Raw genomic sequence first — 49,699 nt, forward strand, 5'->3', positions numbered from 1 at the left:
AAAAATCCCTTCAAAGCATTGATTATAACTTGGCTGTAAAGTACTTTGATTTGGTTTTGAAAGGGTATGATAATGAAAAGGTTGCCGGTCATATTTCAGATATTGAGTCCCGCGGAAGATACACTCACTAATTTTTTTGGTTAACTATAATAAAAATATAATTTATATTTAAACATATGATAACATTTATAACTGGTAACGAACATAAAGTAAAAGAAGCAGAGAATATTTTCAAAGATTATGACATTAACTTAAAGCATATTGATTTAGGTTACGAAGAACCTCAGGGAACTCTTGAGGAAGTGGCTATATCAGGCGCAAAATATGCTTGTCATGAACTTGACTGTCCTGTGATTGTAGAAGATGCTGGTTTATTCATTAGAGCTTTAAATGGATTTCCGGGGACATATTCACATTATGTTCAGGATACTATTGGAAATCAGGGAATTTTAAAGCTATTGAAAGATACTGATGACCGTTATGCCGAATTCAGGTCAGTTATTGGGTATTGTGCTCCCAATTCTGAGCCCAAGACTTTTTTAGGCAAGGTCGTAGGTGAAATCGCAGTTGAAGAAAGAGGAGATTTAGGATTTGCTTTTGATCCTTTGTTTTATGTTCCTAGTGAAGGTAAGACATTTGGAGAACTTACAACTGATGAGAAAAACCAATTTTCACATAGAAAAAATTCATTAAAGAAATTTATAGAATGGTATTCTAGTCAAGAGTAGGATTATTTTCTGTTTATTGGGCTTATTTAAGATTTAATAAATTTAAAGAGGTTTATATTATGGCAAGACCAGAATGGGTAACTTATAGTGACGAAGAAATTGAAGAAATGATTTTAAAATTTAACAGAGAAGGTAAAAGTACTTCTGAAATAGGTATTGTATTAAGAGACCAATACGGAATTCCATCCGTTAAAGATGTAACTGGTGAAAGAATCACTGAAATTTTAAGAAGAAACGGTCAAGATGGAGAATACCCAGAAGACTTATTAAACTTAATTAAAAGAGCTGTTAACATCAGAGATCACTTAGAAGAAAACCCTAAAGACTTACACTCAAAAAGAGGTTTAACTATTATCGAATCCAGAATCAGAAGATTAGCTTCTTACTATGTAAGTGAAGGTAGATTACCAGAAGGTTGGAGATATAATCCAAAAGAAGCAGCACTCCTTGTTAAATAGAGCTAGTGAAGCTACTGATATGCTCAATGAGCATATTGAAAAAGATTCAGTTATAAGATTAATTTCTCATAACGATGCTGATGGAATTTCAGCCGCAGCAGTTATAGCTAATGCTTTAGCTGAAGAAGATGTTCAATTCCATACTACTATTGTCCCACGTCTCAAAGAAGATATGGTAAATCAGCTCAGAAGTGAAAAATATGATTTATTTATCTTCTCTGATATGGGAAGTCCTTTCATTAAGGAATTTAACACTTATAAACATGATGTTATTGTTGCAGATCACCATCAGGTAGATGGTACCGAAAGTGAAAGCAATGTAGTCCACATCAATCCTCACCTTTTCGGTGTTGATGGAAGTAAAGATTTGTGCGGTGCAGGTTCTGCCTATCTGGCTATTCGTGATTTGGACAAAAAACACCTTGCACATTTGGCTTTAGTTGGTGCATTTGGTGATATGCAGGGTCAAAGCGGTTTTACAGGTGTTAATAAGTTGATTCTTGATGATGCACTTCAAAGCGGTAATCTTGAAATTCATGAGGATTTAAAGATTGTTTCCAAATCAACCGAACCGATTTTTAAATCTCTGGCTTATACCTTTTCACCACCTCTTCCCGGAATCAGCGGAGATTTGGATGGCGCCCGTGAGTTTTTAGAAAGAATGAATTTGTCTTATGGTATTAAATTCACCGATTTGGAAGATGAAGAAAAGGACTTGCTTAAAGATGCTTTAATCACCATCAATCCTGAAATTTTCGGTGACTGTTATACAGTTGCAAAACAGGTACCTATGCTTCGTGATTTGGAAGAATATTCCTATATTCTAGATGCATGCGGTAAAAATAAAAAACAGGGTTTAGGTTTAAGCATTGCCTTAGGCGAAAAGGATCAGGCTTTGGATGCGGCATTAAGATTGCAGCGCCAATATCGTGACCAGATTGTCAAAGGTCTTGAATGGGTTAAAAAGGAAGGTGCTCAGCAATTAAACTCAATACAATATCTCTACAGTGAAGATAAGGTATTGAAATCTGTAATGGGTACTATTGCAAGTATCGGATTATCTGTTGAACTGTTGGATAATTCAAAACCTGTAATTGGCATGTCAAGACTTCACAAGGACATTAAGATTTCCGGAAGGACAACAAGGGACATGGTTGCAAATGGTGTTAATTTAGGAAAGGCATTAAAGGATTCTTCCAATAATTTCGGTGGTACTGGAGGAGGCCACGACATTGCGGCCGGAGCCATGATACCATATGAAAGTAAGGATAATTTCTTGCACATTCTAGATGAAATGGTTGAATATCAATTAAGTGGTGAATAACATGTTTTTAACAAATGAAGAACAACAAATGTGTGACGGGGAATTTGGAGAAACTATTAGAAAAAGTATGGATATCCTTGTTGCTTTAGGAGATATCTATGGAGCTTCTAAATTAGTCGACATTACTTCTGCACAGGTATCTGGTGTTTCTTATAAAACTATTGGGGATGCCGGTTTGGAATATCTTGAAGATTTGGCTTTGGACGGATCTGGAAAAGCTAGCGTTAATGCATCACTCAATCCGCCTGGAACTGATTTGGACAACTGGGAAAAATTAGGTTTTCCAAAGGATTTTGCAGTCAAGCAAAACCAGATTGTAGATGCCTATGCAAATCTGGGAATTTCCAAGACATGCACATGTACACCATACTTGGTAGGTAATGTTCCAAGATTCCGAGACCATGTGTCCTGGTCAGAATCATCTGCTGTTGCTTATGTTAATTCAGTTATCGGTGCTAGAACCAATCGTGAAGGAGGTCCTGCAGCTCTTGCAGCAGCAATTGTTGGAAAAACTCCATTATACGGTTTCCATTTAGCTGAAAACAGACAGGCCAATTTGGTTGTTAATGTCAGCTGTGAACTTAAGGGTGCTGATTTCGGTGCATTAGGTTACATTATCGGTAAATTTGTTGGAGGAGGAGTTCCTTACTTCAAACTTCAAAACACTCCCAACAACAATGACTTAAAAACTCTCGGTGCAGCTCTTGCATCATCAGGTTCTGTTGCACTTTACCATATGGAAAATGTAACTCCTGAAGCCAATCTGATTAACAGTGACGAAATTGAGGATATAATGTTTATATCTGAAAATGAAATTGAGGAAACCCGTCAAAAGTTATCAACTACTGACAGACAACCTGATTTAATCTGTTTGGGATGTCCTCACGCATCACTTGAAGAAATTAAACAAGTGGCTGATATTGTACAGGGAAAAAGCATTAAAAATAAATTATGGATTTGCACATCTGTTAGTGTAAAAGCAACCGCTGACAGAATGGGTTACACAAAAACCATTGAAAATGCAGGCGGAAACGTAGTATGTGACACCTGTATGGTTGTGGCTCCTATTGAAGATATGGGCTTTGAAGTAATCGGTGTGAATTCAGCTAAAGCAGCAAACTATGTTCCATCAATGTGTGGACTTGATGTTGTTTATAATGATGTAGAAAATCTTATTCAATTCGAATAAGGTTTTTCCAATTCTTTTTTTTCAAAAACTATTAAACTTTAAATTACATAAAAATTATAAATTATACTAATAGAAATTTTAGAGGAAGACTTTTTTATGAATTATTTAGTTGTTGGTGCTGGAAATGCAAGTCGGCCTGTTGCACGATTACTTAATTATTTAGGCCATAAAGTTGTAATAACTGATTTAAAAGATATTTCAGAATTTAAAATTGAATTTCAAAGAAGTTTAATTGAAATGGAAAAGGAAGGTGTTATTCTCGACTTGCCAAATAAAGACCCTTCAGTTGAAGGTTTTGATGCAGTTTATATGCCTCCAACTTTACCCGAAACAGCTCCAATTGCTAAAAAAGTCAAAAACTCAGATTTAAAGATTTTAACCAACGAAGAATTTTCCAGAATGGTAAATGATTTAATTCCAGTGGATATTATTGGAATTACAGGAACCATGGGAAAAACAACAACTACTTTTATCACAACCAGCCTATTCAAGCAGGCTGGCTATAATGTATGGTCATGTTCCTCATTAGTAAATAACCTTGTTTCAGAAGCTATCATTGATGGAATCGTTAAAGGCAAGGCTCAGGATTGTGACATTGCTATATTTGAACTTCCTCACGGTACAATCGGTCTTTTGGACAGACTGGATATTAAGATTGGTCTTTTAACCAATATTGCTGAAGACCATCTCTCTGAATTCGGAGGATCACTTGAAAGATACCAGCAGCGTAAACTTGTCCTTCAGGCCATGAGTGAAACTTTTATAGCCAACAATTCCTGCCGTGACATCATAGAAAGCGTCAGGGATGATGTGATATTCTATGCTTTAGATGAGGATGTTGATTTCAGAGGAACTGTCGGCGATAAATCATTAACAATCAAATCAAAGGATGATGAATTTACAACTCCATTTAATATGATGAGCTATTTCTTTGAAAACTCTGTTGCAGCATCAGCGGTTGCATTAACATATGGAGTTAAAAAGGAAGATATTATAGATGCACTGACAGTATTTAAAGGATTGCCTGCACACATGGAGGATGTAGGTGACTATAACGGAAGAAAAGTAATTCTCGATTCCGCATTTTTATATGATGGAATGAAAATAACCCTTGATTACTTCAAGGATGAAAGTGTAGTATTATTTTTAGATCATTTTGATACATTATCCGTTAGGGATAAGGCTGAAGTAGGAGAACTCGTAAGCGGATATGATATTAAAGTAGTTATTGCAAGCGGATTCAACGAAGTCACTCAGGAAGTTGAAATGGAAGCCGCTCAGGAAATTTTGGATGCAATAACCAATCCGAACATTGAAAAGGTAGCAGTTGAAAATATTGAGATAGCCGCATGTGAAACCTTTAAATATTCAGTTCCTGGAGACATTATCCTCCACATGGGACCTCTTATAGCATATGACAGGATTACCACAGTTGATAAAATCATGAAAGGACTTGAAAAGGGGAGTAAAATATATGAATAAAAATAAAACCTTTGGAGTTATTGGTGTTTGTGGTGCAAATGGTAATTTAATAGCCAGAATTTTAAAACAAAGAGGTTATGATGTAATAGGTACTGATTTGACATTTAAAAAAGATTGCAGGTTTGCAAATGCTTTGGAAGGTTATGATATTGAAGTCTTTTACGGACAGACTCCCGATAAATTTTTCAAAAAGGCGGATTATATAATTCCTCCTGCAAGCATGCCAAAAGATTCTGATATTTTAAAAAATTGCGATAAACCTATTTTGGAACTTAATGATGTAATAGACATGATTCAGCCTGAAAAACCGGTCTTTGGAATAACCGGAACTAACGGAAAGACAACTACAACAACTTTACTTAAAAAAATTGCTTATGATAATGGAATTAAACCCTGCGAGCATGATTTGGAAGGTATGCAGGGCAATGCAGAATTTATCCCGATTCTACAGTCAAGGCTGAACGGTGATGTTGGAATCTTGGAGGTCGGAACCTTTGGTGTTCCGGGCACTGTTGGAAGAATAGTGAGCGACACTTCAATGTCAAACGGTCTGATAACAAACATTACTCCCGATCATTTAAGAGACCTTGGAAGCTTTATGGAATATGCAAACGTTAAAGGAGAGTTCATAAAGGAATTGGGAATAGGTCAATTGATTGTAAACGGTCAGGATCCGACAATAATGGGACTTTTGCGCAAACTTGATTTTAAAGGTGAAGTCATAACATTTGGTGTTGATGAACTTCCGGATTCAATAGGTATGAAAGAATGCGTTTGCGGCCGTGAAATTGCAGTTAAGGAAATCATTTCAGGCTGCGGCTATTATTTCTGTCAATGCGGTGTAACAACTCCTCAGGTAGATTACATTGCAACAAATGTGGATTTGACCAACAGAACCTTTGATTTGCACACTCCATCAGAAAAATTAACTGTTAAAATGGGTGTGGATGGACTTCACAATGTTTATAATCTAACTGGTGTCATCATTGCGGCACATAAATTCCTCGACTTGCCTTATGATAAAATATTACCTTCTATTGCCAGTTTTACTGGTGTCAGTGGTAGAATGGAGGAAGTCGGTGAGGTAAAGGGCAAAGATATTTTTGTTGATTATGCCCACAATCCTGCAGGTGTTGAAACTGTGTTAAAAGAGTTTAAAAAACTCCATGGTGATTTTACAACAGTAATTACAATATCCTCAGAATCCGGATACAAGGGCGATTTGGAAATATTCAACAGCGTTTTGAAATTCTCAAAGTTCATTGTTCCCGCATCAACCGCATCTCAAAAAATCGCTTCTGAAAAATTGATTGAAAATCCAAAGTTTAATGACAGAATCTTTTTGAATTTTGTAGATGATTTTCAAAAAACTGGAACTATGGGAGCTTCTAAAAATCAGGTCAGAGACGGTATTAAAAAAGCATTAAACCTTGACTGTGAAATGGTCATAGCTATTGGTGAGGCTGCCACCAAATATAAATCCATAATATTCGATTTATAGTCAGTTTTAGGAAAATTTACAAACGAAAGTTATTTTTTTTGATTATTGATTCCAAGCAATATTACTTATCAAATGCTCTCACTAAACCTTTTATAAGAATGAAAAATTAATATCATAGTGAGGGTTATTGGTAAACTCATTTTTCACTCATTTAAAATTAGAAGGTTGAATTATGGCTAATTATATTTCACATCCTTTGATTAAAAAAGAGGCTATTGAATCTAGGTTATATCAGCAGGTTTTAGCAGGGGATGTTTTAAAAAAGGGAAATACGATGGTTGTTGCACCTACTGCTTTGGGTAAAACTATTATTGCAATTCTGGTAGCTGCAGACAGGCTTCAAAAAGTAAAAAATTCAAAAGTTTTAGTTCTGGCACCGTCAAAACCTTTGGCCATTCAACATGAAGACAGTTTTAAAGAATTTTTAACCCTTCCCTGCACCTCCATAACTGGTGCTATCAAAACTGATGAGAGAGTAAAACGGTGGGAAGAGTCCAGAATCATCTGCGCAACACCTCAAACAGTTGAATCTGACTTGTTAAATGGCCGTTATGATTTAAGCAGCGTATCTCTCATTGTTTTTGATGAATGCCATCACGGTGTAGGTTCCTACTCATATGTTTATTTGGCTTCCCGTTATGTCCAGGAATCCAATTACAATCTTATTTTGGGCCTTACTGCATCACCTGGATCTGATAAGGCTAAAATTAAGGAAGTTTGTGAAAATCTGTATATCCAGAATATTGTTGTTAAAACAGAGGATGACCCTGATGTCAGACCTTATTTTAATCCTGTCGAAATCGATTGGGTTAGGGTAAAAATGAGCACTGAACTTGAAAAAATTAAAACTCATGTTGATAAAGCTCTGAAAGTCAGATTGAAAGCACTGAAAAATATGGGAGTAATAAAAACAGTATCTGTTGGTAAAGTTGACATTTTAAAGGCAAGAGGAAGGATTCAAGGCGAAATTGCAAGGTCAGTTAATCCGGATAAGGACCTCTTCCATGCAATCTCTATTTTAAGTGCTGTTATCAATATTCAACATTCACAGGAATTAATAGAAACCCAGGGTATTCAGACTTTCAACAAGTATATTGCCAGATTACGAAAGAAAAAAACCAAAGCTGCAAAATCCCTCATGTGGGATGACAATTTTGGAAGGGCAGTTAAGATGGCCCGTGAAGCTGAAAGGCATGGCTGGGAGCATCCGAAACTTAGGGAAGTAACCAACATCCTGAAAAAGGAATTGGGCAGCGATGACGGTCAGACCAAACTTCAGTCTAATCGTGTAACAGGTAAAGATGAGAAATCCTCAAAAATTATCGTGTTTACACAATACAGGGATACTCTTGAAATGATTCATGAAAAACTTGAAAAAGAAGGAATTAAATCAGCTAAGTTCTTTGGTCAGGCTTCCAAAGACGGTCAGAAAGGTCTTACCCAAAAAGAGCAGAAAGCCATTATCAAATCATTCAGAATGGGTGAATATGATGTGCTTTTATCAACAAGTGTTGCTGAAGAGGGTATTGATATTCCTGCAGTTGACCTCGTTGTATTATATGAACCTGTTCCGTCAGAAGTGCGTATGATTCAAAGAAGAGGCAGAACCGGTCGTAAAAGAACAGGCCGTGTTAAAGTTTTAATAACAAATGGAACAAGGGATGAAGCTTATTACTGGTCAAGTGTCAGAAAAGAAGATAAGATGAAATATCAGCTGATTGACCCTGATGTTTTAGAAGAGCTCAATACATCTGCCATTGAAAGAATGGAAGACCAAAAGAAAGTTAAAGTAATCGACAGACCAAAAGTTGAAAAAGACAATCCTGTAGTTTTTGCTGATTCAAGGGAAGGAAATTCCAAAGTAATCAGGCATCTTTCTCAAATGGAAATAGATGTCAAAGTAAGATCAATGGCTGTTGGTGATTATCAGGTCAGTGATGAGGTTGTCATTGAGAGAAAAACAGCCAGTGATTTTGTTGAATCTATCATAGACAAGAGACTATTCAAGCAGGCTCGTGAATTGTCCGAAGAGTTCAAACGTCCGCTTCTCATTCTTGAAGGTGATGACATCTACAATGGTATGATTCATCCTAATGCAGTCAGGGGAACCATTGCAGCTATTGCAATTGATTTTGGTATCAGCATTATTCCAACTAGAAATTCCCAGGATACTGCTGCGATGATAAAAAGAATTGCCGTTCGTGAACAGAACGGTGAAAAAACTCCTATTCAGATAAGAACAGATAAAAAGCCTGTAAGTTTATGGGAACAGCAGTTGTTCATTATAGAATCACTGCCTAATATAGGTCCTGTCAATGCCAAAAATTTGCTGCAGCATTTCGGGACTGTTGAAAAAGTAATCAGCGCCTCCGAAAGTGAACTTCAGGAAGTTGAAGGTATTGGTAAAAAAACTGCTAAAAATATTAGAAAAGTAGTTGAATCAGAGTATTTGTATTTTGATAAGGAGATTAAAGAAAAGAAACTTCTTTAATCTAGATTTTAAAGTTTTTTTTAATATATTCATAACTTTTTTTAATGGAATCGTAATCATTTACCTCAATGATATAGATGCCATCAAAATTTTTCTTTTCAAAAATATTGATGATAGTGTTTAATTCAATAGAGCCTTCACCTAATGCAAGGTGTGCATCGTCATCACCAAAATTATCATGCGCATGTATGTGTTTAATTGAATCAAAATACATTGCCTCTGTCGGATATCCCACATGATTTGCATGGCCGATGTCCAATGTCATTGACATGTCAAGTGAAACCAGAAGCTCATTTAAATCTTCCATATTTTTATAAAGCATTCCGTCAAAGTTCGGCATGTTTTCTATTGTTGTTAAAACACCTGAATCATTTCCATATTCACCAAGTTCTTTAATGGATTCGTTTGCATAATCATAAACCTTGTCGAGGAAATATTTATTTGCTAAAAATGTTGCCAGTCCCGGATGGACAACAACAGCTTCAGCATTGATTTTATTTGCCAAATCTATGGAATCCTTAATCTGTCTTATTGAATTCAATCTGCTTTTGTCCTGCAGTGCTGCTATATTAACGTCCATAAACGGGCTGTGAACAGAATATTTGAGATTATAACTTTCCAAAGTGTCGGGATCAATATTTTCTGCAGGGAACTGATGAACCAGTTCAACATATTCAATGCCCAAATTCTCAACAAACTCTAATGTCTCTTCCAGGGGATGTTCTATTCCCGCCAGGGATGATGCGCCAATTTTCATATTATCACTGTTTTTGAACTGCTGTAATTTCCAATCCCATCTCAATGGCTTCCAGGATAAGGTCGGATAATTCATTTCCGTTTTTAATTTTGATTTCTCCTTTTTTGGATGTGGTTGCGGTAAACAGGTATTGCCCATCAATTTTGATGTCGAAATCTTTTCTTCCGTTTTCTCTTCCCAAATCCAAAATCATCTGTTTTCTTGTATGAATAATGTCCACTTCAAATGGAGTCTTGTCAACAGGTTTTTCCTCAATAATTTCCACTCCGAGACTTATTCCGATATCTTGTTCAATTTCAGCAATTCTCTTGCCGTTCTTTCCGATAATTTTTGGAATATATTGGTCTGGAATGTAGATGTTGGCTCTGTCAGGTGATATTACTTCAACCTCTACCTTGGCCTTTTTAGGAAGTATCCTTTTTATTTTCCTTAAAATTTCTTTCTCGGCGATTAAATCCACTGATGACTTGTTTTTTTCCTGAGGATTTCCTCCGTTTACCAAATCCATATCCATTACGATTGTCTGTTCACCGTAAGTGTAGATTTCATTTTTAAGTTTGCCTGTTTCAAAGTCTCTCACTTCAATAACCGGCCTTGCAAGGTCAGCTTCCTTCATTCCACTTGGAACCTTAACTGTCATTTTTGTTTCATAAACGCTTGTAACTTTACCGTTTTCGATATAAATGCTTGTATCTACAATGGATGGAATAACTCCCAGCTCAACCCTTGAAGCGATTCTCTGAATTGCGTCTATAGGTCTTGTTGCATGCACAACACCAATCATTCCGACCCCTGCAAGCCTCATGTCTGCAAAGATACTGAAGTCAGTGTTTTTCCTGAGTTCATCATAGATTGTATAATCAGGTCTTACAAGCAATAAAACATCAGCAGTATTTTCCATGCTTCCTTCAAGAGGAGCATATTGGGTTATATCGTCAGGTAACTGCAGGTCTCTTGGAGATTCCATTGTCTTTACAATCTTGTTTAATTTTGAAGAATAATATTTTGCGATTGCCTGAACAAATGTGGATTTACCGGCTCCTGGAGAACCTGAAATCAATATTCCTTCTGCACTGGTTCTTATTCTCTCCAGTAACTTGTCTGATAAATTATATTCATCTAAACTGATATTTGCAACCGGTCTGACAGCAGTGATTTCCAATGCTTCTGAAAATGGAGGATAAGCTATTGATATTCTGTATTCTCTTGATTGAACAACAAATGAACCCTCTTTATCTGATTCCAAATATGTTTTTGGATCATTTTTTGCCTTTTCAAGAATTTCTTCAACGATATCGCTAAGCTGTGAGTATGAATAGGGTTTCTTTTCCAGTTTGACAAAGTCAATATGGCCAGGAATTCCTTTTTTGGCCATCGGTGCAACATTTTCCTTTAAGTGTATGGACATTGTTTCATCATCAAAGAGTCTTTCAATTGAAAGGGATTTTTCCTTGTATTCCTGTTTAACGTAATGAACAGGTATTCCCTGTGCCTTTGCCACTTCAGCCTGCACTTTGTCATTGGTAACGAGTGTTGCAAATTCTGATTTTGCAAGGTCCCTGATAATACTGTCTATTTCACCGCTTTTTGCATATCTTATGTCATAGTTGGTAGGTCTTTTGCCTTTAAAGCTGATTGCCAGTTCTCCATCATCCTGCATAAATTGGAGTTTTTTAAGCTCTTCTAAGCCTTTTCTTCCTTCGGTTCTGTTGGCATTTGCCTGATGTTCTAATTCGCAAACGACAGCTTCAGGTACAATAATCTCAGGATAGTCAAAATCTCCATTTTCAATCAGTTCGCTTACTGCACCGATAATTACTGCGCTTGTATCTGGGACTATTGCTTTCATTTTAATACACGTCATCCGGATTAACTAGTCTTTCTAAAATTATTTCCAAATCTTCGTCTTTAACATCGTCAATGTCAATGTCATTGTTGGTAATTTTTCTAAAAAAGCATGAAAGATAACCTTCGTGACAAGCTGCACCTGTCTGTTTGATTTTCAATACAACTGCATCCATGTCACAGTCTACCAGAATTTCCTTAACTTCCTGGTAGTGTCCTGAACTTTCGCCTTTTAACCATAACTGGTTTCTAGAAGTGCTCCAGTAATGTGCTTTTCCTGTTTTAATGGTTTTGATTAATGCTTCCTTGTTCATATTCGCAAGCATCAATATTTGATTTGTGTCTGCATCCTGAGCAACGGCTGTAATTACTTTAACGCCGTTGATTTCGTGTCTGAAGTTAATTTCCATATTTATTCTCCTTTAATGTAAGTAATAATATTTTCAATGTCAACAAGTTCCTGTTCACCGCTGACCATGTCTTTAATGGTAATTTTGCCTTCTTCCAAATCCTTTTCACCGATAATGGCAATTTTTGGAACTTTGATTTTATCTGCATAATTCATTAATTTCTTGAATTTTTTACCGTTCAAATCAACATCCACTTTAATGTTGTTTTTTCTTAAAGTTTGGGTAATTTCATAAGCTTTAGGCCTTACGCTTTGGGATATTGGAGCAACATAAATGTCAATGTGTGATGGAAGCTCTTCTGCATCGGTAAGCTCTTCGATTGCATTCATCAATCTGTCAAATCCAAGTGCAAATCCTGTTGATTCAACTTCCTGGCCTCCAAAGAGTTTAACAAGGCTGTATGATCCTCCACCGCAAATCTGCTTTTGGGCACCAAGTTCTGGAACGTAAATCTCGAATACAATTCCTGTATAATAGTCAAGTCCTCTTGCAACACCAAGATTCAAGGTATAGTTGTCAACACCAAAGGCTTCAAGAAGTGAAATTAATTCCTTCAATTCATTCAAAGCTTCTTTAGGCTCATCATACGGATCAATGAGTTCCTCGACATCACTGATGATTGATTTGTCGCCAACCATGTCAATAAGTTTTAATAATATCTGATTTAACTCATCATTATCGATTACAGGATTGTCTCCGCTTAATGATTCGATTAACAGGTCTTTGTCCCCTTTGTCAATAACGACCATTATTTCCCTTTGGGTTTCCTGTGTGATATTGAAGTGTTTGAAAAGTCCTCTGATGATTCCGAGGTGGTTGACATTAACGTCGGCTGTGGTTATTCCAAGTGCATTTATCGCATCGCTGCACAGTGCAATGACTTCAGCTTCGCCCTGCGGTGTTTTTGCTCCGATAAGTTCGCAACCGAATTGCCAGAACTGTCTGAATCTTCCTTTCTGAGGTCTTTCATATCTAAAACAGCTTCCATAATAATAAAGTTTAATAGGTTTTGTGGAAGTCTTTTCAAGTTCGTTTAAGTATAATCTTGCAACAGGAGCAGTGATTTCAGGTCTTAAAGTTAATTCTCTGTCTGATTTGTCTTTAAAATTGTATAACTGATTTACAATTTCCTCTCCTGATTTTGTTGTAAATAACTTTAATTCTTCAAATAGTGGAGTTTTAATCTCCTGATAACCGTAATTTTCGAATATGTTTCTTAAGGTACTTTCTGCTTTTTTACGCTGTCTCATTTCATCAAATAAGAAATCTCTAGTACCTCTTGGTCTTGTAAATTCCATTTTAGTTCTCCTTTGAATATAATTTATTATAATAAAATTTTGTACATACAAATTTATATAATCTTTGTTAATCAATTAATTATTATATGAAAATTAAAGGCAGTACAAATATTGTAGGTTTGATAGGCCATCCTGTCGAACATAGTTTTTCACCACCAATGCACAATGCCGCATTTGATGAGCTGGGCATGGATTACGCTTATGTTGCATTTGATGTAAATCCTGAAGATTTGTCATCAGCCATCGAAGGAGCCAAATCATTAAACATCAAAGGATTCAATGTAACTATTCCTCACAAGATTGAAGTGATGCAGTACTTGGATGAGCTTGATGAAGTTGCAGAATTGATTGGTGCTGTAAATACAATAGATTTTAAAAATATGAAAGGATACAATACCGATGGAATAGGTGCAATACGAGCTATTGAAGAGGTCACAAGCATAAAAAATAAAGATGTTATTGTTGCAGGTGCAGGAGGTGCTTCAAGAGCAATTTCATTTTACCTGGCCAAGTTCGGAGCAGCTTCAATAACAATATTGAACAGGAATGTTGAAAGAGCTCAAAGTTTGGCAGGTGATGTTCTGGCGTCTGATTTGATAGGAGATGTTAATGCAGACTCAATTTCAAAAATTGATAATCTTCTTGGCGATGCAGATATCCTAGTTGATACAACTCCTCTTGGAATGCATCCTCACATTGACGATGAACCTGTTGCAGCTGCAGAAGATATGCATGAAGATCTTGTTGTTTTTGATGCGGTTTACAATCCGAATGAAACAGTACTTTTAAGCGAAGCCATTAAAGCAGGTGCAAAGCCTGTATACGGAATTAAAATGCTGCTTTATCAGGGTGCTGAAAGCTTTAGGATATGGACAGGTCGGGATGCGCCAGTCAGTGTTATGGAAAAGGCACTTAATGAATTTTTAGGAAGATAATATGGATTTAATGTTTGATATTTCAGGGTTAACATCTGATGAAGAGAAATTTTCAGATTCCAAAAAGGACGTGCTGAAATTTCTAAAGATTATCGGTGTGGATAGTCGTTTCATTTCATATACTCCTCAAAAAATCTACATTAACTCCTTGAGGTTTTCAAAATTTTCAAGAACCCGTGAAAAAACATTTTACAGGCAATATCCTGATATTGAAGTTGTAAGAAACAGTTTATTTCAAAAGATTTGTTCAAAATCCGCCAAAACACTGACATTGGAAATCAAACCTAACTCAAAAATATTAATGCCTGAAGATAATTATGTCTGTGAACTGCTTCTGGAACCTTATACCCGTAAATATGGTGTTGAACTGATTTATGAAGGGAATTATGATTTAAAAGTAAATCCATTAATTTTGGATGATAAGGTAAACACTATTTTCGAAGGAATTTTTGATGGTGAAGGATTAAACATTCCTAAAAAGGATGATGAAATTTATCCGTTGGCCAATGTGTCATTGGATTGGATTAATTCATTTTTGGAAATGGACGGTCATGATTTGATTGAAGAGGAAAATAATGATGAACTGGCAAACTCATTTTCCGAATTTTTAGAGGATGTTGCTCCACAATTCAGGGAAAATGTCGTCAGTGCATCTGAATTTATCGAACAAAAATTAAAAAATAAAGATTAAAAACTGAAAAGTGATACCTGCTTGTCAGTTTTCTTTTTAGGTTTTTCTTCTTTTTCTTCTTCTGGAATTTCCTCTTCGACAGTTTCGATTTCCTCAGCTTCAGCTTCAGATTCAATTCCGTCAATATCGAATGGAAGTTCCTCTTCAGGAGTTTCGCCGGCTTCTTCAATTTCTTCAGCAGCATTCATCATCTGATTTTGAAGGGCTTCAAACCTTTTGTCACGCTCTTCCACTCTCATTTGAGCTTTTTGCTTTTCCATTTTGGTTACGACTTTTTTAGGGATTTTCTTTTTCCTGAATCTTTTTATTTCATCATCTTCCAATTCCAGAAAGTCAGAAATTTCCCATGCAAGTTCATCGTTTTGAAACATTATCTCCAAGTACGGAAACATTGAAATTGCTATTGCATGAGAGATATGCATTTTTTCAGACATTTTCTCAGCGATTCCGTCTCTGAGGTTTCTTTTACCTCTATTTCTTCCCATTAGTGTAAATATTGTAGGAGTCTGAATCTTTGAGAATTTTTTATAGGTTTCTTTTTTGGAGGAACTTACTCCTATTCCCATAAAATCGCTTGCATATTTCCAGTAACCGTAATTTCTGCTGCTTTGAGCTCTTCCAAAGTACAAATCAGCTTTTGCAATGTTTTCATAAGCTTTCTTGATTTCATTTTTGTTGGTGTATTCTCTTGGAATGTTCTCGGCAATGTATTCCATAACAAGTGTAGGATCTTCATCCACTCTCATGGCTTCCCTTACATGCTGCGGATTTTTACTTTTTAAAACACCGGTTATAGCATTGAAAATATCGGATCTGTCGTCCTTGATTCTTAAGTTTTCAACATCCCTTGGTTCCAGTGCTTCATCCTTATCTGCCAATGCCTGAAGGGTATTGATTGCTGATCGCATATCTCCATTTGATTTTTTAGCAATTAAATCCAATGCCTTTGGATTAGCTTTGATTTCTTCTTTTTGAGCTATTTCTCTTAAAGCCTTCCTGATGGTGGGGCTTCTGATTTTAGGCATTTTAATTACGGTACATTTTGGCTTAATGGATTGCAAACGTTTTGAGTAAAAGTCATTTGCCATTAAAATCATTGGATGCTTTGAGTTTTTAATAATGTCTCCGATTGCCTTTACTCCTCCACGATCGTTTGTTCCGTGGATTCCGTCTATTTCGTCCATTATGATTAGCTTGTAGTCGTCTCCAAACAGTGATCTTGAAGAAGAGGACTCGCCAACTGTACTTTTAATAACATCCTGTGAACGTTTATCACTTGCATTAAGTTCAATATGTTCTGAAAACTCTTTTGCAATAACAAGGGCAAGTGTAGTTTTTCCAATTCCTGGAGGTCCTACTAAGAGAAGCGGTTTTTGAGGGTTTCCACTTTTCCAAGTTTTAACCCATTCCTGGATTATTTTTTTCTCTTTATTGTTACCTACCACTTCATCTAATGTCTGTGGTCGGTATTTGTCAGTCCATAACATTTCTATACCTTAAATGAATTTAGTTAAAAGAGCTTCAAGCTGGATTCTTGGATTAGCTCCTTCTCTGATTCTAAAATCACATTCTGCTATTGCTTCTATTAAGTTAATGTAAAAGTCAGGTTCCATTTTACCTTCAACAACTCTTTTGGAAACTTCCTGATAAATCTGAGTTACCATATCTTCGCCGCTTGTTCCCTGCAGAACCATTGTTTCTCTCAATATGGTTCTCGCACCTAAAAAGTCTCCAACCAAAGCTTTATTTATCATGTTTCCAATTTCCTGAGGTTTTGCTTTGGATACTACTTCATAAACAGATTCTTCTGTTATTGCCTCACCTTCTGATGCGGCTGCCTGCAAGACATTGACGGCTTTTCTCATGTCTCCTTCAGCGAAATAGACAATAGTTTCAATACCTTTTTCATCTGCTTCGAATCCTTCATTTTCGCAAATGAATTTTAATCTTTCAGCTATTTCCTCTCCTTTTATTGGAGCGAATCTGAATATAGCACATCTTGATTGGATTGGGTCGATAATTTTTGATGAGTAATTACATGAAAGTATAAATGAAGCGGTTTTTGTATACATTTCCATTTCACGTCTAAGTGCATGCTGTGCATCTTTAGTCATGTTGTCAACTTCGTCCAGAAATATTATTCTGAATGGAGCGCCTACAGGTTTCAGTCTGCAGAAATTTTTAATGCGGTCTCTTACTGTGTCAATTCCCCTTGCATCTGAAGCGTTCAATTCCAAAAAGTTTTGTCTCCAGTATTCTCCTAATATTGATTTGACTAATGCAAGTGCAGTTGTGGTTTTTCCAACACCTGCCGGACCTGTAAACATTAAGTTAGGCATACTTTCTTCGCCTACATATTTTTCAAGTCTGGTAATGATTTGTTTTTGTCCTACAACGTCTTCTAATTTTTGTGGTCTATATTTTTCTACCCATGGTCCGCTCATTTAATCACCATTTTTTTATAGTAACATTTATGTATCATGTAGTTAAATTATTTTTTGCTTAACTTTTAAAATATATGAAAACTAACTAATATATAATTAAAGAGAGCATTTGATTAGTAATATTTATCAAAAATTATTTAGGTGTTAAAAATGAGAGGCACATGGAAACTTAAGTTGAGAATGATTCTGACCTCAGTAATCATGTTTTCCGCTGTTTACTTTCTGGTATTTCTCGTAAGCAGATATTTGGGAATTAGCAGCTGGAGATTATACGCAGGTGTGAGCTTTGCTATTGTATTCTTGCAATACTGGTTTGGACCATCTTTGGTTAAACGTTCAATGAATGTGAGGCCATTATCTGAAGCTGAAGCGCCTCATATCCATAAAATGGTTGAAGAACTTGCCCGTGAAGCTAATGTTCCAAAACCGGAAGTAGGTATCTCATTAATCAATATTCCGAATGCATTTGCTTATGGAAGAACCAGCAGAAGCGGACATATTGCAATTACCCGTCCGATTTTAGGTTTACTTGACTATGACGAGTTAAGGGCAGTGCTGGGTCATGAAATGGGTCATATCAAACATAATGATATGGCAGTAACTGCTGCTGTCAGTGTGGTTCCGATGATTTGTTATTATCTTGCATTGTCATTTATGTTTTCAGGAGACAATGACAACGGTGCAGGGATTCTGATTGGAATTTTAGGTTATCTATTTTATCTGCTTGGACAGCTTCTGGTATTGTTTATTTCAAGAACCCGTGAATATTATGCAGATGAGGCAAGCGTTGAGTTTGGAAACCGTCCTGCAGCACTGGTATCAGCATTATACAAATTGTCCTATGGAGCTGCAAGATGCAGTAAAGAAACTATTGATGAGGTAAATACCAACAGGGCGTTCTTTGTAAATGATGTAAACAATGCAGAACATGACGTTACAGATTTCCAGCAGATAGATTTCGACGGCGATGGAAAAATCTCTGACGAAGAATTAAGAAGACTTGCAAATTCAGAAATTAAAATTTCAAAAACAAATGGAATCATGGAACTTCTCTCCACTCATCCGGATTCCTTAAAAAGAGTAAAAAGATTAGCAGAATTAGAAAATTAGGTGTAATTTATGAAGATGATTTTAGATGAACGTGGGAAAAAATATGTTTTAAAACCTGGTGAAGAGTTTCAAAGTGATTTTGGCATTGTCGATGCAGATGTATTGGATAATGCCGAGGTAGGTGATGAAGTTAAAAGTCACCTTGACCACACATTTAAAATCATGAAACCTAACATTAACGATTTCATTGACATAATGGAAAGACGCTGTTCAATACTTGTTCAAAAAGATATCGGACAGGTATTGGCCCACACAGGCCTGGGTTCAGGATCACGTGTAGTTGATGCAGGAACGGGTGCAGGAGCTATTGCTCTCAATTTCGGAAATGTTGTAGGTCCTGAAGGCCATGTATTTACCTATGAGATTCGTGAAGATTTCTCAGAGGTTGCAAAGAAAAATATTGATAATTTTGGAATTACCAATATAACTGTTAAAAATAAAAATATAAAGGACGGAATTGATGAGGATAATGTCGATTTGGTCTTTTTAGATCTTCCTAAGCCTTATGAAATATTTGAAGAGGTTTGGGATGCTTTAAATCTTGGCGGATGGATGGCTATTTACGCACCATACATTGGTCAGGCTGAAGTTTCTTATCGTGTAGCTAAAAAGCTGGGCTTTTATGATCTTGAAATCATTGAACTTCTGGAACGTGGTCTTGAAGTTCGCCAGCAGGGCATCAGGCCAAAAACACGTATGGTTGGTCACAGCGGATATCTGCTGTTTGCCAGAAAATTATAATTTTTTAAATACTTTTTTTATTTCTCCAAATGCACCTTTCGCTTCAGGAATCGGGAAAAGCGGATAGATGTGAAACAGTCCATCACCTGTTATGAATTTAACATTAACGTTGCTGCTTTTAAGTTTTTCAACATATTTCACGATATCTTTGTAGAATATCTCGTTGGTGCCTGCAAATATTAATGTAGGTGCCTGGTCGGTGCAGTCTCCAAAAAGAGGACTAACTTTATAATCTTTGGTATCCAGATTTCCTGCCCATGATTTGCCGATTTCTCTAAGGCCGATTTCACCTAAAATCGGATCGTTTTTATCATCATAGGGAGTATTGCTCATGGAAATGTCGACCCATGGTGAAAAGGTTATGATGTGAGCAGGCTGAGCCAGATTGATGCTTTTTATATATTGTGCAAATGATAATACGAATCCTCCTCCTGCGGAATCTCCTATTAATGTGATTCTGCTATTATTGTCAAGGAGATGTTTATATAATTCAGTAATCATGTCGAAGCTTTCTTCTGCACTGTGCAGAGGTGCAAGAGGATAAACAGGGGCTAAAACATAAGCGTTTAATCTTTTTGCAAGTAACTGGCAATATAGAAAGTGCTGGTAATTGATTTCATTTACGTAAGCTCCGCCGTGCATGAAGACAATGGTGTTTTCGGATTTTTCATCTCCGAATGTAAAAACCTGCGTTCCGTTAAAATCAATGCTTTTAAAAAAGCTTTTTACTTCCTTTTCAGCCGAATTTGATTTTTTTACTAGGAATTTGTCTATTTTTTCCTGTGAAACCATATAGTCAGGCTTTGTAGATTTTAATATGGCTTCTTCTATTTTTGCGATAAATGACTTTGACATGTAATGCACCAAAAATAATTTTTATCAATCAGATAAAGAATAATTTATTAATTCTATAATAAAAATTAGTAGTAAGGAAATTATCGCTTAGGGTTAACATGATAAAACTGGCTTATTGCAATATAGAAAAATTAAACTTGAAAAGGGCATACAGGTTTCTTCCTGAAAGTAGAAAAATCAAGGTCGACAGGTTCCGCTTTGAAAAGGATAAAAAGCTGAGCTGCGGGGCATATCTGCTTTTGAAAAAAATGTTGTCAGAAATTGGCATCAGCAATCCTTCATTTAAACTGGGAAAATATGGCAAGTCATACATATCTAACTATGATGATATCTATTTTAATATGAGTCATTCGGGTAAAATGGTTGCATGTGCAATATCTGATATGGAAGTTGGTGTTGATGTTGAATTTAACGACCCTGCAATTGATTTAAACATAGCTAAAAATTATTTCTTCAATGAAGAGTATGAAAGCATCATGAAATCAGATAATCCGAGTGATGAGTTTTTTAATTATTGGGTTTTAAAAGAGTCATACATGAAGTATACAGGTTTGGGATTTAATTTGGACCTTGACAGTTTTCAGATAGTCATTGATGATAAAATAACTTTAAAAAATGATAAAGACAATCTTAAATTTAATTTATTCGATGTTGAAGATTATAAACTGGCGGTTTGCTCCGCATATGATGTTGTGAAAGCTGAGGAATATAAAATAGTCGGTGGATTGATTATTTAACAAAAAAAAATAAGTTGGGAATAGAAAAATCTATTCCATAAATATAGCTGGTTTATAAGGCATTGCATTTCTTGCCTTGTTTTGCGGATCGTATGAGTCATCGGTGTGTATAATGACGTCACTGTTGATTTCTTCTTTAATGTAGTCTAAAGCATCAGTTAAAATTTCTTCTTCATTGATTTTACCGATGTATCTTGTTTTTGTCATTTCTTTACCGATTTTTTTGGCCACCATAGCTATTTCTTTTTTATCATCGTAAATGTTGGCTTTGATGGCTCTGCCCATAATCTGACCGATATCAGGTTTTCCGACTTCGTCAGCTATTTTGTATAATTCCCATTTCCAGTCAGGAGCAAGATAAACATGGACTTTTGAAATGTCTCCTTTAACCATTTTCTTGATTTGTGTAATATCCTTGATGATATTTTGCACTAATTCTTCTGATTTTTCAATTTCCACGCTTACTGATTCCTCATCAGCTTCAGGCCAGCTTGCTTCACTTACAAAGCCTGCACCGCCGTATTTTGCCCATAACTCTTCAGAAGTGTGTGGAGTAAATGGTGCTAAAAGCCTGATCCATGCTTCAAGGACAGTTGACAAGACGTAAATAACTGCAGGGTCTTTATCATCAATAATATGTTTCACACGGTATAAGTAGTGGTCAACATCCTTTTTAAGTAAGAATAAGGAATCCTGTAAAGCCTGTCTGGTTTGGAAAACTTCCAGAGCTTCGGTTGCATTTTTAACATGCTGGTTAAGCTGACTTATCATCCATAAATCAATTGTACGTTTAAGTTCAACTTTTTCAATGTTGCTTAAATCGAGAGGTGAACCTTTGATTTGTTCAACATTTGCTGCAAATTCCCTAAACCATTCAAGTCTTCTTTTGGTACCGAGAACTTCTTTTTCTCTCCAGTCAAAGTCTTGCCATGGTTCAGCAGAAGCCATCAGGAAAAGCCTTACGACATCAGCGGTATAATCTTTTATTGCATCTTTAAGAAGAATTACATTACCTTTTGATGAAGACATTTTATTTCCTTCTAAAAGTCCCATACCGAATACTACAGTTCCTCTAGGCCATTTGTCTTTCGGATAAATTGCACTGTGGTGGAACATTAAAAAGCTTAAGTGATTACCTACAAGGTCTTTTGCAGATAACCTCCAATCTAATGGATACCAATAGTTAAATTCATCTTGGATTTCTTTAACTTTGTCTTCAGGCACTGTGATTTCACCGGAATCTTTATTTAAAAGAACTTTATCGAAAAATGCTCTGTTTAAATCATCAGGATTCATGTCTCTTAGGTATTTTGCAATTGAGTAATAGGACATGTAAATGGTTGAGTCGGTTAATGGTTCAATTAACCATTGATTGTCCCATGGAAGTCTTGTTCCAAGTCCTACTTTTCTGGAACATGCCCAGTCATCCAGCCAGTTGAGATAATATTCAAAGTTATTCTTGATTTCTTTAGGAATGATTGTTTCGCCTTCAAGTACTTCCAGGGTTTTTTCGGTCCATTCTTCGTTACCGTATTTCATAAACCACTGGTCGTCCATGATTTTAACAACACAGTTGTTTCCGCATCTGCACACGATTGGCCTTTCTGCAAAGTCGTACATGATTGTAGCCATATTTTCTGAAATAAGTTTTTCTTTTAACTCTTCACGTGCAAAACGGACTTTCATACCTCCAAAGTCAGGGATTGATTCGATGATTGTACCTTTACTGTGCTGCTGTTTGTATAATTCATTTGTAGCTTCGTGAAGTTTTTCATCGTTCTGGTCTGTAATTCCAAGTCTTTCGATGATGTCTGCAGCTGGAATTTCTCCATAGCCTTTTAGGGTACATACAGGAATCGGCACCACATTTTCAATAATGCCCTCTAAATTGTATTTGGCTATCAATTCTTCATTATTTTTTAAATCCTGAAGTGCGATATAATCAGCAGGCGCATCGGCAGGTTCTGAAAATACGACTCCGCTTCCGTAGGATGCACTTACAAAGCTTGCCGGGAAGATTGGCAGTTCATCGCCGGTAAATGGATTTGTAGCCATTTTACCAATTAAGTCATTAGGATCAATTTCTTCAATAATTTCCAAATCTTTAATTTGGTGCTGTAAATTGTAGTGAGCTTCTTTTGTAACTACCCATTTTTCACCTTCGGCATTAACCAGAACGTATTCCACGTCAGGATTTAACCAGATGTTGGTTGCACCGACAATGGTTTCAGGCCTTAATGTTGCTGTTACTAAAACTTTATCGCCGATAGTGAATTTTAAAAGAGTCAATTCGTTTACACCTACTCCTTCACCTTCAAGTAAATCGTGGTCTCCTACAGGGTTGTCACAGTTCGGACAGTATTTTACAGGGTGTTCTCCTTTTGCAACCAGTCCTTTTTCATATAATGTAGTAATTTGCCATTCAATGAATTTTTTGTAGGTCGGATCGATTGTTCTGAATTCACGTCTCCAGTCGATTGAATAACCCATTTCCTCCATTACTTCATGGTATTCTGTAGAGAAGTATTTGACGATAAATTCAGGGTCTTCCAGTTGAGGCAGTGTTTCTTTTGGAACTCCGTGAACCCTTTCATATAAATCCAGTGTCCAAGGGTCTTTTCTTTTAATCCTGTCTGCAATTCCAATTACCGGTGCACCTGTAACGTGCCATGCCATTGGAAACAGTACGTTGTAGCCTTCCATTCTTTTAAATCTTGCATAAACGTCAGGCACGGTATATGTACGTCCGTGTCCTATATGCATTGCTCCACTTGGGTATGGAAATGCTACGGTAAGGAATAATTTTTCTCTCTCGTCAGGGTTAGATTCAAAAAGTTTTGCATCTGCCCATTTTTTCTGCCATTTCTTTTCAATATTTTCGCTCACTAAATCACCATTATAATATTGTTTTTTGAGGACTTTCAGGAACTTTGCTTTTGTGTGCGCTCCTTTTAATTTTTGAAATAATCATATCAACGTCATTTACTGAAATATCCAGTTTTTCAGCAATTTCAACATTTTTCATATCCTTTTCACTAAAAAGATATAGAATCTTGTCAAGCAAATCATAGCTCATTCCAATTTCATCTTCATCTGTCTGGTTGTCCCATAAACCTGCACGTGGCGGTTTTTCAACGATTTCTTTGGAAATGCCTAAATGTTTGCTTAATTTAAAAACTTCACTTTTGTATAAATCTCCGATAGGTTCCATGTCACATGCGCCATCTCCATGTTTTGTAAAATAACCAATCAGGATTTCGCTTTTGTTACCTGTTCCGATGACAAGGTAATTTTTAAAGTTTGCATAATAATAAAGCACTGACATTCTGATTCTGGCTTTCAGGTTTCCGATGGCCAAATCATTATTGTCAAGTTGTGTAACGGATAAATATTCATTTAAAATACTGTCAATAGCAATTTCTCTGTAATCAATTCCTAAATTCTGCGCTATTTCGATTCCATGAATTTTATCTTCGGCAGGTGTTGTTGAGGATGGCATTACAATTCCAAATACATTGTCATGACCAACAGCCTCGCAGGCCAAGTATGCCACAAGAGTTGAATCGATTCCTCCACTCAATCCAATAGCTATTCCGTCACTTCTGGCCTCATTAACTTTGGATTTTATGAATTCAACAATGTTGGATTTTGTCTTTTCTAAATCGATTTTTGGAAGTTCACTCAAAATTTCACCAACTTTATCCTTTAACATAAAATAATATGTACTTATTAATTTATAAACTATATTATGTCAAATGTAAATCTTATTTGTGAAAAATCATTTTCAGGTGCTGACCGGGAAATTGTTGACAGGTTTATGGAGTTTCAGCAGGCGCTCATTGATAAAAATCTGGATAAGTTAAACGAAATCATTTTAGATGCTGACAAATTCATTAATCTTATAGGGCCTCAGTCCAAAGAGGAGTTTATCGGTGATGTGGGTGACGGCACTTTAAAGTTCAGCATTAGTGAAATTCTGGATCCTACAATATTATTTGACGATGACGATTCCGCTTCCCTGATAGCTAAAGTCAGATTAACTGTTGAAGTTAATGACAAGGAACTCAGGGTCATATCGGATTCTGTTGTCAGCTTTGTAAAAATTGAGGCAAAATGGCACATCAGTAATTGGGATAATTAGTTTTGCATTTCGTCTATGCTGGGATATTTTCTAATGTTTATATATTAAAAAAATTAAAAATTTTAAATGATATCAATATCATACATTTAAAAAAAAGTTTTTAAGTGGACTGGCTTGAAATGATGAAATATTGCCTTTTGAAGTGAGATTGATAAAAAACATTGAAATCTTACATTTCAAGCATGTTTATGTGTCTATGGATTATGGGATATGGGGTAATGAAATATGAGTTTAAAAGAACAAAATGAAACTGTAAAGGAAAAAATCAAAAAGGCGTTTTCATTGTCGGAGGATTCAGCATCAAATGAAGAGATTCGGTCACGTCTTTTGGATGGCGGACGAGTTACAGGAACCAATATGTGTGTGCTTGTTTGTGCAATGGTGATTGCTTCTGTTGGTCTTAACATGAGTTCAACTGCAGTCATTATCGGTGCAATGCTGATTTCACCTATAATGGGAAGTATTTTGGCGTCAGCATATGGAAGTGTTTCTGGTGATTATCCTCTGCTTCGAAATCATATGGTCGGTTTCGCTTTGCAGATTGCAATCAGTGTCACTGCAGCTTCAATTTATTTTTTCCTCTCTCCCGTTAAGGAACCGACTGTAGAACTGCTTGCAAGAACTTCCCCGTCTTTTTATGATGTACTCATTGCATTCTTCGGTGGAATTGCTGGAATCATAGGGCAAACCAGAGATGATAAAACAAACACTGTTATTCCAGGTGTTGCAATTGCAACTGCACTGATGCCTCCGTTATGTACCTGCGGATATTCTATTGCAAACGGCAGGCCGGACATGCTCCTTGGTGCAGGGTATCTGTTTATCCTTAATGCGTATTTCATCTTCTTGGCGGCATGTGTTATTCTTACTGTTTTGAAAATCCCGAAAGTAAAAGATATAACACCTAAACAATGGAAAATACGCCGTTTTATCATGATTCGAAATACAATTTTACTTGCGATACCTAGTATCATAGCGGTTTATTATATGGTGATTTAAGAAGTGGCATCTACTGGAGAAGTTGTGGCTGTTCTGCATCTTATTTGTATTCAAATACATTGGATAAAAGTAATATTAGCATTTAAATATCAATAATGATAAAAATTTAAATAGGTGATAAATTTGTTAGAAGTATATTTGCCTTTTATAGGGCTAATTATATTTGGAAATATAGAAAACCTGATTTTGGCATCACAGGGTGTTGTTCAGGGTGTGGATATTAAAATATTAGGTGGATTAAGTATAATTGCAGTAATCATATGGTTGATTATTGGAACCGTAGCAACAGAAGTTGCACTTCAATATTCAAACTACATCACATTCATCGGTGGTCTTGCGATTGTAATATTGGGTATTCAGGCAATATATGAAGCTGTCAAAAATATTAATGCAAAAAAAAGGGGCGAAAATCATGGTTAATTTAAGAGACTATGCTCCATTTACAGGTTTGCTTATTTTTGGAAACATAGAAAACTTGATTCTTGCATCACAAGGTGCAGTTGCACATGTTAATCCGTTCATTTTAGGGGGATTAAGTTTAATTGCTGTTGTAATATGGCTTTTACTTGGTGCATACGGAACAAAGGTAGCTATAAAATATGCCGATTATATTGAAATATTCGGTGGGGTAGCTATTATTATATTGGGTGTTCAATCAATGATTGAGGCTATGGGTGTATCTCTTTTCCCATAATCTCTTATTTTTTTTTAGTTTATTTTAAAAAATCAATCTATTCAAGTTTAAATGAACATTACTGTTTTTAACTGCATTAGATTTGATGAGAATAATGATTCGAATCAGGTAAAAAGGACAAACAGCTGAAAATATTTTTCATATAATAACCACTTTTCCGTGGAAAATTTATAAAATAAACTATTTTTTTCATCAATAATAATCTTTTTCATGTTCACTCATAATTGAATTTCATATACTAACCATTTTTTTAAAACGAATCTTGGCCAAAAAATTAAATTATCAAAACTCGTTAAAGTATAATTAATAAATATAATTAAATTTCAAAGCTTTAAAAATCATCATTAATGAAATCAACGAAATGTTTAATGATTCATCTGAAATGGGATATTATTCTATAAATTTGAAGATTGCAATAATGCTTGAATAAGTAAATTTATATACTATAAGAAATTAAAGTTACAATTAGTAACTAAAAGTAAGATTATTATAAGGAGGTTAATTACTTGGCATTTAAAGATTATTTTAAATTCAATAAAGATAAAACAACATTTATTTTCATTGGTGGAAAAGGAGGAGTTGGAAAAACTTCTGTATCTTCTGCTACTGCATTATGGTTGGCTGAACAAGGTAAAAAAACTTTAATTGTTTCTACTGACCCTGCACATTCACTTTCTGATTCACTTGAAGTTCCTATCGGCAACTATCCTCGTGAAATCAAAACAAATTTATTTGCAGTTGAAATCGATCCGGATGTGGCTATGGCTCAAAAACAAGCACAGCTAGAAGCTGAAAAAGCTGCAAATCCTGATGATTCCGGAGGACTTTTAGGCATGGACTTTTTAGCTGACCAATTGGATATGGCATCATCTTCACCTGGTGCTGATGAAGCTGCCGCATTTGAAATGTTCATGGCTGTAATGAATTCTGATGAATATGATGTTGTTGTTTTTGATACAGCACCAACTGGCCACACTTTGAGATTGCTGTCCTTCCCTGAAGTAATGGATTCATGGGTGGGTAAAATGATGATGCTTAAAGCAAAATTAGGTGGAGCAACTAATGCCTTAAAGAAAATCATGCCGTTTATGGATTCAGTTGATGATCCTCAAACTTCTGAAGACTTAAAAAGAACTAAAGAACAAATTGACAAAGCAAAAGAAGTATTATCTGACCCTAACAGAACAACCTTTAAAATGGTTGTAATTCCTGAAGAAATGTCAATTTATGAATCTGAAAGAGCTCTTGAAGCACTGGGCAAACATGATATCACTGTGGACAGCGTTATTGTAAATCAGGTAATGCCTGATATATGTGATTGCGAGTTCTGTCATTCAAGACATAAATTACAGCAAAAGCGTTTAGCTTTAATCGACCAAAAATTCCCAAACCAGCACGTTGCTGAAGTTCCTTTATTTAAGGATGAAGTTAAAGGTCAGGAAAAATTATTAAAATTAGCTCACATCTTATATGATGATGAGGACAACGATGAAGTTACTCAGGAAGCTATTCAGCTTTAAAAAATTAAAATAAGTTAAAATAAATAAATTTTAACTTTTATTCCTCTTTTTTTCTTCAAAAAACCATCCAAGACACATGCTGATAATGAATAATGCCAGTATTAGCAATCCGTCTGCAGTTGATCCTTTGCTTGTAAAATCCATATAGACGGAATTTACAAAGTATATTATAAAGAGAATTATTCCCACTATGCAGAATATAATTGATAATGTGCGGTTTTCATATTTTCCTCTGTACTTGACCAAAAATGTCATGGAAATGTATATTACGGCTAAAGCCAGCAAGAAAAGATATACAAATAAATATTTTGGCACTGCATATATGCAGAAAACTAATATTGCCATTAATATTGCTATAAATATTATTTCTATTTTATTCATCATATCACCTGCATTAGCTAATAAAGTAATTTACTAAATTAACACATATTATAATTCCTATCAGTGTTGTTATTGCACCGTTAAAGCGCATACCTAAACTCATCAGGATAATATTGTATAAAAGGCATATAATAAATATGACGTCTAGAATCTGCATTATTCTGGACTGTTTTTTAAAATATTCTATTATTTTCATTTCACCGCCTCCAGCTGCTGTCCCAATATTTCGAAGGCACGTTGAATGGGGTCCATGATTCGTCAGTGAAATATCTGTAGGTTTCATCTTTTGATAATTTCCGTGTTTGGCCTTCGCTGATATATAATGCATTATTCCTGTTCAGGGTCATATCGTTGTTGATTTCGACTTCTATATAATCGTATCCGCCTTTGCTGTTTGGAATATTGTAGATTTTACGGTTCTGCTGATAACCCGGTCTGGTTAAAGTAATTGTGTCCATGATAGTATGCCAATCTTTTTCATCAATAAATTCGTTTCTCGCATCCGATCCGGTTTGCTGTATGAAAACCATTGTGGATATCATTCCTAAACCTACTTTTGTAACGCCAGTTAGTACTTTGCCACCGATATTTGATAAAACTTTGTATGCCATTTTGCTCATGGGATGGATTTTGTCTAAAAAATCACCTACCTTATTTTTTGCCTGTGTAAATAGATTCAAAGCACTGTTGACTCCGCCTATGATATATTCGGGTATTTGTACAATGCTGCAGCAGTCACAATTCGTTGATATTGATGATCCCTTATATGTTGCATCGTTGTGGGAATAGATAACACTTGCAACACCGCTGGTTGTGTTGACGATGATGGCTGAGTTGCTTCCGTCTTCTGCCAGTATATACATCATTTCGCCTATCTGCGCCATGCTGCTTTTGTTGTTGTTCATGGCTATGAAAATATTGTCCTGTGAGTTTGTAACGAAATCATAATATCTCTCAGAAATCGAATCCAGACAGTACTCCTCAATATTTGGCAGCTGAAGTGAATTTATAAGCCTGAATAAAGTAATGTTTTCCTCATTTCCTTTAACGTCCATTCCCATATCTGCATTTAAAATATTCAAATATGTATCTTCAAGATTAATTCCCCCAAGTATGGTCACTGCGTGCCCTCTTTTCCAAGTCACGTCAAATTTGGAAGAATATTCATCGGCTAGTTTGTCTGCAAGCCATGTAGTCTCAAGTGAAATCAGATGCATTCCATAAGCATTCATCACTCCAAATCTGTCCAAGTAAAGTTTTTTGCTGTCTTCCCAATTCTTCAGGATGTTTGGAGTAATTTTCCCGGTAATGATGCTGTAGGCCTGTAAAACCTCGAAACCTATGCTTTTTCGATATTTTTCAGCTAATCCATAGCTTATTGTTTCTCTTTTTTCAAGTTCTTCCCTGCCGTTGACAGTGAATTTGGTAATTATGTCTTCTTTTGGAATGCGTCCTTCAATGCTGTTTCCAAAATATGTAAATGTAACCGGCGTATTTGAATTTACAAATTTTATGGAATTCGTATTGTGGTTTGTAATTTCATCATAGCTTTTATAGTTAAAATCATATATTGTCTTCTGGTAGAATTTTGACAGGCTATATTTCAATCCCATCTCATCAAAATTTTGTGTCATTACATTAACGCGAGCGGTTATTTTGTCATTTTGCAAATATGTAAATGTTTCACTGTTTTGAAGGCCTTTATCTGCATAAAATCCGAATAATTCAACATTCCCTTTGGTGCTGGACTGATAGTCGATTTGTGTAAACCCTTTTGTTTTTGAAATTATTATTCCGTTGCCCTTTAAATTGTTTCTCTTTGTGTCGCTTATCACGGGACTTCCGTCAAAGGGTATGAGATGGTATTTGTATCCGATAATTGTTGATGTCACTCCGTCAAATTTAACGTTTGAAAAAAGATGGCTTTTGCCGTTGATTTCAATTGTGAAAATCTCGTTTTTCGGCATTTTTATTATGCCGTACAGTCCGCTTTTAAGAGTGTATACGGAATTTTCAAAGACATGGGTGGTTGTCACATTAACATAGTCCGGAATTAATATTCTATGTGTGAATCTGGATGTTTTTATTAGTTCGTTTACTGTTATCTTATTGGTTGATTTTAGATTTGTATATTGGGTTGTTACTGTGTATTCTCCAGGATTCAAACTTAATTCAATTGATGCTGTTCCTTTGCTGTTTGTTGTTTTTGTATAAGTTTTGCCGGCTGCCTTTATTGTTACTTTCTGCTTGGCTGACGCTTTTCCGCTGCTGTCAAGAATTTTCACATTGAATCTGGCCTTTTTGTTTTCACTGACTGTGAGGTCATCTGTGACAATCAGAGATTTTATTGTAACTGTTTTTGTAATTGTCTCTGAAGTCTTTGAATTTGTCAGTGAAATGCTATATGTTCCGGGCTTTAAATCAACTGCAAGTTTTGCAGCACCTTTCTTGTTTGTTTTTACAGAATATGTTTTGCTGTTTAATTTAAACTTTATTGAAGTGTCTTTCACTACCTTTCCCTTTTTATCATAAAAGGTGGCCGTGTAGGATGCTGTATTTTTGTAGTATTTTGTAAAATCACTGGCTTTTATGGTACTTTTGATTGTTACTGTGCTTTTAGCGCTTGCAGACTGGAATTCACTGTTTCCGCTACAGCTTGTTAAAACAGTATATTTTCCACTTTTTAAATTGAGATTTAAAGAAACCTTTCCCGTTTTGTCCGTAGTTTTTGTATATGTCTCTCCGTTGATTTGAATTTTAATTTTTGCGTTTGAAATTACCTTTTTTTGATATTTTAAAGTTGCACTAAATTTGCTTCCGTCCTTATAGTACATATTCACATTTGGAGCACTTATCGTAATCTTTTTCTTTGCCGCATCAGCTTTTGGAGCTGTGGACGCTGCACTTATTTTCTCGTCATTAATTGCCTTCAGTTCGTTGCTGCTTTCTACATTAACTTTACATAAATCCTCTTGAGGATCAGGTTGTGATATAATTTGTGATGTTTCATTTCTATTATCCGCAGCAGATACTGCCGTAATTAAAAACAGAAGTAAGAAAATGAAACATATGGCGTTTATTTTTTTATTCATATAATCTACCTTAACTGTCAATTTTTTAAAATCAACAATTAAAGTATGAAATCTTGTATATATGAACTTTATTTTTAAAATTAAATAGTAAATGACTTTTAAAATGAATTTAGAGGATAAATAATCCTAATATATGACAATTATGCACATATAGGTAAATTCACTTGAAGCAATCTCTTTCAGGGTGGACTCAACAATTCTCTCATCCGGGTAACTCAGCCTTTCACAGACTACAACTTTCCTGTCTGCTTCAACGCCATTGTCAATAAGGAATTGGGCCATGTCCTTTACCTTTCTTGAAGGAAGTGCTATTGTCACTTTTCCATTGTTTATGACTGGCAGGATGTCTTCAATGTTTTCCCTTCCGTGGAAGGTCATTACATTTGCATTGTCCCATTGGATATGGCATCTTGCAGCCGCAAGCTGAAGGGAGCTGATTCCTGGTATGACTTCAATATTTTCTTTAGGAAAGTTTAATTCACCTGATAATCTTAAAACAGTATTTAAAACTCCTGAAAAACCGGGGTCTCCAGTTGATAAAATTGACACGGTATTTCCGTCACATGCCAGCTGGACTCCTTTTTTCAGGGTGTTTATCAGTTCCTTTACATTGAATGCGATTGTATTTTGCACATCATCAAACAGATCAATTGCACGTGTGCTTCCAACGGTGTAGTCACTTGCTTTAACAGTATCAATCGCTTTTTTAGTCAGATATTCACTTGCGCCGGGTCCGATTCCAATAATATAAATTTTACCATCCATTTTAATCATCAATCTCTAAAGTTTCTTTAAATGATTCTTTCAGGGCATCACGTGTCTCGTCGGAGTAACTATGGTCTTTATCATTCTGTAGTGTAAACATGGCGAGTTCGTAGATGATTTTATTGAGGGATTTGCCGTATTCAGTTAAATAATATTCTGTAGTTATGGGACTTATATTTAAAACCTGTTTTTCAATCAGTCCGTTCTTTTCAAGTTCTTTTAAGCAATTTGATAAAACTTTATTGCTCAAATCAGGCTTGTCTTCTTTAAATTCCTTAAAGTGCTTTTTTCCAAAAAACATGTCTCTGATAATTTGAACCATCCATTTCTTGTTGATTAAATTCAAGGTTCTGTCGACAGGACATACAATTTTCCCTTCCATAATTGATAATTTGGATTAATTATTATATATTAGTTACTTTTTGGTTACATGGTTTCCTAAAAGTTACAAAAATCATTTAAATAGTGAAAATAAATTAATATTAACGAATTAGGAGGGGGTTAAATGAATAGGGAAGAACAATTGGATTATTTGATTAATTACCTGATAGATGAACGTGATGAGCTGATTGACATTCCGGAAAATTATCAGGATAAAAGAAATTTGCTTCGCGCACTGATGAATATAAGAATGCCTTGTGAAGTTTCTGATGAATTTTTAAAAATTCAGGATGATTTTTTAACCGCCGAGACATTAAGCAAAGACTTGACGTCAGCTGATGATATTGAGGATGTAAATGGTAAGATAATGCTTTGGCAGGGTGATATTGTTACTTTAAAGGTTGATGCAATTGTCAATGCGGCAAATTCAAAGCTATTGGGATGTTTTATACCGATGCATAACTGCATTGACAATGTAATCCATTCTGCTGCAGGTCTGCAGTTAAGACAGGACTGCGATGAAATTATGCAGGTGCAGGGTCATGATGAAGCTACAGGCAAGGCCAAAATCACAAAGGCATATAATCTGCCTTCAAAATATGTGATTCACACTGTGGGTCCTGCAATTCCTCAAGGCAAAAAACCATCTAAAAAGGATTGCGATGCCCTAAAAGGTTGCTATCAGTCATGTCTGGAGATTGCCAGTGAATATAAATTGAAATCATTGGCCTTTTGCGGAATTTCAACTGGAGTGTTTAATTTTCCACAGGATTTGGCAGCTCAAATCGCAACAAAAACTGTAGAAGAATATTTAAAATCAAATGAAACTACCTTAAAACATGTAATTTTTAATGTATTTTCACAAGACGCATATTTAACTTATAAAAAATTATTATTTGGAGATTAACATGGAAAAATTTGTACAAAGACTGGATAAAGCTAAAAAAGCTATTGATAATGCTGATTATATACTCATTGGTGCAGGTGCGGGCCTTTCAACTGCAGCAGGGATTGACTATACTGGAGAAAGGTTTAGGAAATATTTCGATGATTTCATTGAGGAATATGGATTTACTGACATGTATTCATCAGGATTTTACCCATTTAAAAGCTCTGAGGAAAAATGGGCTTATTGGGCAAGACATATTTTTGCAAACAGATATGATGTAGGTAAGACTGACGTATATCAAAAGCTATTGAAACTGGTTGAAGATAAGAATTATTTTGTTTTAACAACCAATGTGGAGCATCAGTTTTGGATAAACGGTTTTGACGATTCTAAAATATTTGCAACACAGGGCGATTACGGGTTGCTTCAGTGTTCTAAAGCATGTCACAAAAAATTATATCCGAACAAATCACAGGTATTTGAATGGCTTGACAAAACTGAAAATTTCAGAATTCCGAAAGAACTGGTACCTGAATGTCCTGTCTGCGGTGAGGAGATGGATCTTAATTTAAGAAAGGACAATTTATTTGTTGAAGATGAAAAATGGCATGAAATGCATAAAAATTACGCTGATTTTTTAAAAAAAGCTGATGGAAATATTGTCTTTTTGGAATGCGGTGTCGGTTTTAATACACCTGCAATTATAAGATATCCTTTTGAACAGATGACTTATGATAATCAAAATGCAACATTGATTAGATTGAATAAAGGTTTTCCTGATGCAATTCCTGAAAATAAAGATAAAACAATAAGTTTTGATGAAAATATTGAGGATATCCTTGATAATTGGCTTTCAAGAATTTAGGATTTCTTCCTCTTTTTTAAGGAATCTGTAAATGGATTCTGCACCGACAAGTTCGCCGGGGTCCTGCCACTGTGAAGGATATAATATAAACGGTCGGGTCTGGTCTCCTCCAAGACCGCCGTGTGATCCAATCAGTTCTTCAAATGCACACACTTCATTATGTTTTTCATCATAAAAACTGTTGACCATGATATCCGGCATATTTTTAAATGAATTCTGGCGTTTGAGATGTTTAGGGGCATTTTTTCCAAAGCCTTTAAGAGGATTTTCACCTACCACTCTGTCACTGTCCAAATAATAAATTCCATTTTGCCCTATAACCATTCCTCCGTTTGCTATTGAATTGACCAAAATAAATCCGATTCCTGAATGTTTTACAAGACCCGGAATCAAATCAGGAAAGAGCATTACAATTTCCTCATAGTTCAGGCGTTCTTTCCATTGTGTAAGATAAATAAGGCCCAGGTTTCCAGAACCTAAAACAATTAATTCAGAATTCTTTGCTTTTTTTGTACTTATTTCAATACTTTCATGGCCTTTAATATAATCCAGGCTGTTGGAATAACTTTTTTTCAGTTTTTCGTATTTTTCATTTTCAAAAATAATTGCAGGCTTCATATTGTCAATATTTTCTTTAATGTCCTGCAGTGATTTTCTATCTTCAAATAAATCATCAGAAATATTTCCAAATTTATTTTTAATGTTTCTTATTTGTTTATTTTCAGGAATTACTGCATCTCTAAAGTGGTCAATATTATATTCATTTTTAAATACCTTCATATCGTCAGGAAGGAATCTTCTCACATAGTTTCCTAGTGTAATTCCGTATCTTTGTTTGAATGTGGCTCCATTTGACTGGCCATGGTCTGATAAAACAACAATCTGATAATCTCTGTCACTCATTTCTATTGCGGATTTGATGATTGAAAACTGCAAATCGATGTTTTTTAAAGCTCCCCAAACGTCATTGTCCTGAACTCCTGAGTGATGAGCTATTTCGTCATAACCCATATAGGTTGCATATGCGCTGTCAATATCTCCTTTCAGTATTTCACTTATTAAAACATCTGTTGTAACTTCTCTTAAAACCACATTAGCTCCCGCTCTGACGGCTGCATAAACAATTGTTCTTCTAAGGCGGGGATGCTTTTTTTTCACATAATTGGCTATTTGAGATTTGATTTCCAGAAGCATGTCCCATAAAAACAGCACAAATACTCTTTGAAAGTGATAGGCATCCAAAAATACTGTATTTAATGTATTATTGTGTACGTAGGTAAATCCTCTTAATTTTGATGATGTTAATGTGTGGATTTTACTGTCTCCTGAAAACATGTTAGTAATGCTGATTCCATTCGTAAGTAAACCTTTGCCATTGCTTATAACCTTTTCAATTTTCGGTGCATCACTTAATTTTCCTGAAACGATAATTTTATTGTCATTTTCCTTTTCAACCCATCTGTATGCTACAATATCCTTATTGTTGCCGTGCAGTATTCCTGCCTGACTGGCTCCGGTTTGAGAGGACAAATCGGTTTCCCATTCTTTAAGAGTATGTGTTTTTTCATCCATCCACTTTTCAAGATTCGGCATGACTCCTTTTGAAATCGCTTTTTTTAGAGTATTTATGGAAAGACCATCTATTTCAATCATTATAAGTCCTGATGAAACTTTTTGGCTGGGTGTTTTTTGTTTTAATGCATAGTTTAAAATATTTTTAATGTAGCTGTCATAATAGTTGGTGTGTGTGATGTTTGTAACGAATGTGGTGACTACTGCCATCATTATAGGGGCCTGGAAAATTCCGTAAAATCCGGCATGTGCTCCGGGAATAAAATATGTCACAATATAAAAAACAAATCCGTTTAATAAAATTGAACCGACTCCGAACGTAAAAATGATAATCTTCATTAAAAATCGTCTGAATAGTGGCCATAATAGTGCGTTGGCTATAGCTATTGCTATTACAATTATTACTGCATTATACCATGGACCAACTGTAAAGTCCGTACTGATATAGTCCACTGCATATATGGTGACAACATTTGATATGAATATTAATCCGGTAGTAATTATTGTCCTTAGGGAAGAAATTATCCGATTTTTAATCATTCTATCTTAATTCGTTGTTTTTTACTGGTTTTCAAGGAAATTATTGTAATTTCAGGTTTACAGTTAATTCTTATTCTGAAGGAATTTGTACCAAGGCCTTTACTTGTGTATTGAGTCATGTTTCCAACTTTGTAAAGTCCAACCGGATATTTTGTTGAGTTTGGTCCTCTGAATGGTGTTGTTTCAAATTTTGGAATTATAAACTGTCCTCCGTGGGAATGGCCTGAAATCTGAAGGTCAAATAATCCTGTTTGGGAAGATTCATTGGCGAAATCTGGCTCATGAGCAAGTAAAATGCTTGGAATACCTTTTGGAAGTTTAGCGATTACTTCATCCAGGTTGTCTGCACAGACTGTACAGCTGTCCACACCACAGATATTTAGACAGTCTTCACCCTTTTTAAGAGTATAAACATCATTGCTCAGGTCAACTATCTCTGAATTTTTAAATATTGTCCTTATTTTTTCAGCACTCATCCAATGGTCATGATTTCCCAAAACTCCAAATTTGCCGTATGGGGCTTCAAGTTTCTTCAGAGATTTTTCAAGGCTTTCATCATAATCATGTAGGTTGTATGAAAAATAATCTCCGGTCAATGTAATCAAATCAACATTTAAAGTATTGACGTAATCTACAAGTTCATCCAAATATTCCGGATTAATCCATTGGCCTAAATGAATATCAGTCAGATTTAAAATCCTGAAATTGTTAAAATTCCAACCTAAATCTTTTAGTTCAATGTCTATTTCGACCAAATCTATTTCCTTTTCATTAAACTTTTTGTCCGGCAGTGAAAATGTAATTGCGTCTTGAATTCCCTGGCGGATTTTCATGCCTTGCGGACGTTCAACATCTTCGTCTTTCATTATTATAATAATTATTTCTGAAACTATTTATAATTTTAAATACATACATTTAGATGTTATTATAAAAGTGATTATTATGCTTCAAATTGCAGTTTGTGGAAAACCAAATGTTGGAAAATCATCTTTTTTCAATTCAGCAACAGCATCTGCTGTGGAAATGGCAAATTATCCATTTACAACAATTGATGCAAACAAGGCTGTTGCGCATGTTATTAAAGATTGTCCATGTAAGGAATTGGGTGTTACATGCAATCCTCACAATTCAATTTGTATTGATGGAAAAAGATTACTTCCGATTGAATTGATTGATGTTGCAGGATTGGTTCCTGGAGCACATGAAGGAAAAGGATTAGGTAATAAGTTTTTAGACGATTTAATGCAAGCTAAAGTATTCATTAATGTTATTGATGCTTCCGGTTCAACAGACCTTGAAGGAAATCCGGTTGACCCTGGAAGTCATGATCCTCTTGATGATTTGGAATTTTTGGAAAATGAAATCGTAATGTGGATGTATGGAATATTGTCCAAAAATTGGGTAAGGCTCATAAGAAAAGTAGGTGCTGAACACTTGGATATTGCAAAAGTATTGTATGACCAGCTGTCAGGTACCGGAATAGCTATTGAAGATATTATTGAAGCAAAAAGAACAGTTGAGCCTGATTACAATAAATGGGAAGAAGAAGACCTGATTGAACTTACAAGAAATATCCTGCACATTGCAAAACCGATGATGATTATTGCAAACAAAGCCGACCTGCCTACATCAAAGGAAAACATAGAAAGAATCAAAGAAAAATATCCGAATGTTATTGCAACTTCTGCAGAATCTGAAATTGCTCTTGTAAGGGCTGCTGAAGCTGGTTTAATCAGCTATATGTCTGGTGATGATCATTTTGACATTTTAAAACCTGACGAGTTAAATCCAAATCAACTTAAAGCTCTTGAATATATTCAGACAAACATTTTGGATGTTTATGGAAGTACAGGTGTACAGGATGCTTTAAATTATGGAATTTTTGAACTCTTAGACAGGATTGTCGTATATCCTGTTCAGGATGAGAATAAATATACTGACCAGAAAGGTAATGTCCTGCCTGATGGATTTCTGGTTCCTAAAGGTTCAACACCTAAGGAACTGGCATATATTGTCCACACAGATATCGGAGACAAGTTCATGCATGCAGTTGATGCAAGAAAGAAAATGCGTGTAGCCAGTGATTATGAGCTCCAGGACGGAGACATTATCAGTATAGTGACTAGAGGTTAAATCCTCTACTTTTTTTATTTTTAAGATTTTCATGGTAAAATTAACTAAGGAGTTAAATCCCGAAGAATTCGCTCAATACTATTTTTTAAAAGAAGAGCTAAAAGACTTTTGCAAATCCGAAGGATTAAAAGTAAGCGGCAGCAAGCAAGATTTGGAAAACCGTATTGTTCATTATTTAAAAACCGGTGAAGAGTTAGAAGAACCGGTTGTAAAGAAATCTTCAATTAAAGCAACATCTGAAATTACATTGGATTCTAAATTGGGTGAAAATTTTAAGTGCAGTGAAGATAAAAGATTATTTTTTGAAAAAGAAATAGGCTCTGGCTTTAAATTTAAGGTTAAATTTCAAAAATGGCTGAAATCAAATCCTGATAAAACCTATCGTGATGCAGTTGCGGCATATCATGAAATTCAAAATTCAAATGAAAAAACTGAAATAGGCAAACAGTTTCAGTATAATCAATACATTAGGGATTTCTTCCAGAACAATGATGATAAGTCATTGGATGATGCAATTAAATGCTGGAAATACAAAAAATCTCTTAAAGGCCATAACAAATATGAAAAAAGCGATTTGGAGATATTAAATGAAAAAAGTTAAGATTACCGTCATGAGAAAAGTTAGGCATGATGATTTGATTGAAAAATACGAAAATCCTCTGGAACATGAGTGTGATGTTGATGAAGGCCAGGTTTTCATTGCAAATGGCTGGATGAAACCTGATAACTTCTGTGATAGTGCTTGGGAGAGCCTTTCACCATTTGTATTGGCATTGGCTAACGGAGCCAGTGATTTTTACGATGGATGGATGAAAAATAAAAAATCAGCTATGATATCCTGCAATGACGGATTTCGTCCGGTAAGTTTTCTTTTGGAAACTATGGAAGAGGATGCAGATTAATTAAGCAATGATAAAATGGGTAAATTTAGTGAGAAACTTTCTGATTTTGCAAAAAATGAGATAATATTTGTCATATCATTAATATTGGCCATTATTTCTTGTTTTTTTGTCAAACCCAGTTTTAATTATTTAAATTACATTAATTGGGATACAATCATATTGCTTTTTGTAATCATGCTTATTGTGGAAGTTCTTAAAAATTTGTCTATTTTTGAGTTATTGGTTCGCAGATTGCTGATTAAAATCCTAAACACCCGTCAGCTTGTATTGCTTTTGGTTTTTATTGTTTTTTTAAGTTCCATATTTATTACCAATGATGTTTCGTTAATTATATTTGTGCCATTTGCTATTTTGGCTTTAGAAAAAGTTGACAGACTTGATTTGATAATATTTACAGTCTCTTTACAGACTATTGCAGCCAATATCGGATGTATGGTCCTTCCTATTGGAGCTCCTCATAATATTGTTTTGTACACATCATCAAATATTCCATTCGAATCCTTTTTCATGATACTTCTTCCTTATATCATAGTGTCTGCAATATTCCTGTTTGCATTGTCATTTTTTATTAAAAAAGAGAGTATTTCACATCCTAAAATGGAAAATGTTAATGTAAGTCATGAAAATTTCTTTAAAAAGGTATTTTTCGGTGTGGATTATTATCTGCTTTTAACTTTCATTGCATTATTTATTCTGATTGGCAATCTGGAAAACATTGCATTTTTTAATTTGTTTTTTAAACAGTGGATAACGGGCAATGAAGTTTTATGCGGCGTTGTTTCATCTCAGATAATTTCCAATGTTCCTGCTGCAATTCTGCTGAGCGGTTTCAGCAATAACTATGAAGCTATTATTGTAGGAATTAATCTGGGCGGATTTGGAACCCTTATTGCATCTATGGCAAATCTGATTTCCTATAAAATCATTGTCCGTGAGCATAAGGATTTTAAAATTAAGTATTTATTTGTATTCACGATTTTAAATGTTGTTCTTTTAGTAATTTTGTTGGGTGTTTGTTTTTTAATTTAGCTTGTGGTGTTAAAAAAAAGTGTTAATGAAAAATTAGATTAATTTTTCATCTAAGTCTTACATAAGCATCATACGCTGCAAATATACAGAATAATAAGTCAATAATTCTGACAATCCAGTGTTGGAATATGAATGTTGCAATAACGCCTAGTAAAATCCATATGACTAAAAATATTACTCCAGTCTTATATTTATTAGCAATAATTTGACCCAAACCTGGAACTAAAAAGGACAATACTGCTCCAATAATTGCTTTTAACATATTTTTTCTTCCATTTTTTTCAATTAATGTAATTTTTATATGGATTAATTTATAAAGTTTTTCACTGATTAATTTGTTGGAAAATTTTTTATTTATTGGAATTATAATTATTTCTATGAACGGCAGTGAAATGTATGATGATTTTTCAAATGTGATTTCCGGTGAGGAATATGTCTCTTCACAGTCTATTCTTGATATCTTAAAAAAATATTGCGAAACCATTTCAGTATTCGATTTGATGGCAGTTAATGCGGAAATGATGGAAGAAAGCAAATACGTTCAGGACAGCTATAAAAAGAAAAGTCACGGCGTTTATGCCAAATATTTTTTGGGCCGCATCAAGGATGTTCACAGCGATAATACCCATCATGACAAGAAAGTTAATAAGGAAGAGTTCATCGATGCGGTTGCTACATTGAAATCATATCATGATGTGGAATCATTCACTTCAAAAACTAAATTTCCGTTAATATATGGAATTATTTCACTGTATACCACATTTGTTTTGGAGGAACCGATTCATCCGGTAGGCACTCCCTTTCCAGGATCTTTGGAAGTTGAAGAAAAAGACGGAAAATTCTATTGTCCTGTAAAGGATGCAAATCTTGAATCTCCAAATGCAGTTTGTAAAATGTGCATTGCAGAGCAGCTTGAATTTTAGATTTTTTACATTAACGGCTATGTTTTAGCCATTTTTAGCCTATTTTGATTTGGGGATATATATCCTTGTTTTTAATCAACTTTGATTTTTCAGATGCTTGATGTTAATGTCAGTTCCAGTTAAATTAAGAATACTTTTGTCTGAAACTCTCATTTAATTGAATGGATTTTCATTTATAAATAGGCTTATATTATATAAAGTGTATATTTAACATTGATAAATATGGCTAATAAAAATGTCGAGTTAATGAGGGGAGAGCCGGAAATTGCAATTAAAAAACTAGCAATTCCCATTATGATATCAATGATTTTAACAGCATCATATAATATTATTGATGGTGTTTGGGTTGCAGGGCTCGGTCAGGCGGCTATTGCAGGTATTGGTTTTGTAACTCCTATTTTCATGATTTTAAATGGATTTAGTGTTGGACTTGGAAACGGTGCAACAAGCAGTATCAGTCGTGCTGTCGGAGCTAAAAATCATGAAAAGGCAAGTAAATCGGCAGCTCATTCTCTTTTGATATTTTTACTAGCTTCAATTGTGTTGACAGTAACATTGCTTTTAATTCAAAAGCCTTTGCTTGAGACTTACGGTGCAAACGACCAGTCACTGGTTGAAGCAATCAACTATGCAACTCCTCTGTTTTCAGGATTGTTCGCATTCATGTTTGCAAACGGCGCAAGCGGTATTCTTCGTGGTGAAGGTGATATGAAAAGGGCAATGTATGCTATTATCGTTTCTGTGATTTTGAATTTTATTTTGGATCCTATTTTCATTTATGTTTTAAATCTTGGTTCAGCAGGAGCTTCCCTTGCAACAATCGTAAGTTCAATGGGTTCTGCATTTGTTATCATGTACTGGATTTTAATAAAAAAAGACACTTATGTCGATGTCAATCTGAGGGATTTTAAGTTTGAATGGGAAATTGCCAAAGATATTTTAAAAGTGGGTATTCCTGCTTCTCTGGATATGTTCATGATGTCTCTTGCAATGAGCTTCTATTTAATATTTATTTCATCAATCGGCGGTGAATATGGTATTGCGGCATTCACATCAGGCCAAAGATTGTACTTATTCGGTATAATGCCTTTAACTGCAATTGCAAGTGCGGTTGCCGCTGTCAGCGGAAGTGCTTATGGTGCTAGAAATTGGGATTATCTTTCAAGAACCCATATTTACGGTACCAAATTCGCACTTATGATTTCAGTGGTAATTACAATGATACTTGTAATATTTGCACCTCAGTTATCAATGATTTTTGCATATACTCCTGAAACTGCTCCGTTAATTCCGGAAATTACTAATTTCCTAAGGATTGCTTCATTCGGTTTGCTTCTGGTTGGAATCGGTATGCCTTCAAGTTTTTTATACCAGGGAATCGGCCGTGGAACAACAAGTCTTGCATGGACAATCATAAGGGAACTGATTTTTACTGTAAGTTTCACTTATCTTTTTGGAATTGTATTTAACTGGGGTTTGACTGGTATCTGGATGGGTCTTGCTGTAGGTAGGATGCTAGCGTCAATTTTAAACTTCACATATGCAAGATACACAATCAACAAGTTAAAAACAACTATGAATTAGTTAACATTAACGGCTGAGATTTTGCTTTAATGACTTGTTTTGGCTTTGGGCATATATATCCCCAATCTTAATCAGCTTTGATTTTTCAAATGCTTTTCGTTAATGTAATTTCCCGTTAATTATTTTCATAGGTGATGCTTGAAGTATCAGGATTATTATTCAACAACGAAATCTGCTTCATTTTTCTTTTGGTGCGAATACCAGATGGCATTTTCAATTAAAAATTGCTTTGCCAGATAGATGATTATCTCATCACTTTCGCCTTTTGTTTCCATTTCATTTTCAATCCTTTCATACAGCCAGAACATTCTCAAATATTCCTGGCTTTTGCTTGAAAGAGACATCTTTCCATAGTAGTTTGCAAGCAATATTGTCACTACCGATGAAAGACCGACTGCAATTTTCAGTATTGTACGAATCTGATTCGCAGTGTCTGTGTTTGCAGGTGAAAATAACATGCAGATTTCAAAAATCAGTGTAAATCCGTAAACAGATACGGTTGCATATAATGCAATTTTTTCCCAGCGGTCGTTTCTTTGTTTTTTGGATTTAGCATCTTTGTATGCGTTCTTGTGATAATTTTTCTGGTCTATTACCCAACATTCCTTAATAAGTTCATTAGTTGCGGATGTTTTAGGCAATTCTGAAAGAATTTCTTTAATCATTGGAATTCTTATATCTGTAAACCATGGTAAAAGTTCGCTTACAGACTGTTCTGTCCCTGATTTCATGAGATAATATTTAACACGAAGCGTTTCTGCAACCACTCGGTAATCTATATATTTTTTGTGAAAGCTTTCTTTTTGTGAGCGTTTGTAAAGATAGTACAGCGCTATGATTAAAAACATTATCGCAAAAATCATCAGGTGCTGTTCGACCTCATCGTATATAAGAAAGCAGAGTACAATCGTTGCGGTGTTGATTGACATATATAAAAGAGTATTATGATGTTTTTGGGAATGATTAATGCTTAAATGGTCTGCAACGCCAAAAAGTCTGTCTATTTCTATTAATGTCGGATCTGTTATTTCCTCTTCAATGTGGGCGTGCTTTCACATTTCTCAACTTCTTTTTCAAAGTCTTCCTTAAAAATCATAATGCTCAAATTCTTCTGAATAACTATTTATCAAGTAAATCAGCCAATTTGTTTGCAATAAATACACAGCAGTCAACACAAGGGGATTTGTCTTCTCCGTTGTTTGTTATTGTACCGCAGCAGACACTTCCATATTCTGCTTTAAATGCGTTAAAAATCTCTTTTGCATTGGCTTTAATTTCTGAAGGGTCATCCAATATTAATCCGTTGGCCATTAATGCACCTGTAACGGCACCGCATGTTCCTTCATCAAATGTTCCGCCCATTCCTCCTGCAAATCCGCAGGCCAGTTTCACCATTTCTGCCTGTGTGATATCGACGTTGGCTGTTTCACAAAGAGCCATTAAAGTAGACTCGGAACAACTTTTAAATTCCCGGTATTCTCTGATTTTTTCCTCTAAAATTTTTTTATCAAGTTTCATAAAAACAATCTCCCTATAATAAGTTAATTAATTTTATTAACAACAAATTTTAAATAATTATTTATTAAAATTTGTGAGTTGATAAAAAAATGCATCCGAGACCAAGTCCAATTGCAGCATCTCTTTACACATTAAGGGACATGAACGTTGATGTTATTGTTATGCACGGGCCGAACGGTTGCTGTTTTAGAACTGGCAGGCTTTTAGAAAGTGACGGCGTTAGAGTTCTAACAACAGCAATGGCAGAAAATGATTTTATATTAGGTGCAGGCGAAAAACTTGAAGAAACTTTAGTTAAGGCTTATGACATGTTTAATCCAAAATTGATGGGTGTTGTAGGTACCTGTGCAAGTATGATTATCGGTGAAGATTTAAAAGAGGCTATATCTAATGCCGACTTGCCTTGTACTGTAATTCCTGTTGAATCCCATGGGGGATCAGGGGAAGGCGACAATACTGTTGGGGCCATAATGGTTCTGGAATCTGCTGTTGAATGCGGAGTGATACCTCAGCAGGAAGCCGACAGACAAATTCAAATGCTTGAAAAGGCAACAGAAGTTGAAAAAACCCGTGGAATGGCACAGGGAAAATACATTAAACCTAACTTCGGAGATTCAAAGGAAAAAGTTGCAAAAATAGTTGTCGGCGCCATTAAGGATGGTAAAAAAGTGGCTTTTGTCCATAATGCCAAAAAAGAAACAGCATATCTCTTTGCAGATATCATTAACTTTAACTACACTGACATTAACGCTGACAACAAGCCGGTTATTGTAGCTAATCTGGATGAAAACATAGGTTTGCCAAGAATCAGAGGCCATGCAAAAAATATCAAAGAGGAACTTCCTATGGAAATTGACTGCATTACCGGAGGGCTTGATGAATATCCGATTACCGCTGATGTGGCGGCAAATTATCTGAAAGATAAGGATTTGGATTTAATTGTGGTATTTGGTGTGCCTCATGCATTTCCAATTGAAGATTTTGACACGGAATCTGTTGCAATTACTGACGGGCCACGTTTGGTGGAACCTCTTAAAGATTTGGGATATACTCACGTTGTTGCAGAATTGGATGCCCACTCAAAAACTTTAGGAACTGATGAAATAGTACTTTCAGACTTTGGCGGAATGATTAGAGCAGCTATTGGATGGTTAAACGAATGATTACAATTATAGATTATAAAAGCGGAAATTTAAAAAGCATTTCAAATGGATTTAAAAAGATTGGCATAGACTATCGAATAACTGATGACAAGGAGGTTATTGCGAACAGTGATTATCTGGTTCTTCCCGGTGTTGGAGCATTTGGAAGCGCTATGGAGAATTTAAAACCCTTTGAAGATGTTATTTATGAACATGTCCATGACGGCAAACCATTTTTGGGAATATGTCTTGGCCAGCAGGTGTTAATGAGTGAAAGTGAAGAAGCGCCTGGCGTTAAAGGACTGGATTTGTTTAAAGGTCATGTGGAATTGCTCCCTGAAGGAGTTAAAATACCTCACATGGGCTGGAATAAATTGAATGTTAAAAACAGCTCACCAATTTTAGATGGCATAGATGGAGAATACTTTTATTTTGTTCATTCTTATCATGTAATTCCTGATGATGAAAGCATAATTGCCGGAACCTGTGAGTATGGAGGCGAAGTTGTAGCCAGTTTGTCTCAAAACAACCTGTTTTCAACACAGTTTCATCCGGAAAAAAGCGGAAAGGCAGGACTTAAGATTTTAAAAAATTTTACTGAATTGGAGATTTAAATATGGATATTGAAGGCTTTGTAAGGGCTAGAATTGATGATTATGACTATGATGATCTAGCAGAAATTTTAGCTGTAAGGATAAGAGAATACAAAAATATCAATGAAGAAAATTCATTAGAAATGGCAAAAGCAGTAATTGATGAAGTTGGAACAACACTAAAACTTAGACAAAGTGATGATGAATTCTTAAAAGAAATTGCCAGTGTAAATAAGGCAGATGTGCTTATGGGTGAGATGGGAGTCGGATCCCGGGGTGCAGGTGACTTTTTCGTACACAGGAAAATAGCTGAAATTGTATCATCAACAAACACTGCCTCTTTGGTCAATCCTTCAGAACAGGATGACGGTGGTGTTGTTAAAGCTCCAATTAAAAATGATGAAGTTTATATTACAACTGCAGTTGACGGAATACACTCACGTTTAAGTGAATATCCGTTCTTGGGCGGTTTTCATGTAACAAGAGCAACTCTTAGAGACGTCTGTGTAATGGGAGCTGACCCTGTTGCAATCTTAAGTGATGTTCACCTTGCAGACGACGGTGATGTTGCAAAAATATTTGACTTTACAGCAGGTGTTGCAGCAGTATCCGAACTTGTAGATGTTCCAATCGTTGCAGGAAGTACTCTTCGTGTCGGCGGAGACATGGTTTTAGGTGACAGATTTGTATCCGCAGTCGGAAGTGTGGGAGTATCCGCATATCCTCCAACAGCAAGAAAAGGCGCAACTGAAGGAGACATAATTCTTTTAACAGAAGGTTCAGGTGGAGGAACAATAACAACTACAGCTCTTTACAACGGTTTCTTTGATGTTGTGTGGGATACTATGAATGTTAATTTTGTTCAGGCATCACATGCATTGTTTGAAGCTGATCTGGTCAAGGATATTCATGCAATGACTGACGTAACAAATGGTGGTCTTAGAGGAGATGCTCATGAAATCTCAAATACAACAGGAGTAGGTCTTGAGTTTTATGAAAAAGAAATTAGACAGATGGTTGCTCCAAATGTATTGAACATGCTTGAAACATTAAACATTGACCCATTAGGTGTGTCAACCGATTCGTTAATGTTAATCGCACCTCCTGAAATTGTTGAAGACATTAAAAAGGCAGTAGCCAAATATGATGTTGCAATATCTGAAATTGGTGAGGTCAACAACTCCGGCGAGCCAATATTGATTAAAGAGGATTCAACTGAGGAAAAACTTGTTCCTTTATTTAGAGAAGCCGCATATACAAAAATTAAAAAGCTTGTTGGTGAAACAACTCCTGAAGACTTTGAAGAAATGAAAGAAAAAGTTCAAAAAGCTTCAGATGCAGCTATTGCTAAAAAGGATAAGGTTATTAAACATATCCGTGGACAATAAAAAAATTAATATTTTTTAACTTTAATCTGCGATTTTGCACAAAAGCATATAATCGCACTTCCCTATTTTTTATTTACTTCAACTTCCAATTTTAACTCATGACAGATGAGAAAGGAAGCTTTTATTTAATTGAGTCAATACTTGCAGTTTTTATTCTTTTAGCGGTAGTATTGGTTGTTAATACTGTAATATCAATTCCTGGTCCTGATTATTCTTATGAAACACATGATGTAAAATCGGCTCAGGACACGATGGAGCTGTTGTCTAGAAAAATTAATTTCACAGACCAGAGCTTTTTGGGTGAAATTTCATCAATTTTAAAGGATAATAGAAATTCAAAAAAATCCGTTAACGAAGTTTCAGACATTTGCAGGGATAAACTGGATGGCTATAAATTAACGAATTATAAGTTTTGTGAAAATAATAAATTGAAAGGAAAAGTATTGGCCTCATCAGGTAATTTTGATAATGCTCGTGAGGTTTCAGTGGCTTCAAGGTCATATGGTGATTATTCATACACTTTGTATGTATGGTAATAATTAAGAACTACAAACACATTACCTGCAGATGTTAGTGCATGCTATCGTGAAACAATAGTGAATTCATTGATTTAATTCAAAATAAAAGTATAAAAAGAGTATATGAAGAATGAAGAACCTACAGTCACCTAATTGGCCATAATAAATTATGGAAAGTCGTCACCTGTGGCGACAAGAGCTTGTAGGCTAAACCTCTAAAAGGTTTTACCTTCCAATCTTTCACTTAATGTTTAAGTGTCTGTCAGTTTTTAAACATTTCTTAATTCTATCAAGTTCAGGGCTTAAAAATTTCATTAATAGTTTATATTCGCTTTTTCTACATTTTTATAGTATTAATTACTTTTTACACAATAAAAGCAATTTTTAGTTGAGTATAACCTAAAATAAAATTATTTATGCTATAAAAATTAAATATGGGGATAATCAAACTCTTAATCCAATAGGGGGAGGTATTATTCCGAACAAGATAATATTGCCTGTGTGGGAATTTAGAACATCTGTTCTAATGAACTTTCTAATTGGCAAATCTCATTTATCAAAATGGAGGAATCCTTATGGGTATCCAAAAGAAATTTTGGGTCGCAATGCTCATATACACCATTATAACGTGGGGTATGGCATTTGTTATCATATGGATTATTTATAATTAATCCGATGCATAAATGATTTCTCCTTTAAATTGTAGGAATCTTCAATATTGTGGTGATTGTTTATCGATAGCCTTAATGGGTTATGTTTGGGTTTGTTTATCTGTAAAGAACACTTCCTGCAATTTATAAATTAAAAAATAATAAACTTTATATATAATTTATTTCATAATACCCATTAGAGTTTAAAGTCCACTTCTGGGTACTTAAATTCTAATTTTGATAAATGAGATTATTCAGTGTCTACTTGTTCGAGCATGTTTTTCATGTTGTAGGCATTGATTAACTTATTTTAATGCACTCACTTTTATATAATTCTTTTAATTAGTTTTAGATGAGGATATTTTGTCATATCATTTTTTAGTTATATAGTCTATTACTTAATGTTTGTACCATTTTTGTAATTTGTTCTTGGGCTGTTATGTTTTTTTTCAACATAAGGTTTACCAAGCTATCTCCCATTGAC

Annotated in this window: 48 protein-coding genes (1 of these 48 running past the window's edge); 30 read left to right on the plus strand and 18 right to left on the minus strand. The window is 35.2% G+C overall.

The window, feature by feature from the left end:
- The 8 genes from QZU75_RS03675 to QZU75_RS03710 all read left to right on the plus strand — a co-directional run.
- Positions 1-131 carry the 3' portion of a bifunctional N(6)-L-threonylcarbamoyladenine synthase/serine/threonine protein kinase gene (locus QZU75_RS03675; protein WP_296881600.1) on the plus strand. Its footprint begins 1,468 nt before the window's first position, so only the last 131 of its 1,599 coding nucleotides appear in the window; its start codon lies beyond the left edge, outside the window; its stop codon occupies positions 129-131.
- A gap of 45 nt (positions 132-176) precedes the next feature.
- Positions 177-728, plus strand: coding sequence for an XTP/dITP diphosphatase (locus tag QZU75_RS03680; protein ID WP_296881601.1), 552 nt, complete (start codon positions 177-179; stop codon positions 726-728).
- 59 nt (positions 729-787) lie between these two features.
- Positions 788-1,186 (plus strand): 30S ribosomal protein S15, encoded by a 399-nt coding sequence (locus QZU75_RS03685; protein ID WP_296881602.1) that lies wholly within the window; start codon positions 788-790, stop codon positions 1,184-1,186.
- The gene (locus tag QZU75_RS03690) at positions 1,176-2,510 is read left to right on the plus strand and encodes a DHH family phosphoesterase (RefSeq protein ID WP_296881603.1); all 1,335 of its coding nucleotides are present in this window, start codon (positions 1,176-1,178) and stop codon (positions 2,508-2,510) included. The genes QZU75_RS03685 and QZU75_RS03690 overlap by 11 nt, the downstream gene beginning before the upstream one ends.
- Position 2,511: 1 nt before the next feature.
- On the plus strand, positions 2,512-3,699 hold the full coding sequence (locus QZU75_RS03695; RefSeq protein WP_296881604.1) for an aconitase X catalytic domain-containing protein: 1,188 nt from the start codon (positions 2,512-2,514) through the stop codon (positions 3,697-3,699).
- Between the two features lie 96 nt (positions 3,700-3,795).
- Positions 3,796-5,181, plus strand: a complete 1,386-nt coding sequence (locus QZU75_RS03700) for a Mur ligase family protein (RefSeq protein ID WP_296881605.1) — start codon at positions 3,796-3,798, stop codon at positions 5,179-5,181.
- The gene (locus tag QZU75_RS03705; protein WP_296881606.1) at positions 5,174-6,682 is read left to right on the plus strand and encodes a Mur ligase family protein; all 1,509 of its coding nucleotides are present in this window, start codon (positions 5,174-5,176) and stop codon (positions 6,680-6,682) included. Before QZU75_RS03700 ends, QZU75_RS03705 begins: the two co-directional genes overlap by 8 nt.
- Positions 6,683-6,854: 172 nt before the next feature.
- Complete coding sequence (locus QZU75_RS03710; RefSeq protein WP_296881607.1) at positions 6,855-9,173, plus strand: DEAD/DEAH box helicase; 2,319 nt, start codon at positions 6,855-6,857, stop codon at positions 9,171-9,173.
- A 1-nt stretch (position 9,174) separates the two neighbouring features.
- On the opposite strand, the gene QZU75_RS03715 is transcribed toward QZU75_RS03710, so the two are convergent.
- Genes QZU75_RS03715 through hisS form a run of 4 tightly spaced genes read right to left on the minus strand, consistent with a single transcriptional unit; the run spans position 9,175 to position 13,483 of the window.
- Positions 9,175-9,930: a sugar phosphate isomerase/epimerase gene (locus QZU75_RS03715; protein WP_296881608.1), complete on the minus strand. Its 756-nt coding sequence runs from the start codon at positions 9,928-9,930 to the stop codon at positions 9,175-9,177.
- A gap of 4 nt (positions 9,931-9,934) precedes the next feature.
- Complete coding sequence (locus tag QZU75_RS03720) at positions 9,935-11,779, minus strand: PINc/VapC family ATPase (protein WP_296881609.1); 1,845 nt, start codon at positions 11,777-11,779, stop codon at positions 9,935-9,937.
- Between the two features lies 1 nt (position 11,780).
- Positions 11,781-12,185, minus strand: a complete 405-nt coding sequence (gene hisI, locus QZU75_RS03725) for a phosphoribosyl-AMP cyclohydrolase (protein WP_296881610.1) — start codon at positions 12,183-12,185, stop codon at positions 11,781-11,783.
- Between the two features lie 2 nt (positions 12,186-12,187).
- On the minus strand, positions 12,188-13,483 hold the full coding sequence (gene hisS / locus QZU75_RS03730; RefSeq protein ID WP_296881611.1) for a histidine--tRNA ligase: 1,296 nt from the start codon (positions 13,481-13,483) through the stop codon (positions 12,188-12,190).
- Between the two features lie 86 nt (positions 13,484-13,569).
- Here hisS and QZU75_RS03735 point away from each other — a divergent pair, with 86 nt between their 5' ends.
- Both QZU75_RS03735 and QZU75_RS03740 read left to right on the plus strand, forming a co-directional pair.
- A complete protein-coding gene (locus QZU75_RS03735; protein ID WP_296881612.1) occupies positions 13,570-14,418 on the plus strand; it encodes a shikimate dehydrogenase in 849 nt (282 codons plus the stop codon).
- A 1-nt stretch (position 14,419) separates the two neighbouring features.
- Positions 14,420-15,109 (plus strand): ATPase, encoded by a 690-nt coding sequence (locus QZU75_RS03740; RefSeq protein WP_296881613.1) that lies wholly within the window; start codon positions 14,420-14,422, stop codon positions 15,107-15,109.
- Here the strand turns inward: QZU75_RS03740 and QZU75_RS03745 are convergent.
- Positions 15,106-16,596, minus strand: a complete 1,491-nt coding sequence (locus tag QZU75_RS03745) for a replication factor C large subunit (RefSeq protein ID WP_296881614.1) — start codon at positions 16,594-16,596, stop codon at positions 15,106-15,108. The genes QZU75_RS03740 and QZU75_RS03745 overlap by 4 nt on opposite strands.
- A gap of 9 nt (positions 16,597-16,605) precedes the next feature.
- A complete protein-coding gene (locus tag QZU75_RS03750; protein WP_296881615.1) occupies positions 16,606-17,553 on the minus strand; it encodes a replication factor C small subunit in 948 nt (315 codons plus the stop codon).
- A gap of 150 nt (positions 17,554-17,703) precedes the next feature.
- On the opposite strand from QZU75_RS03750, the gene QZU75_RS03755 reads away from it, so the two are divergent.
- Both QZU75_RS03755 and QZU75_RS03760 read left to right on the plus strand, forming a co-directional pair.
- The gene (locus QZU75_RS03755; RefSeq protein ID WP_296881616.1) at positions 17,704-18,663 is read left to right on the plus strand and encodes a zinc metalloprotease HtpX; all 960 of its coding nucleotides are present in this window, start codon (positions 17,704-17,706) and stop codon (positions 18,661-18,663) included.
- Between the two features lie 9 nt (positions 18,664-18,672).
- Complete coding sequence (locus QZU75_RS03760; RefSeq protein ID WP_296881617.1) at positions 18,673-19,404, plus strand: tRNA (adenine-N1)-methyltransferase; 732 nt, start codon at positions 18,673-18,675, stop codon at positions 19,402-19,404.
- Here the strand turns inward: QZU75_RS03760 and QZU75_RS03765 are convergent.
- Positions 19,399-20,259, minus strand: coding sequence for an alpha/beta hydrolase fold domain-containing protein (locus QZU75_RS03765; protein WP_296881618.1), 861 nt, complete (start codon positions 20,257-20,259; stop codon positions 19,399-19,401). The genes QZU75_RS03760 and QZU75_RS03765 overlap by 6 nt on opposite strands.
- Positions 20,260-20,357: 98 nt before the next feature.
- On the opposite strand from QZU75_RS03765, the gene QZU75_RS03770 reads away from it, so the two are divergent.
- Positions 20,358-20,996 (plus strand): 4'-phosphopantetheinyl transferase superfamily protein, encoded by a 639-nt coding sequence (locus QZU75_RS03770; protein ID WP_296881619.1) that lies wholly within the window; start codon positions 20,358-20,360, stop codon positions 20,994-20,996.
- 30 nt (positions 20,997-21,026) lie between these two features.
- Here the strand turns inward: QZU75_RS03770 and leuS are convergent, their stop codons facing one another.
- Together leuS and QZU75_RS03780 are read right to left on the minus strand one after the other, a co-directional pair.
- Positions 21,027-23,882, minus strand: a complete 2,856-nt coding sequence (gene leuS, locus QZU75_RS03775; protein ID WP_296881620.1) for a leucine--tRNA ligase — start codon at positions 23,880-23,882, stop codon at positions 21,027-21,029.
- Between the two features lie 10 nt (positions 23,883-23,892).
- Positions 23,893-24,681, minus strand: a complete 789-nt coding sequence (locus tag QZU75_RS03780; RefSeq protein WP_363139636.1) for an NAD+ synthase — start codon at positions 24,679-24,681, stop codon at positions 23,893-23,895.
- 63 nt (positions 24,682-24,744) lie between these two features.
- Between QZU75_RS03780 and QZU75_RS03785 the strand changes: the two genes are divergently transcribed.
- The 5 genes from QZU75_RS03785 to QZU75_RS03805 all read left to right on the plus strand — a co-directional run bounded on the left by QZU75_RS03785 (position 24,745) and on the right by QZU75_RS03805 (position 28,350).
- Complete coding sequence (locus QZU75_RS03785) at positions 24,745-25,137, plus strand: hypothetical protein (RefSeq protein ID WP_296881622.1); 393 nt, start codon at positions 24,745-24,747, stop codon at positions 25,135-25,137.
- 225 nt (positions 25,138-25,362) lie between these two features.
- The gene (locus QZU75_RS03790; RefSeq protein WP_296881623.1) at positions 25,363-26,136 is read left to right on the plus strand and encodes a DUF389 domain-containing protein; all 774 of its coding nucleotides are present in this window, start codon (positions 25,363-25,365) and stop codon (positions 26,134-26,136) included.
- A gap of 123 nt (positions 26,137-26,259) precedes the next feature.
- Entirely contained in the window at positions 26,260-26,556 is a 297-nt protein-coding gene (locus QZU75_RS03795; RefSeq protein WP_296881624.1) for a hypothetical protein, read from the plus strand.
- On the plus strand, positions 26,549-26,830 hold the full coding sequence (locus QZU75_RS03800) for a hypothetical protein (protein WP_296881625.1): 282 nt from the start codon (positions 26,549-26,551) through the stop codon (positions 26,828-26,830). Before QZU75_RS03795 ends, QZU75_RS03800 begins: the two co-directional genes overlap by 8 nt.
- A 506-nt stretch (positions 26,831-27,336) precedes the next feature.
- A complete protein-coding gene (locus QZU75_RS03805) occupies positions 27,337-28,350 on the plus strand; it encodes an ArsA family ATPase (protein ID WP_296881626.1) in 1,014 nt (337 codons plus the stop codon).
- Positions 28,351-28,380: 30 nt separating this feature from the next.
- Here the strand turns inward: QZU75_RS03805 and QZU75_RS03810 are convergent, their stop codons facing one another.
- The 4 genes from QZU75_RS03810 to QZU75_RS03825 all read right to left on the minus strand — a co-directional run bounded on the left by QZU75_RS03810 (position 28,381) and on the right by QZU75_RS03825 (position 32,970).
- Complete coding sequence (locus QZU75_RS03810) at positions 28,381-28,731, minus strand: hypothetical protein (protein WP_296881627.1); 351 nt, start codon at positions 28,729-28,731, stop codon at positions 28,381-28,383.
- A gap of 197 nt (positions 28,732-28,928) precedes the next feature.
- Complete coding sequence (locus QZU75_RS03815) at positions 28,929-31,823, minus strand: carboxypeptidase-like regulatory domain-containing protein (protein WP_296881628.1); 2,895 nt, start codon at positions 31,821-31,823, stop codon at positions 28,929-28,931.
- A gap of 126 nt (positions 31,824-31,949) precedes the next feature.
- Entirely contained in the window at positions 31,950-32,588 is a 639-nt protein-coding gene (locus QZU75_RS03820) for a cobalt-precorrin-7 (C(5))-methyltransferase (protein WP_296881629.1), read from the minus strand.
- A 1-nt stretch (position 32,589) separates the two neighbouring features.
- Positions 32,590-32,970, minus strand: a complete 381-nt coding sequence (locus QZU75_RS03825; protein WP_296881630.1) for a helix-turn-helix domain-containing protein — start codon at positions 32,968-32,970, stop codon at positions 32,590-32,592.
- Positions 32,971-33,093: 123 nt separating this feature from the next.
- Here QZU75_RS03825 and QZU75_RS03830 point away from each other — a divergent pair, with 123 nt between their 5' ends.
- Both QZU75_RS03830 and QZU75_RS03835 read left to right on the plus strand, forming a co-directional pair.
- Positions 33,094-33,876, plus strand: a complete 783-nt coding sequence (locus QZU75_RS03830; RefSeq protein WP_296881631.1) for a protein-ADP-ribose hydrolase — start codon at positions 33,094-33,096, stop codon at positions 33,874-33,876.
- A 1-nt stretch (position 33,877) separates the two neighbouring features.
- Positions 33,878-34,723 carry a hypothetical protein gene (locus QZU75_RS03835; protein ID WP_296881632.1) on the plus strand — a complete coding sequence of 282 codons (846 nt, stop codon included), beginning with the start codon at positions 33,878-33,880 and terminating at the stop codon, positions 34,721-34,723.
- Here QZU75_RS03835 and QZU75_RS03840 read toward each other — a convergent pair.
- Together QZU75_RS03840 and QZU75_RS03845 are read right to left on the minus strand one after the other, a co-directional pair.
- Positions 34,712-36,835 carry a phage holin family protein gene (locus tag QZU75_RS03840; RefSeq protein WP_296881633.1) on the minus strand — a complete coding sequence of 708 codons (2,124 nt, stop codon included), beginning with the start codon at positions 36,833-36,835 and terminating at the stop codon, positions 34,712-34,714. The genes QZU75_RS03835 and QZU75_RS03840 overlap by 12 nt on opposite strands.
- Positions 36,832-37,701 carry a metallophosphoesterase gene (locus QZU75_RS03845; RefSeq protein WP_296881634.1) on the minus strand — a complete coding sequence of 290 codons (870 nt, stop codon included), beginning with the start codon at positions 37,699-37,701 and terminating at the stop codon, positions 36,832-36,834. Before QZU75_RS03845 ends, QZU75_RS03840 begins: the two co-directional genes overlap by 4 nt.
- Positions 37,702-37,777: 76 nt before the next feature.
- On the opposite strand from QZU75_RS03845, the gene QZU75_RS03850 reads away from it, so the two are divergent.
- From QZU75_RS03850 to QZU75_RS03865, 4 genes are read left to right on the plus strand one after another with little or no spacing between them, the layout of a single operon-like run.
- Complete coding sequence (locus tag QZU75_RS03850) at positions 37,778-38,968, plus strand: redox-regulated ATPase YchF (protein WP_296881635.1); 1,191 nt, start codon at positions 37,778-37,780, stop codon at positions 38,966-38,968.
- A gap of 31 nt (positions 38,969-38,999) precedes the next feature.
- Positions 39,000-39,569 carry a DUF6434 domain-containing protein gene (locus QZU75_RS03855; RefSeq protein WP_296881636.1) on the plus strand — a complete coding sequence of 190 codons (570 nt, stop codon included), beginning with the start codon at positions 39,000-39,002 and terminating at the stop codon, positions 39,567-39,569.
- Positions 39,556-39,870 (plus strand): TIGR04076 family protein, encoded by a 315-nt coding sequence (locus tag QZU75_RS03860; RefSeq protein WP_296881637.1) that lies wholly within the window; start codon positions 39,556-39,558, stop codon positions 39,868-39,870. Before QZU75_RS03855 ends, QZU75_RS03860 begins: the two co-directional genes overlap by 14 nt.
- A gap of 15 nt (positions 39,871-39,885) precedes the next feature.
- A complete protein-coding gene (locus QZU75_RS03865) occupies positions 39,886-40,899 on the plus strand; it encodes an SLC13 family permease (protein WP_296881638.1) in 1,014 nt (337 codons plus the stop codon).
- A gap of 46 nt (positions 40,900-40,945) precedes the next feature.
- Here the strand turns inward: QZU75_RS03865 and QZU75_RS03870 are convergent, their stop codons facing one another.
- Positions 40,946-41,161, minus strand: coding sequence for a hypothetical protein (locus QZU75_RS03870; protein WP_296881639.1), 216 nt, complete (start codon positions 41,159-41,161; stop codon positions 40,946-40,948).
- A 115-nt stretch (positions 41,162-41,276) separates the two neighbouring features.
- On the opposite strand from QZU75_RS03870, the gene QZU75_RS03875 reads away from it, so the two are divergent.
- Entirely contained in the window at positions 41,277-41,822 is a 546-nt protein-coding gene (locus QZU75_RS03875) for a DUF2115 domain-containing protein (protein WP_296881640.1), read from the plus strand.
- A gap of 222 nt (positions 41,823-42,044) precedes the next feature.
- Positions 42,045-43,406 (plus strand): MATE family efflux transporter, encoded by a 1,362-nt coding sequence (locus QZU75_RS03880; protein ID WP_296881642.1) that lies wholly within the window; start codon positions 42,045-42,047, stop codon positions 43,404-43,406.
- Positions 43,407-43,561: 155 nt separating this feature from the next.
- Here QZU75_RS03880 and QZU75_RS03885 read toward each other — a convergent pair whose 3' ends face one another.
- Positions 43,562-44,269 (minus strand): hypothetical protein, encoded by a 708-nt coding sequence (locus QZU75_RS03885; protein WP_296881643.1) that lies wholly within the window; start codon positions 44,267-44,269, stop codon positions 43,562-43,564.
- Between the two features lie 256 nt (positions 44,270-44,525).
- Positions 44,526-44,924 carry a C-GCAxxG-C-C family protein gene (locus QZU75_RS03890; protein ID WP_296881644.1) on the minus strand — a complete coding sequence of 133 codons (399 nt, stop codon included), beginning with the start codon at positions 44,922-44,924 and terminating at the stop codon, positions 44,526-44,528.
- Between the two features lie 89 nt (positions 44,925-45,013).
- On the opposite strand from QZU75_RS03890, the gene cfbD reads away from it, so the two are divergent.
- The 4 genes from cfbD to QZU75_RS03910 all read left to right on the plus strand — a co-directional run bounded on the left by cfbD (position 45,014) and on the right by QZU75_RS03910 (position 48,583).
- Positions 45,014-46,087 carry a Ni-sirohydrochlorin a,c-diamide reductive cyclase catalytic subunit gene (gene cfbD / locus QZU75_RS03895; protein ID WP_296881645.1) on the plus strand — a complete coding sequence of 358 codons (1,074 nt, stop codon included), beginning with the start codon at positions 45,014-45,016 and terminating at the stop codon, positions 46,085-46,087.
- Complete coding sequence (gene hisH / locus QZU75_RS03900) at positions 46,084-46,680, plus strand: imidazole glycerol phosphate synthase subunit HisH (RefSeq protein ID WP_296881654.1); 597 nt, start codon at positions 46,084-46,086, stop codon at positions 46,678-46,680. Before cfbD ends, hisH begins: the two co-directional genes overlap by 4 nt.
- A gap of 2 nt (positions 46,681-46,682) precedes the next feature.
- On the plus strand, positions 46,683-48,047 hold the full coding sequence (locus tag QZU75_RS03905; RefSeq protein ID WP_296881646.1) for an AIR synthase-related protein: 1,365 nt from the start codon (positions 46,683-46,685) through the stop codon (positions 48,045-48,047).
- Between the two features lie 98 nt (positions 48,048-48,145).
- Positions 48,146-48,583, plus strand: coding sequence for a hypothetical protein (locus QZU75_RS03910; RefSeq protein WP_296881648.1), 438 nt, complete (start codon positions 48,146-48,148; stop codon positions 48,581-48,583).
- Positions 48,584-49,699 lie beyond the last annotated feature (1,116 nt).

The sequence above is a fragment of the uncultured Methanobrevibacter sp. genome (genome assembly GCF_902764455.1).
Lineage (GTDB): Archaea > Methanobacteriota > Methanobacteria > Methanobacteriales > Methanobacteriaceae > Methanocatella.

Excerpts from the sequence above, each read along its gene's own strand:
- QZU75_RS03680 (WP_296881601.1), top strand. The coding sequence starts at position 177 with ATGATAACATTTATAACTGGTAACGAACATAAAGTAAAAGAAGCAGAG.
- QZU75_RS03685 (WP_296881602.1), top strand. The coding sequence starts at position 788 with ATGGCAAGACCAGAATGGGTAACTTATAGTGACGAAGAAATTGAAGAA.
- QZU75_RS03695 (WP_296881604.1), top strand. The coding sequence starts at position 2,512 with ATGTTTTTAACAAATGAAGAACAACAAATGTGTGACGGGGAATTTGGA.
- QZU75_RS03700 (WP_296881605.1), top strand. The coding sequence starts at position 3,796 with ATGAATTATTTAGTTGTTGGTGCTGGAAATGCAAGTCGGCCTGTTGCA.
- QZU75_RS03705 (WP_296881606.1), top strand. The coding sequence starts at position 5,174 with ATGAATAAAAATAAAACCTTTGGAGTTATTGGTGTTTGTGGTGCAAAT.
- QZU75_RS03710 (WP_296881607.1), top strand. The coding sequence starts at position 6,855 with ATGGCTAATTATATTTCACATCCTTTGATTAAAAAAGAGGCTATTGAA.
- QZU75_RS03715 (WP_296881608.1), bottom strand. The coding sequence starts at position 9,930 with ATGAAAATTGGCGCATCATCCCTGGCGGGAATAGAACATCCCCTGGAA.
- QZU75_RS03720 (WP_296881609.1), bottom strand. The coding sequence starts at position 11,779 with ATGAAAGCAATAGTCCCAGATACAAGCGCAGTAATTATCGGTGCAGTA.
- hisI (WP_296881610.1), bottom strand. The coding sequence starts at position 12,185 with ATGGAAATTAACTTCAGACACGAAATCAACGGCGTTAAAGTAATTACA.
- hisS (WP_296881611.1), bottom strand. The coding sequence starts at position 13,483 with ATGGAATTTACAAGACCAAGAGGTACTAGAGATTTCTTATTTGATGAA.
- QZU75_RS03735 (WP_296881612.1), top strand. The coding sequence starts at position 13,570 with ATGAAAATTAAAGGCAGTACAAATATTGTAGGTTTGATAGGCCATCCT.
- QZU75_RS03740 (WP_296881613.1), top strand. The coding sequence starts at position 14,420 with ATGGATTTAATGTTTGATATTTCAGGGTTAACATCTGATGAAGAGAAA.
- QZU75_RS03745 (WP_296881614.1), bottom strand. The coding sequence starts at position 16,596 with ATGTTATGGACTGACAAATACCGACCACAGACATTAGATGAAGTGGTA.
- QZU75_RS03750 (WP_296881615.1), bottom strand. The coding sequence starts at position 17,553 with ATGAGCGGACCATGGGTAGAAAAATATAGACCACAAAAATTAGAAGAC.
- QZU75_RS03755 (WP_296881616.1), top strand. The coding sequence starts at position 17,704 with ATGAGAGGCACATGGAAACTTAAGTTGAGAATGATTCTGACCTCAGTA.
- QZU75_RS03760 (WP_296881617.1), top strand. The coding sequence starts at position 18,673 with ATGAAGATGATTTTAGATGAACGTGGGAAAAAATATGTTTTAAAACCT.
- QZU75_RS03765 (WP_296881618.1), bottom strand. The coding sequence starts at position 20,259 with ATGTCAAAGTCATTTATCGCAAAAATAGAAGAAGCCATATTAAAATCT.
- QZU75_RS03770 (WP_296881619.1), top strand. The coding sequence starts at position 20,358 with ATGATAAAACTGGCTTATTGCAATATAGAAAAATTAAACTTGAAAAGG.
- QZU75_RS03785 (WP_296881622.1), top strand. The coding sequence starts at position 24,745 with ATGTCAAATGTAAATCTTATTTGTGAAAAATCATTTTCAGGTGCTGAC.
- QZU75_RS03790 (WP_296881623.1), top strand. The coding sequence starts at position 25,363 with ATGAGTTTAAAAGAACAAAATGAAACTGTAAAGGAAAAAATCAAAAAG.
- QZU75_RS03800 (WP_296881625.1), top strand. The coding sequence starts at position 26,549 with ATGGTTAATTTAAGAGACTATGCTCCATTTACAGGTTTGCTTATTTTT.
- QZU75_RS03810 (WP_296881627.1), bottom strand. The coding sequence starts at position 28,731 with ATGAATAAAATAGAAATAATATTTATAGCAATATTAATGGCAATATTA.
- QZU75_RS03815 (WP_296881628.1), bottom strand. The coding sequence starts at position 31,823 with ATGAATAAAAAAATAAACGCCATATGTTTCATTTTCTTACTTCTGTTT.
- QZU75_RS03820 (WP_296881629.1), bottom strand. The coding sequence starts at position 32,588 with ATGGATGGTAAAATTTATATTATTGGAATCGGACCCGGCGCAAGTGAA.
- QZU75_RS03825 (WP_296881630.1), bottom strand. The coding sequence starts at position 32,970 with ATGGAAGGGAAAATTGTATGTCCTGTCGACAGAACCTTGAATTTAATC.
- QZU75_RS03830 (WP_296881631.1), top strand. The coding sequence starts at position 33,094 with ATGAATAGGGAAGAACAATTGGATTATTTGATTAATTACCTGATAGAT.
- QZU75_RS03835 (WP_296881632.1), top strand. The coding sequence starts at position 33,878 with ATGGAAAAATTTGTACAAAGACTGGATAAAGCTAAAAAAGCTATTGAT.
- QZU75_RS03840 (WP_296881633.1), bottom strand. The coding sequence starts at position 36,835 with ATGATTAAAAATCGGATAATTTCTTCCCTAAGGACAATAATTACTACC.
- QZU75_RS03845 (WP_296881634.1), bottom strand. The coding sequence starts at position 37,701 with ATGAAAGACGAAGATGTTGAACGTCCGCAAGGCATGAAAATCCGCCAG.
- QZU75_RS03850 (WP_296881635.1), top strand. The coding sequence starts at position 37,778 with ATGCTTCAAATTGCAGTTTGTGGAAAACCAAATGTTGGAAAATCATCT.
- QZU75_RS03855 (WP_296881636.1), top strand. The coding sequence starts at position 39,000 with ATGGTAAAATTAACTAAGGAGTTAAATCCCGAAGAATTCGCTCAATAC.
- QZU75_RS03860 (WP_296881637.1), top strand. The coding sequence starts at position 39,556 with ATGAAAAAAGTTAAGATTACCGTCATGAGAAAAGTTAGGCATGATGAT.
- QZU75_RS03865 (WP_296881638.1), top strand. The coding sequence starts at position 39,886 with ATGGGTAAATTTAGTGAGAAACTTTCTGATTTTGCAAAAAATGAGATA.
- QZU75_RS03870 (WP_296881639.1), bottom strand. The coding sequence starts at position 41,161 with ATGTTAAAAGCAATTATTGGAGCAGTATTGTCCTTTTTAGTTCCAGGT.
- QZU75_RS03875 (WP_296881640.1), top strand. The coding sequence starts at position 41,277 with ATGAACGGCAGTGAAATGTATGATGATTTTTCAAATGTGATTTCCGGT.
- QZU75_RS03880 (WP_296881642.1), top strand. The coding sequence starts at position 42,045 with ATGGCTAATAAAAATGTCGAGTTAATGAGGGGAGAGCCGGAAATTGCA.
- QZU75_RS03885 (WP_296881643.1), bottom strand. The coding sequence starts at position 44,269 with ATGATTTTTGCGATAATGTTTTTAATCATAGCGCTGTACTATCTTTAC.
- QZU75_RS03890 (WP_296881644.1), bottom strand. The coding sequence starts at position 44,924 with ATGAAACTTGATAAAAAAATTTTAGAGGAAAAAATCAGAGAATACCGG.
- cfbD (WP_296881645.1), top strand. The coding sequence starts at position 45,014 with ATGCATCCGAGACCAAGTCCAATTGCAGCATCTCTTTACACATTAAGG.
- hisH (WP_296881654.1), top strand. The coding sequence starts at position 46,084 with ATGATTACAATTATAGATTATAAAAGCGGAAATTTAAAAAGCATTTCA.
- QZU75_RS03905 (WP_296881646.1), top strand. The coding sequence starts at position 46,683 with ATGGATATTGAAGGCTTTGTAAGGGCTAGAATTGATGATTATGACTAT.
- QZU75_RS03910 (WP_296881648.1), top strand. The coding sequence starts at position 48,146 with ATGACAGATGAGAAAGGAAGCTTTTATTTAATTGAGTCAATACTTGCA.